Here is a 47833-nt window from a genome sequence, read left to right on the forward strand (position 1 = left end):
TTCCGCCAGACGGGATCGCAGTTCACGAATTCCACCGACTTCAATCAGTCCCAGTACGAGAACCAGAAGGCAGCCGGCGATCATCACAAAGCACTGGATCATGTCTGTATAGACGACTGCCGCGAGTCCGCCGACAATTGTGTAGCCGCCGACCAGTACCGCGGTGACAAGGATGCACACCAATGGATCCCAGCCGAATACGGCAGACATCATTTTTGCCGAAGCCAGCAGCATAATTCCCAGGTTGCAGGCCATGAAAATAAGCCAGCAGCTTGCCATCACGCATCGGACCCCTGCGTTGTAACGGCGTTCCAGAAACTCCGGCACCGTATACACGCCAGTCCGATAAAAGAACGGGATGAAGACAAACGCGCCGACGATCATGGCCGGTACACATCCGATCCATTCAAAATTAGCAACAGCAAGGCCATGACTGTAGGCTGCCCCGCCAACACCAATAATGTCTGTCCCGCCAATATCGGTTGCCACCAGCGACATGCCGATTGCCCACCACGGCAATTGCCGACCTCCCAGAAAAAAGTCATTCCCGGTTTTCATCCGCATCCCGATAATCACACCGATGGCAATTGTCCCAACAAGATACAGGGCAATAACGATGTAATCGGGAAGCGTCAGGATGTTGGTTGCGGCCAGCATCAACCGGGGACCCTATCAAAGCAAAAGACAGCCGAAGCGGGAGGCGTCAAGAAATCACAGAGCTCACGATAGCAAATTTGAATTGAACAACGAATCGTTCCGGGCAGACTTTACGGAACCTCTTTTCCTGTCGAAAAATGCTTTCCGATCTGTACCGCGTTGAGAATTCAGCCATCCTGACGAAAAGATGTCCTGTACCATGAATGTTGATCAAAGATGCAATCGGACACGCTTTTGCAGCCGGAACGGAGAGTCGTGAATGTTCCTGCGAATCGCAGAATTGGTGGAGATGGCGTGGTCATTGTCGGTTTGCCTCACGGTGCCAATTGTGGACGACGCTTGCGGTGCTCCCGGTTTGACGAGTCAGGCCGCCCGTTCTGCTGGTGCTCCGGCAACCCAGCCATAAGGTCTCCTGCTCGAGCCAGTCCCGTTCTTCAAAATGCTGTTAGGTTAGCGATAGGTGTAATTGGGGCATTTGAAGATGCATGGTGCTTCAGGCGGAATCTACTGCGGAAACGGATTGCCGGTGATCACTTCGTTTCCGTTGCGAGTTCCAAGGAACTGCAGAACGCCACCTTCAGGTCGAGAGTCCACTTCATCGGACAAAAATCGTACAGAACCATCACAGAGTGCGACAAACAATCCACCAGGATGGGCACTTGAAAAGCCGGTGAGTGATTGATTGAGCGGAGATTGAAAACTCACGTCTGTGACGACGTCCGTTTCGAATCGATTGGATCCCGTGCCTGGCCAGATTCCCCAGCCGCTCATTCGGGACCGTTCACCAGCCATCAGTGTGTTGGAACTTCCATCCGAGATATCGCGCATTCGCACTGAGATATTCCAGCCAAAGATTCCATCCGGCGAACCCAGCATTGCTTCGGGCAATGACGCTGGTCCGGGCAGTTGTTTGTCCTCTTCAGTTTTCTTCCCGGGACGTCCCTGACGTAGTAAAGCCGCGTAGGTTGTGACTGCACCCGGCCAGTAGGCTTCCACACGACCGTCTATCCATCGATTTGGGGCAATTGTGCCCAGGGAACCGGAATAGGAAGATGTGCCGTATCCACCTCTGTACGGATTGGTCTTTGGTGCGTCGGTGTCTGCGGGGCACAAGTAGACATTGACAGATTCCGTCAGCAAACCTTCCGGTTCTGTCATGGGATGATTCATTTCCAGTTTGCTGTAGAGTGGCGCTTGTTCGACGTAGGGCAGCAGTCGAGCCTGCCAGCCAAATCCACCCTCTGATTCGGCATCGCGGTAGCGACTGATCCAGCCAGGTGGGAATCCATTGTAAACGTCATGGTAGTTGTGCATGGCGAGTGCAACAGACTTCAGATTGTTCTGACATTTTGTACGCAATGCTGCACTTCTTGCGTCCTGGATCGCAGGAAGGATCAGTGCCGAAAGAACAGAGAGGCAGCTGGCAACTGTCAACAACTCAATGACCGTAAAGCCCCGACTGTGGCGGTTCTGGCAATGTTTCATGAAAACTGTCCCAAGGAAAAATGAAAGCCGGTGGCATCAGAGCCGGGGATAGCTGACCAGTCGCCATGACGATCCAACTCTCTCCAGGTTAAGACGGATGACTTTGCCGTCCAGCACGCTGGTTTGTTGCAGCGACCCATCGGAATAGAACCGCCAGCAACCGCCAATTCGAGAAAATCGGATGATTCGTTCGGGGATTACGTATGGGTTTCCCGGAGGCCGAACGAATCGAAGTTCGTTCTCTGTGTAAGTCACGGCCGGTAGCGTGAATTCTGCGGTGTCACCATCAATCCGGGGTGTTTCAGTGCTCAGGCTTTTCAAATCCTGAAGCATGCGAACAACGAGTGCCGCATCTTTATCCGCCATCGCTGCGAAGTTCCGGTCCGGTCCATTGCGAAACATCGCGGAAAGGGCATCGGGAGGAAACGCATTCAACATAAACTCTCGGACGTTGCCTTCTTCAAGGTCGCTAATCCACCTGTTAATCACGGCATTCACGTCGCCTTCATAACCGGGGCCTGCGTCCGATTCCCCACTGCCGGAATCGGCCGTCAATGTTGCCACCACTGCAGTTGCTCCAACATCGGCGACCTGAGCTTCTAAAGCATCGATGGCATTCAGCAGGTTCTGACGCGGAATCTCCGGAAGTGGCTGGCTATTTGCTTCTGCCGCCTGAAGACTGCGAAGTTCATCGATGGGACCATAATGAATCAGAAACTCACGATCGTTTTCGCTGGTCAGTAAGTCTTTCATCTTTGCCAGTACCTGCCGAACATCAGCCGCTCCAGCCAGTTGTTCGGCGGTGAGCTGAGGACTCGGCGGCGGAAGCACAGCCGGAGTTGTCACCAGGGAAGAATCGGACCCGGATCCAGCAGCAGAGGACGCAGGTTGGGCCGACAAATTTGATCCAGCCTCCAACCCCGGCTGGTTGGGGGATGCTGTCACGGCTTGATGAGCGGTTGAGTCAATCGCTGATGCTGCATCCGACGAGCCGGAAAAGAATACCCCTCCCAGCAAGCCACCGAGCAGCAGGCCGCCAACTCCGCACCCGGCTGCCAACAACCACTCTTTGCCACCCTGACTTTTTGCTGGTGTTTCTTCTGGTCTTGCACTTCTCGCGGATGCACGTTTGGCAGGAGGAAGACTGCGGGGGGCTTCGCTTCCACCATACGGATCGAACTCGTCGTCGTCCTGTCCGGGAAAGTCCTGATCGTCCGACCCGAAATTAAAAGCGTCGTCTTCCTCCTCGTACGCTTCGTCGAAGCTGCTCTTCGGAGTGGCTGATGGCACAGCCGGTTGCCGAGGCTTTGATTTCGGCGGCCTGCCGGCTATTGGTGCCGAAGGAGCAGTTGAAGCCGGCTTTGGTTTGCTGGCCGGGGCTGCCGCTGACGGAATCCGGATGGCCTGCTGGCACTTGGGGCATCTGACCTGTTTCCCGGCCAGCTCGTCGCGCACCGATAGTCGCGTTTGACAACTTTCGCACAGTACTTTGAACGGCATCCGGCAAACTCCGCTGTTGGAATCAGGCTGCAATCACGATTTCGTATTTGTCAGAACTCTCCGACAACATTTCCGTCGTTTCGACTACAGAGATTCTGAAAGATGCCACGTGGCTCACTGGATTGCCCTGGTCTTATGAATTGCTGCTGTTGCGTGACAGGTATTGGGTTCAGATCGGCTCGCATGAACCGAACCGAACCATCACACAATGCAAAGTAAATGCCGCCTTCGTGTCGACTGGAAAAGCCCGTTTCACTACTGTTGAACGACGAGGCAGCACTGCCATCGGAAACGACGTCTGATTCGTGGAAGTTGGAGCGTGGGCCGGGCCAGATCCCCGCCTTGCTGATGACAGATTTTTCGCCAACCAGAATCGTGTTTGACGTTCCGTCGATGACATCTCGCAATCGAATCATGCTGTTGACTCCGAAAATACCATCGGGCTTTGCAGGAGTTGGAACTGCGGCGACGCCTTCAAGTCCCGGCCACCTTGGAATTGGCTGCGACCCGAAATTGCCGGAGAAGTTGGAGAGTCCCCAGTCACCGCGAAGGGGATTCGTTGCGGAGTTGGGTTCTGCATCGCATCGAAAGACACTGATTTCTTTCTTCAACAGAACGTCCTTCAGCTGTCGAGCTCCGCTGTCGCCGGGAGCCGTCTCGTAAACCGGATCGACGAGGTTAAGATTGTTATAAAGGGGAGCCTGCTCGACGAAAGGCAGGATACTCACCTGCCAGCCCGTTGACGGATGCCCCTGGCCCGTAGCATCGCGGCTGATCCAGCCAGGTGGAAAGGTGTTAAAAACATCGTGGTAATTATGCATCGCAAGCGCAATCTGCTTCAGCTTGTTCCTGCAGTCCACATTTCGGGCGTCCTGGCGTGACTGCTGAAGAGCGGGCATTGCAATCGACAGGATGATCGAGACTGTCGACGCGACAACCAGCGATTCGATCAGAGTAAAACCGCGAATTCGCGGTCTTGCCGCCGGATCTGCCTTCATAAGGAGACTCCAATGGGTTTCAGGGGGACTTGTATTCGGCGCTCGCACAAATTTCGCTCCCGTTCGAACGTAAGTATTCCGTTTGCCGTTTTCAGTCTTTAGTTTTCAGTTTTCAGGGGCACCACGACAGGGACTGTGGCAAGACGCCAGGAATGCTCTTCCGGGTAAAACTTCAGGACGACCTGACCTGCAGATCCCGGAACGGTCCTGGAAGCGGCGGGAGCCTTGACCAGCCGATTGAAGTCATTCCTTGACTGTCCCAGGGGATCCGCAAAACGCCAGTGACCATCGATAAGCGAGAACTCGATGGTTCTTCCTGCGCTAACTGTGCCCTGAGGTGGAATGCTGACGACGATTCTTTCTCCGATTTGGGTTGCCTCACCGTCGCGAACGGCCGTCAATGTCTCAATCATCGCTGATTTCATTGCAGGGACTGTCTTGAGGCGGATGATCAACCGTTCGAGCTCATCACCGTTGGTCAGGCGGGCGAGTTCCGGAAGCGGATAGGTGGCTCGCACAAACGTTTCCATCTGATTGTTCTCGAGCATTCCGATCGCACTACGAATCGCCGCTCGAAAGTCCGTCCCCAGACCCTGCTGCGATCCTCGAATCTGAAGCTGATCCGGCGAAACGATGGTTGCGGGAAGGCCCGGTGTCACCACCTCTTCGGGTTTGATGACGAAATCAATCTGTACCAGGTTTCGCGTTCGGTTGAACGTCTTGCTTCCTGCGCGAGCTGAGTGGAGCATCGTGCGAAGGTCTGCCAGCATCGCTTCCGGAACTGGTTGCGACAGGCCTTCTGACATCCCACCCCGCTGAACTCGTCCCGGCAAATGCAGGCCATTCAGAGCGGGATTCAGGAAGTCCATCATCAGCAAAAGCGACTTCTTGTTGTCGATCATTTCGACTGCTTCTGCAAGGTCTGCGTCCACCAGACGCTCGGCCTCCACCTGGGACAACTGTCCGGGAGTATCGAGTGGGGCCTGCCTTCCGGGAGCCCTCACCGAAGTTTGCCCCGGCGGAGCAAAAACCTGAGCGGCCACATGAGGCAACGCAGAGAGACAAACTCCCCCGGCCAGGATCACGCCAGCAAGTCGGGCGACAGTCAAGCGGAGGACAGATACGGACACAGAACCCGCCGAGTTCATCAAATCACCCTCCTCCAGTGGATCAGAAAGGCCCGGGCTGAAAGCAATCTGCGTGGATGTCTGAATTGTCGTGCAAATGGATTCAGTGCATGCATCTCCAGGGCGGAATCATGTTATTCCCCTTAACCCCAACCTACAAGCGACCTGCAATTGATGTCGACAGAGCACATGTTGTGCAACGATGCCGAAAGGAAATGCCAGCAAGCGAATTCGCCGGTCATGATGGCAAACTCGTGATACGAAGTCAGTCGACCTGCAACGGCCGTCGCCCGGAAATCTAATGGCGTTGAGTCACGGTTCGGAAGCATGGATTCGTTGTACGGTCCAGCGATGGGAATCACATCATTGTCGGCACAATCGGCCGGAATCAATACCTGCAGAGATGTCGGCGATAAGTGTGAGTAAGGTGGCTTCCCTGGTTGGTATTGCTGCAGGCAGATGAATCATCGACCATTCGCGACAGGCTTAAGAAAAGTGAACTCGTACCGATTGAATGTCAGATCAGCAGAACGGGAATCGGACTCATAACTGATGGTCGCCAGAATTGACCCGCAAATCATGATGGTCGCTTTGTTATTGCTTTCCGGGTGCAGTACCAGGGCGTTGCCGCGATCGATCTCTCCAGATCAACTGAAGACGCATGGTGTACTTGCCGGTAGTTTCGTCCTGCCGTTCGGTGACCCGACTCGGCCCGAAGGTTGCTGCGTGTCGAAGAACCTGACGATTAAGTCCATGGCAACGGGCAAGACCAGCATCGTCTCGTTCAAACCGTATCCTCGCAGCAAGTACGAGGTACATGACGAACATGGGAACGGGACGCCATTTGCCATCCTTCTTCCGGAAGGGAACTACGAGATTACGGGTTGGTCTGTTGAACGAAGAGTTCCTTTGGGGCAAATGACAATTGTCCGGAATTCCAGTGGAGAACTGGTCTCCCCGGTATCTGTACGCGCGGGGCAGATTCGGTACGTCGGGTGTCTCGACGTTCTGAATCTTGGCGGACAAAAGGCAGTTCTCAAGTTTCTGTCCGATTCGAATCCAGGGCCGGTGCAGTTTCAGGTCGAAGATCAGTCCGCTCGAGATCTTGCGGTTCTCAGAAACCTCTATCCTCACCTTCCCTGGCAGAATGTCGTCATGAGTATGGAGCTTGCCGACATGGTCAGGAACCGATCCTTGGATCAGTAGCCACTCGACCTCGCATGTCTTTTCCGAATTTTTGCGGCATGCGAGCCATTCAGGGGACTGTCGAGGATTTCGACGCCAGACCTGCACAGGATCAACTGCATCGGGTGAAGTGAATGCCTCAGGCCAATCCGTCCGCCGAGCGGAAATGGCCATCGAAAGACGGTTCGCACATTCCACTTCCGCCTCGCCCGTCGAATCGGATGGATGTGGCAATCGGAGTTCCATCACGACTGCGTCGAAACCAATCGACGGAACCGGAGCCGGAAAACGAAACGATGCCCGGCCCGACCCGTGACGGAGGTGGAACCGGACCTGAATTTGTACAATCCGCAGGATGACTTGCGCGGCGGTGTTGTCGAATGGAAATTGTTGTGAATTTGTCGGTTCAAGACGCCACAGCGTCACTGACCATGCAACCACAGGCAAATGGCGCGTTCTCTCATTCATGGCCACGTCAGGGTAGATGCTCTGACCCTGAAAGTTACTGGTCTTCTTAAGGAGCTCTTCGTGGTGGCACCCGACAATCCGGATTCCGAAACATCCTGGCAGCAGTCGGTTTACGACGACTTGAAAGCAATCGCTCAGGGAGCAATTGCTCAGGAAAGGCCGGGCAATTCGCTACAGGCAACCATCATCGCCAACGACGCCTATCTGAAACTCCTGCAGCAAAGGAATCTGGATCCCTCGAATTCATCGCAATTGCGAGCTGCGGGGGCCGTCATCATCCGTCGACTCCTGGTCGATTACGCTCGGTCCCGAAAGGCAGAAAAACGTGGTGGAAAAGATGGTCGAGGAATTCCGTTGCACGTTTCTGTGCCCGATTCCGCCAGACCAATTGACGTGCTTGAGCTGAACGAAGCTCTGGCAGTCCTGGGACAGGAGAATGCTCGGGCGGCAACCGTTGTGGAACTCAAGTTCTTCGGTGGGCTCTCGGCTGAAGAGATTGCGGAATCGCTGGAAGTATCTATCCGTACAGTGAATAACGACTGGCGCTTTGCCAAAGCCTGGTTGTATCGGGAGCTGAGCGGACAAAAGGAAGGTTCATGAGGCATGGCGGGCGATCGAAAACAACGCGTGCAGGATCTGTTTTTTGCAGCTCTGGAAATAGACCGTGAGTTGCGGGATGACTGGCTGAAAAAACAGTGTGCTGATGATTACGAACTTCAGAAAGAAGTGGAATCTCTGCTGCAGTATGCAGCGTTGTCCGATGACCCGCTTGAGCATGGGCTCAACAGGGAAGTTGCTCGCGAAGTCGGACTCATTGAAGATCTGCATGCGGGGCTTCATGTTCGATGTCCGCATTGTCACCAGCCCATCGAAATTGTGGAAGAAAGTAGTTTAAGTGACGTCGTTTGTTCAGCATGTGGCAGTAACTTCAGTCTGATCAGCAGCGAAGACACGCAGACCTATCATCCGTCAAAGGATGAAACCGTTGGCCATTTCAATCTGGTGGACAAAGTCGGCGTTGGTGCGTTTGGCAACGTCTATCGTGCCTACGACAAGACGCTCGATCGGACTGTTGCGGTCAAGATTCCTCGCAAGGGCCAATTGCTGCCCGAAGAAACCGAACAATTCCTGCGTGAGGCTCGCACCGCTGCACAGCTGCGTCATCCGGGCATCGTGAGTGTTCATGAAGTGGGACGAGACGGCGATCGCATTTTCATCGTTTCAGATTTCATCGATGGCCTCACGCTGTCTGACTATCTGACGGGAATGCGGCCCACTGTTCGTGAGGCTGTTGAATTGGCGATCAAAGTCGCCAGGTCGCTCCACTACGCGCACGAACAAGGCGTTATTCACCGCGATCTTAAGCCCGGAAACATCATGCTGGACCGTAACAACGAGCCACATCTGATGGACTTTGGACTAGCCAAACGCGAAGCCGGCGAAATTACGATCACGATGGACGGTCAGGTGCTGGGAACTCCGGCCTACATGTCGCCGGAGCAGGCGCGGGGAGAAGGGCATCACGCAGATCGTCGCAGTGACATTCATGCACTGGGCGTGATCCTGTTCGAGCTGTTGACGGGGGAACGCCCGTTTCGAGGTAATACTCGGATGCTGCTTCATCAACTGCTGACCGAGGATGCCCCCAGTCCACGGCGCTACAACGCAAACATACCTCGGGACATGGAGACCATCTGCCTGAAATGTCTGGAGAAGAATCCGGACCGGCGTTACCAAACAGCTGGAGAGCTGGCAGATGATCTGCAGAGATTTCTCGATCATCGTCCCATTCTGGCCCGTTCCATCAACAGGCTCGAACGCACCTGGCGCTGGTGTCGTCGTAAACCCATCGTGGCTTCTCTGCTCGCCACCGTGTTTGTATTGCTTGCAACGGTGGGAATTGTCTCGTCCATTGCCTGGCTGCAGACGTCAGCAGCCCTGTACCGCGAAGGCCAGGCGTTGAATAAAGCCCAGGCCGAATCTCAGCGAGCCCGTGATGAAACGACGCGGGCGGAAGCCGCCCTGCAGAAGGCAGAAGTGCAACGCCAGCGGGCCGAAGCAACGCTGCTGGATATGTACGAATCATTCGGCATGAATCGAGCTCATCAGGACGAGCATGCCGAGGCATTGTTGTGGTTTGCCAAAGTAGCCGATGCTCCGGATGCGACGCCTGAGCGACGGCGGATCAATCAGATGCGCTTGCGCAACTGGCTGCGGCGAGTTCCAGTACCCGTGTATTTCGTTTCAAACGAATGGGGACGCGTTGAGGCGTTTCAGTTTCATCCGTCAGACAGCCATCTGCTGATTCAAACCAGTCAACATGCCTTCGTCGGAGATTTGGAGGAAAGCCACCTGTTTACGCTCCGTTCCAGTCGAGCACGATTCAGCCCTGATGGAAGAATTCTTGCGGTGGGTAACCAAAACGGTCAGATCAAATTGCATTCGTTTCCGTCGATGGCTGTTTTGGATGAATTCAACGTCTCGGGCTCTGGGATCCCTCAGCTGGCTTTTTCGGACGACGGCAAGTTACTGGCTGCCGGATCGCAGGACCTGCACGTATGGGATCTGACATCCCGAAGTTTACTCTCCGGCATCGCCAACCATCCTCAGCCATTGCACTCCGTTCAGTTTTCGGATGGAGGACGGTTTCTGGTGACTGCCTGCAAGGATTCGCTGGCCAGAATCTACGAAATTGACCAATCAACGCTCAGCGAACAGCCAGCCGTTCCGCCAATCGATCATCGATCGAGGGGTGGGATAGGAGTTGCCGTCGTCCCACCGCTGATTGTTTCGAGTGAATCGGCGATTTTCCTGAAGGGGGGGCATGAACTCAATCTGGTTCATCTTGAAAGCGGAGAGGTGATTCGCACGTTTCAGGGCGGAAGTTCGCGGCTCATCGCAAATGCCGTTCTGACTTCGGATCGGAAGAAAATTGTCATCACAACGGACGTGAATGCAGTCGTGAGTGTTGTGGAGATTGCTACCGGCAAAACATTACAGGCACTTCCGCCGGCAGATGATCGCGTTCCGAGTCTCGCGGTGGCAGCGAATTCCCAAATCCTTGCGACCGGTTCGCATGATTCGTTTGTTCGACTTTACGACCCCAACAATCTGACCACCCAGCTGGCCGCAATTGATCTTCAGGGAATCGTGGACCAGCTGGCAGTTTCCAACAGTGGACAGCTTCTCGTCACGCAGCAGTTGGATTCGGTACTCAATTCCAATCAATCCGTCGTCAAGGTGTACCGTATCCCCGAGGTGTCAAGTGGTCCCGACGTCGATGCCACGATTCATTCAAAGAAATTCTGGCTCCCCCACGAATCAACAGTCTCCGCCGACGGAGCATATTCCGCCACTCCCGGAGCTCGATGGCAGGCTGGGCCAGGTGCCGCCTACGTATACGATACTCAGACGATGCTCCCCGTCTCGCCCGAGTTGACACTCAACGCAGAACTGACCGCGACCGCATTGAATGTGTCCGGAGATACCCTGGTCACTCTGACGACAGCGGAAGGCAAAACTGCCCCGGATCAAAACGGTAAGACAGCCGAGTACATGGCACAGGAAGGCGTTGCCACATTGTGGGACTGGAGAGCAGGAAAGGGTCTTCATTCGTTGAAGACAGAATCCGTGCCTCTGGATGCAGCGTTCAACCCGGACGGCAGTCGACTTGTGATCGTCTGTGGCCTGGGGCATGTGTTGCTTGTCGAGCCAGAGACGATGCAAGTCAGAGCATCGATGATTCACGAGGGATCTGCTGTTCATGGATTCCAACGCAGACGGCGGATGATTCGATTTCATCCCTTCGAAGACCAGTTCTGCACACTGGGAATAGGATCTTCCATATGCCTCTGGAATACAGACGGAACTCTCAAGACCAAATTGACCACGACTGGTTACTTTTACGACGCTCAGTATTCCCCGGACGGCAAGTATCTGGCGACCGCCACAGACAAAGGCGAAGTTGCAATCTGGGATGTCCAAACGGGGAAACCTGCAGCAAAACCTCTGCCGCACTCAGCACAGGTTTGGCAGGTGAATTTTGACAGAACGGGAACGCGACTGGTCACCGCCTGTGAAGACAGAATGGCTCGTGTTTGGGACTGGAGCGATGGCAAACTTGCTGGACCCGGCCTCGAACATGACAATGCAGTGCGATTTGCGGATTTTGTGTCTGATGACAGGATAGTGGTGACGGGCAGTCAGAAGGCCATTCGTTTCTGGGATGTAACAAGTGGCCGGGAGATTGCACCTCCACGGCGGCACGAGATGCGACCGGAGTCATTTGTACTGGCTGGTAATCGACAGATGGTCGTCGGGCCAGGAGCTGCGTTCTGGCTGACAGAGGTTGAAAATCAGCCAAACGAAATCGCGTCCCCAGGGGCTCTGCTGTTGGCAGCAGAAGCGACAAGCGGAAGAAGAATTGAACGTAACGGTACAGTCAGCCTCTCAAGCAACGAATGGATGGACACGTTACGACGTGTGCGCGAAGCCGGAGAAACACCCTATGAACTTTTGGGCGGCAGGATGAATCCCGTCGCGGTTCAGATCGAGCAACGACTAAGGTCTCTCTGGCAAACGAATCAATGGCAGGCGGCTGTTGAATTTCTGAAGTCCATCTCTCCGGAAGAAGTGAATGAGGATCGATTCCTGATAATGGCCACCGAAGCCTGTGTCCGTACCGGTGAATTTGAAACGGCACGGGCGTGGTTGAACAGACTGCCTGAAGTCGTTCGTCAGACAGAAGGTTCTCATGTGACTTATGTTGGAATCTGCGAATCTCTACGCCATCCGGAATTGCAGGTCGAGTACCGACACGTGTTGAAAACGCTTAGCGAGCATACCAATCCGGATCAGCGTCTGATGGCGCTTGGGTGCCTGAGTCAGGCTTCGGTCACAGATACGTCCAGCGCAGATCTAGCGATGTTGCTGCTCACGGACTCCGATGCCACCGTCCGTTCGACTGTTCAGCGCTTACTGACAAATCGACTGGCCGATGACCGAACCGGCCGCTGGATTCAGGCACTTAATCAACTTCCGGAAGAGATTCGCAGGCTGTTCGATGAACAGTTGAAGCTGGCGAATGAACGGGTTATCGAGGAACCAGCGATCCTTGCTCTGCTTGGACAGAGCGATGAATGGGAATGGAGTGTACCAGAACCACTTGGCAGAGATATCAATTCCAATGGAATGGATCACCCAGGATATCTATCGCCAGATGGTCTGCGACTCTATTTCTCTTCGTCAAGGACCGGAGGACTTGGTTGGTCCGACATCTGGCTGGGAGTGCGAGAATCTACGGACACTGATTTTGTTGACTTCACCAACCTTGCGGCTCCAGTGAATGGGGCTGACTATGATAGCAGCCCAACATTGGCCGACGACGAACTCACGATGGTGTGGGTTTCGCAACGCGATGGTAACATCGGCCAGCGAGACTTGTGGATCGCCGAACGGCCAACATTGGATTCATCGTTCGGACCCCCCATGAATCTGGGCCCCAACATCAATTCAGGGGCCGACGAAACAGCACCATTTCTTTCAAGCGATGGACTGACCCTCGTGTACCGCTCGTTTCGGGATGGTAATCATGATCTTTGGATAGCTCGACGCCCTGCAGTAAATTCACCATTTGGCGAGTCAACAAGACTGCCACCCAACGTCAACTCGGACCAGTACGAAGACTTTCCCGCGCTGCTCGAAAATGACAAATATCTGCTGTATCGCTCCCAGTTGAGCTCTTTAGGCGACGACGCACTATTCCTGTCGGTTTGGTGTGACAGTACCCAGAATTACGAAGGTCGGTACAAGTTGGTCACATCACTCCACTCGGAGGGCATTGACGGAGCCCCGCGGTTAGCTGCGGATAACAGGAGTCTCCTGATGGTCAGTAGTCGCCGGGGCGTATTTTCGGGCGAGAACCCGGAGAGCTGGAATTCCTTGAATATCTGGACGTCCCGGCTCGTCAAGCGGGACAAATCCCAGCAGAACCTTCCCTGACTTTTCAGCATGTATTGCGGAAGGGAACGCAGGTATCGACGGTGACCTCTGCTTGACCCGGAATGCGATCTGGCATAACAACCGGCCGATTCTTTCAAAGATCCACCATTCGTTTCGACTTCGCACGGGATATCAAGAACATGTCTGAAAAGGTCTGCCGCTGGGGAATCCTGAGTACCGCTGGTATTGCACAAAAAAACTGGCACTCGATCGCTAATTCAGGCAATGGACAAGTGGTCGCCGTGGCCAGCCGTTCCATTGAAAAGGCTCAGCGGTTTATCGACGAGTGTTCGGCGTCGGTGCCAGTTCCGCAGGATGTCAAAGCTTACGGCAGCTACGAGGAGCTTCTTGCCGATCCCGGTATCGATGCCGTTTATGTACCTCTGCCAACGGGGCTGCGAGCAGAATGGGTGATTCGAGCAGCCGATGCTGGCAAACATGTCATGGTTGAGAAACCCTGTGGTGTTGCCGCGGAAAACCTGCGAACGATGATCGATGCCTGCGAACGCAACCAGGTTCAGTTCATGGACGGCGTCATGTTTATGCATAGTGATCGCATGGCCGCGATGCGGGAAGCACTGGACGATGGTCGGTCTGTCGGAACCATCCGACGCATTGCCAGCCAGTTCAGCTTCTGCGCACCGGATGAATGGGTTGCCAGCAATATTCGAGCAACTTCGAGCCTGGAGCCGGCGGGGTGCCTGGGAGATCTTGGCTGGTACACAATTCGATTTACATTGTGGGTGATGAAATACGAAATGCCGACCGAGGTCCGCGGGCGAATTCTGCACGGCACAAAACGATCCGACAGTCCGGAAGAAGTGCCGATGGAATTCCAGGGCGAACTTCATTTCGCAAGCGGAGTTTCAGCCACCTTTTACAATTCCTTCCGAACGGAAAACCAGCAATGGGTGAATGTCAGCGGGACTCAGGGGTACCTGCATGTTGAAGATTTTGTCCTGCCGCAATTTGGAAGTGAGGTGAGTTTTACCACCAGCAGTCACAAGTTTGTGGTCGATGGCTGCCGCTTCAATATGGAGGGGCACACAAAACGAACCGCGGTGCGGGAATACAGCAACAATATGCCGCAGGCTCAGGAAGCGAACCTGTTCAGAAATTTTGCGTCTCTTGTGCTGAGCGGCAAGCGAGACAACCATTGGCCGGAGATCGCGCTGAAGACTCAACTGGTGATGGACGCCGCGCTGAATTCGGCTCGCAACGGTGGCATGGCTGTCGCACCTGAGATTTGACAGCAATTTCAGACCGGAAACGTGTTCCTGCGAATTCGAAGCACTTTCACTCTGGCAAGAGTCTGGCAGCATCCGCTGCATCCTGGCTGCGAATGCCTGCTGAATCTTTGCGCTGTTGCAAAGACTGTGCTTCGAAGGCTTCCTGAGAAAACTCCTGACTGTTCGTGATGCACCATTCGTTCTTTGAAAACCCCGATCTTCAGTCGCCTCAGGCTCAGTTTGCGCTGAACATTGTGCTCCGTTTGCGTGAAGCCGGATTTCAGGCGCTTTGGGCTGGCGGATGTGTCAGAGACGGCTTGCTTGGAAAGATTCCAAAGGATTTCGACGTTGCATCCGATGCACGGCCGGAACAGGTCATCGAACTCTTTGGCAGACGCCGTACGGTGGCCGTGGGAGCAAGTTTTGGCGTTGTGATGGTGCTGGGGCCGAATCGCGAAGCAGGCCAGGTGGAAGTCGCAACATTCCGCAGCGACGGGCAGTATCTGGACGGCAGGAGGCCCCAATCGGTCCGGTTCTGTTCTGCCGAGGAAGATGCGCAGCGTCGCGATTTTACCATCAACGGCATGTTCTATGACCCGGTCGATCGATGCGTTCTGGACTATGTGGATGGCCGGCGGGACCTGGCCGACGGTATCGTTCGAGCGATTGGCGATGCGGGCGATCGATTTACCGAAGACAAACTCAGGATGCTTCGGGCGGTGCGTTTCGCGGCGACTTTTGGATTCGACTTAGCGGACTCGACCAAAGGTGCTGTCACCAGTCTTTCTCATCAAATCACCCAGGTCAGCTTCGAACGTATCACTCAGGAGCTGAAACGCATGTTGTCGCACCAGAAGCGAGCATTAGCGTTTCGCCTGTTGTTCGAAACAAAACTGCTGGGGGTGCTTTTCCCATGGTTTGACGCGTTCAGTACTGATGTCGCGCAACTGATCCTGAGTCATCTGCATGACAGCAGTTTTGAGTCGTCATTGGCAGCGATGTTCAGAACGGGTCTTCTGAACAAGTATGGTCGGAGTCAGCGCATTGATGCGGTAAAAGAAGAATGCAAACGATTCAAGCTCTCCAACGCGGAGACGGATACGATCCTGTGGCTCATCGAATCGATGGAACTTATGGATCGCGTGTCCAGTCTTCCGCTTCATCAGCTCAAGCCGCTGCTTGCCAGTAACAATTGTGAGCTGCTGTTATCGTTGTCGGAGGCAACCAGTCTTGCGAGCGGACAAACTCCCTCGTCGAGCCGGTTTTGTCGACAGTATCTTGGTGCTGTGGACCGCTCGTTATTGGATCCGCCGGTGTTGATCACTGGCGCTGATCTGCATGCGATGTCCGTCCCGTCCGGGCCTCGATTCCGAGAGATTCTGGGCTGTGTGCGGAACCTGCAGCTGGATGAACAGATTACATCGCGTGAAGATGCGCTTCGAGAAGCGCGGCGTCTGGCTGCTGAACTTTCCAGGTAAGACGCAGCATGCCTACTCCTGTGGGGCATCCGGCGGGCGATTCGTGGCGCGATGGAATCCGTAGTTCAGAATGAATGCGATTACTGTAATCGGCGCTGCAATCCACATTACCGCAAAATGTAACGCTTCCACTTTGGGTGAATTCATGGCTGTTAGAGCGATGTTGGCGTTGTAAGCGATGTAGTACAGCAGGAATAACAATCCTTCCCAGCGGGCGATCTGGTGAAAGGCGACAAACACAGGAAGGCAGGCGAGCGACACCAGGATCATCACCGGAATATCAAACGTGACTGCAGATTCCGGAATGGGAATGCCACCCTTAACGCAAGTGCCTGTTAATCCCAGCACACACAGAATGTTAAACAGATTGCTACCAACAACGTTCCCGACGGCGATATCTCGTTCGCCTCGATAGGCCGCCACCAGCGAAGTTGCGACTTCCGGCAACGATGTTCCAACGGCCACCAGAGTCAGGCCAATCACCAGCTCCGAAACGCCCAGTGTCCGTGCGATTGTGACCGCCGACGATACAAACATGTTGGCCCCGACGACGAGCATTACCAGGCCTGCAACCAGTAGCAGGGCATTTGTCAGGATCATCTTTGACGTCGCGCCATCCGGAGGAACGCTGCCGAATTCCCTCGCATATTCTTCTTCGATGGCTTTACTCTCCTGCCGACTCTTCCGTACGACCCAAACGTTGTACCAGATCAGAGCAGCAAACAGCACGGCCCCTTCCATCTGAGAGATATTGCCGTCCCAGGCCATCACCGCAACGGCCATCGAAGCCGCAATCATCAGGGGCACATCAAGCCGAATCAGCTGCTGCGACACCGTCAATGGTGTGATCAGTGCAGCCAGTCCGAGGATGAGCAGGACGTTGGCAATATTACTACCGACGACGTTGCCCACAGCGACCTCGGGATCGCCGCCCAATGCCGACCGCATGCTGACAACCAATTCGGGTGCGCTGGTGCCGAACGCAACAACCGTCAATCCTACAACCAGCGGCGAGATCCTGCAGGCAATAGCCAGTCGGGATGCTCCTCGAACCAGAACTTCAGCGCCAACCGTCAGAATCACCAGGCCGACTATGAGTATCAGAACGGTCAACGGAAGCTCCGAAATTATGGAATGAATGCCTGCAACACCATAGACCGACCATTGTTGCAGTGTTTGAACAGTCAGAACACAGCGCGGGCCCATGGATGCCGGAATTCGTCCTTATCGAAAACCTGTTCCCGGTCCGGAGACAGAAATTACTGTGTCCAGGCGATGAATTCCATTTCCCGCATTCGCGCCAGCGCGCGACTACTGCTTACCGGAAAAGACGTGTCCTTTGGCCTTAACTTCCAGGGCGTAAAGCGATGTTCGGGCCGTGACGAAAAGTGTGGAATGATTCGGACCTCCGAATGCAACATTCGCTGGTTGTTCGGGAAATGCAATCGTGCCGATAGCACTGCCGTCCGGGCCGAAGACCTGAAGGCCAAGCGCCGTCGTTATGTAAAGGTTACCTTCTGTATCCACCGTCAGACCGTCCCCACCCGTTCCGGACTTTCCTTCCGGCTGTTTGAGCTTACAGAAGACCCGGCCCTCGCCGAGCTTGCCGGGAGATGTGATTTCATAAGCCCACATCTCTTCTTCCATACTTGGAATGACGTATAGAGTCTTCTCGTCGGGAGAAAGGATCACTCCGTTCGGTGCGTTCCGGTCCTCGATTAAACGGGTGATTTTGCCTTGAGCATCCCTGTAATAAACGGCTTCTTTTTTTTGTGGCCACGGTTCCGGAGCCCGAAATCGAGGATCCGTGAAATAGATCCCTCCGGTTCGATCGATCACAAGGTCGTTGGGGGCGTTGAATCGTTCACCATTGAATTTATCTGCCAGCGAAACCTCACTTCCATCCGACAGAGTGTATTGCTTCAGTCTTCCATCCATCTCACATGCCAGCAGTCGATTTCCTGCAACCAACAAACCATTGCAATGGCCAGATGGCTCTACGAACACGGTCAGCCTGCCCCTGGAGTCTCGTTTGTGAATTCGATTGTTGGGGATATCGGTGAAGTAGAGATTGCCGTCTCCGTCCGCCGCCGGTCCTTCGGTAAATCCGAAGTTGGTATGCAAACGCTGCACTTCGCCGACTGGACCGATTTTTGAAGCAAGGTCATCCGCAGTCGACGAGGAACCCGTGACGGCCAGCATGACCCCCGCCAGCCCGGCGGAAAATAAACTCCCGGAAAAACGATTCATCACACTGTCCTCACGTATCAAACACTGTTTTGGCAACTCCTGCCGGTGATCGTAATGGCTCAGCTGAAGTTCGCGAACCCAATCAGCAAATATTGCGCGAACACCGCGCTACCAGACGCACGCATTTCTGCTTTGGTTCTGGATAAGACTGTCCAGAGATGAACCTTCGGCCACCACAGCCCTGACCGGCTGGGGGACTCTCCTTCATGCGAACTTTACCTGACCTGAATAACCCGTCGCTGGAAGAAATTTCACCAATGTGCACTCCTCTCGCACATCAACTGCACAGTGAGCGTTGTTCGAATTCAATGGTGTTGCTCGTTCTGCATTTGCAGAAACCTTCTCAGGCTCTGCCGAAATCATTCCGGGGCCTGATCGATGTTGGCGCCACAAGGTGAAGTTGGCGCTGGAAGCTGGAAGAAGAGCAAAATCAAACGGAAGCAACGGCGATACTTCAGGTAAGGAGACAAAAATCAATGGTGAAACGAGCGTTAGCAGTATTCGTTCTGCTGATCATGTTCTCTTCCAGCGACGCGAATGCGGGAACGGGCCTCTTCGGCCACATCCCTTTCCTCAGTGGAGGTTCCTGCGGCGAAGGATGTGCGGTTGACGGCATCTGCGGTGAAACCTGCACGGATCCCGGCGATGGATGCTGCGATCTGCTGTCTGATTCCTGCGGAGAGAGTTGCGGGGCTGGTTGCACAGACCTGTTCGGTGGTCTCGGCAGCATCGGCAGTTGTATCAAGCCAAGTGACCATTGCTTCGACAGCTTTATCAGTCCAATTACCAATCCCGTCTTCTTCGAAGATCCTCGTACACTGACAGAAGCACGCCTGATCTTTGCCCACCATACATTGCCAAACTCGCTGGGTGCCGGGTCCGCGCAGTTGTATGCAATGCAGATTCGAGCTGCCATTTCAGAAAACGTGTCCATCATCGCAACAAAGGACGGCTTTCTGGTCACTGACAATCCACTTCTGCGTGACGGCTGGGCGGATATCGCTGCTGGTTTGAAAGTGAACCTGTATCGAGACGTGGCGTCTCAGACACTGTTCAGTGTTGGGGCAACCTACGAAGCTCCCTGGGGTTCCCGCAAAGCGCTGCAGGGGAACGGCGATGGGGAATTCCACATCTTCGGAACCGGCGGCACAACAATCATGGATGACTACCACCTGTTGTCCGGTCTCGGGTTTCGTCTTCCTGTCGACCGCGCTGCTGAGAGTACCTCGATGTACTGGTCAAATCATATTGACCGACGAATTGGAAATGGCCCATTCTACCTGCTGGGCGAATGCAACTGGTACCACTGGCTTTCCAGCGGCAGTGCATTTCCTCTGGCTGTCGAAGGTGTCGATATCATCAATCTGGGCTCACAGGGTGTCGCCGGGCATGATATCGTCACGGCCGCAATTGGCGTTAAGTATAAGCCAAGTGGAAACACAGAAGTTGGCGTGGCCTGGGAAGCCCCTCTCACCGATCGTCGTGACATTTTTGACGACCGCCTGACGGTGGACTGGATTATTCGGTACTAGTTGGTGCCTCGGGCACTTTGGGGTATCGCCAAACCATGACGTGAAACCGTGGCCGAGGGCCAGGCGAACGATTGCCTGGCTTTTCCGGCCACGGACCGCATGGTCCATGATCCGAGACACTTTCTCTGGAACTTCACTGGCGTGCCCGGGTCAAATGTTTGGGAAAAAACAGACCCCAAGAATCACCGCCAGCAATCCACCGAATCCGGCGACGGCCATCACTGTTGTAACAAAACGCAGGCCCTGCCGTTCGTCCATGCCGCTCATCCTGGTAATCACCAGAAACCCACTGTCATTCATCCAGCTGAAGGGTTTTGATCCACAGCCAACAGCCAGTGCCACATAGAGTGGAGCCACGCCGGCGGCGCCTGATGTTACCAGGCCACCAAAGACGCCCGCTGCTGTCATCATTGCCACGGTTGCCGAACCCTGCGCTGTTCTCACAGCGGTTGTAACCAGAAACGCGGCTACGACAATGGAAACGGGAGACGCTGCAGGAATCTGTTGAAGCAATTCTGCGACGGAGGTTTGTTGCATCATCTTTCCAAAAGCACTGCCAGCGGCAGTCACAAGGATAATTGTGCCCGCGCTGCTGACGGACGCCTGCATGCCTCTTGACAGTTGCTGACGCGATGGCTGTCTCATTCGCACATAGGTTGAAGTTGCAATCGTCGCACCGAGGATGAGTGCTGTATTGCGTTCGCAAACGGCCAGCAGAACCGGCAGGATCTGTTTGGGCAAAGTAAACACGAAGATCGCGGCGTCGCCCGCATCATTCGTCCGAATCGCCGTTCCCAATGCCATCAATGCCACCGGAAGAATGACGGGGAGAAGTGATTCTACGAGTGAAGGGATTCTCCGGTCTGTCGTTGCATCTGAGGGCAACGCACTCGTGTCTGCGTCTTCTGATGGATCATGCTGACGCGTTGTTCCGTCGTCCACCTGCGGTGGCAGCAGCTCCCACTTTCGGTTTGCCCAGAATGCAAACAGCAGACCACATGTCGAAGCAAACGCCCCGACAATGATTCCCCCGTAGATCATTGACGTAACGGGAACCTGAAATTGTTCGGCAATCATCAGTGGGCCTGGGGTTGGCGGCACCAGTGAATGGGACATCGTCGCTCCAACAACAATGGCCAGCACATAAAGCAGGTAGTTCTTGCGAGTGCGATAAAAGAGCGACCGGGCGAGCGGTATCATCAACAGGAACACAGTGTCGAAGAACACCGGAATGCCAAGCAGAAAACTGCTGAAACTGAATGCGACTGGTGCTGCTCGCTCGCCCATGAGCGACATCGCGGACCGCACGATCTTGTCGGCCGAACCACTCTCCAGCATGCAGAACCCAATCATGGACGCGGCGACGATCAGGATGGCAAGTTTCCCTGCAGCATTTCCGAAAGCGTCGGTCACCCGAGCGATCGGAGATTGCGCTGATAGTTTCTCTGCTGACGTGAATTTCGCTGTCGGAGCAATCCGCAGGGACGCACCGGAGCCAGAAACCGATTCTTCGGGAAACGGGATGGCGGTATTCTGAACGGGGGAAGAGTCATCAGAACTGATCAATTCGTAGAAGTGCAGAGCATCGGACGATCCGTTTGGTGCCTCAACCGGTCGCAGGATCCACTGAGCGTCGCGATATTGATCAGCCTGCCATCCTCGGGATGGCAGGGGACGAAAAGTTTCTGCTGAGGAAATCTTTCGGGTTGTGGAGACGATCGGAGCAGCAGTCTCCCTCGTTTCATCCTCAGAGAATGATTCCAGTGCAACTAAGTTCAGCTCGACGCTGTCACTCAACAGCTGCGAGCGGACTATTGCGTCTGTGCCCGTCATTGCGGCCACCGCCAATGCCGCCAGAATCAACGCTGCAAATGCATGCAGGCGAACAAACAGGATGCCACCGATCACGATAACAAGCCCTGCGACAAGAATGAGGCCGGTTGGAGCCTGCAGCATTATTTTGAATTCTCCTGCGAAACGGGAAGCCATTGCACGGCATCCGCAATCACATATTTTCCATCTGTGCCTTCAGTCGACACACGAACCCAGCCAGATCGGCCACTTTCGAATCGAAATGTTCCCAATGACTTGAAGAGGCCCCCGTATTCCGGTGTCTCCTGCTGATTGATGCGAACACTGGTGTCGCCGTCTGCATGTCGAATTGTGATGAGCGTATTGGTCGACCGACGAATATTACAGCAATGTGAAACGCGAACCTCGTAGACACCGGCTTCCGGAATGGTGGGTGTGTACGTAATCGACTTTTCACCCTTCCCGGCATTCATGTCGTGCAGATAACTACGACCGACAAAAGGGGGCGTGTGAGTTGAGTACTGCCAGTCTCCCTCGAGAACTGCTTCCGAATCGTCCACCACAATTCCAGAAAGAGTCGCGATATTCATGACAACTTTCGAGGCCAGTAATTCGTTATCAACTTCCCCCGGTGCGTGGGAATTGTCGAGAGCTCTCGGATTCAGTCTTGGAACAATGAATGCAGGACGCGTTGTGTTCGGACCGACTTGCTGACCTGACCGCCGGTTGTCTGCGGTGTTGGCTGCGGAATAGACGGCTCGAATGAATTCGCCCCGCGTGAGTTGCTCGTATTTTGGAAGATGTTCGTCCAAGATGCCCGATTGCCGGGCAATGACTTTCCAGCGCTGGCGAGTCGACGCATCCAGGGGGCGATGCAGTTCTGCTGCGTGATCAGGTGTTGCCATGCAGTACTGTCCGTGCAGCGTGGCCCCGCGTTGCCCTGGCTTCTCTGGTGATTTCGCCAACCCGTGGAGCCCTCCTCTGATTCCCCACCACTGTACGGCCTGAAAATCCGGATGTCCGGGTCGTACGTCGCTGATATAAATGGTTGCTGCCCCGACATCGTGCAACCGCCGCTGCAGCAGATCAACATCTACGTTCTGGACTGCACGATGATTCTTCACCGCCAGGGATGCAGCATGCCCGGCTGCCTGTCCCAGCGAAGTCCAGACAGGTTCGAGACGAATAGCGCAGAAGCCGACGTGCGACGAACTCACCGCCGTCGGCACGAGAAGATTCTGCATCTCCATTGGAACGATCACGCCATAAGGAATCTGGTATGGTGGAACAGGATTATAAAACTCACCGGTGTGTCGGCCGGGTGCGGGTTCCGACATGGGCAGTGCCGTGACAATTGTTGCCGTAATCTGCCATAGCGATACTGTCCATGTGCAGTTTCGCTCGAGCATCGCCAGTCATGTATTCACTGTCTTTCTGGACGTAAACATGTTGCCCGATCATACGCCGTGCTTCGCGAATGTAAAGCTGCGGCGGCAGGTGGTCTGAATCTTCGAATTCGTCTCGACACCATCCCCATTCTCGTGCTTCTGTCTGAAACCGTTCAGGAACCGCGGCATCGTTTTGCAGAAAATACAGAAGGCCTGCCTGGTCCGTCAGATGAGTATGAAAGATCTGCGTCCGCTCTTCGAGACTTCCGTTTGGCCATCCCAGGTTCTGGCCGGGGAGTGACAGTCGAACAACGTTTCGGGAAACATCGTTGATGTCATACTTTCCATTGGGCAGCGGTGGAGTCTGGGCTTTGAAGATGCATCGCGATGGATAATCAAAGACCCTGGTAATCGCGCCAGACTGCAGTGCCGGGATCACACCCACAAAGTTGTTTCTGTCGTATCCTTCCGGCATCTTTGGAGTGACCCGATTCGATGGATCCTTCGTCATGATGAAACGGAAATTGTACGCCTGCAGCTGGTCGTCTGGTTCTTCGGGGGCGAGTGCTTCTCCATATTCCATACGGCCTTCTCGCCCTACTCGCCATGGAACTCCTGCTGCGGCCATCAGGTCGCCTTCGTACGACGCATCAATGGCAACACTGCAATGGAAGTGATGCTCTTCATTCTCTCCCGATAAACAGACAGATTTGATCAGATGACCGTCGGCAGAGAGTTCTAAAGACTTCAATCTCCGGTTCGTCACAAGACGGATTGCAGGGTGCTCATTGAGCATCTGCTGGTAGATCAGCAGGTTCACTTTCGGCTCACCGAAGGCTCCTCCAAAACAGTCTTTTACCTGCTGTGATTCAGGTCCGAACGCGTCCCGATAATGCTGTTCGACACGATTTGCGAAATCCAGAAACGAACCGCTCAGGCTCTCGCGGGAATGGAAATCGGTATGAGACAGGCCACTTGTTACGAGACCACCGATTCGGTGCGTTGGTTCAGCCAGTAAGACACTGCAACCGTCTGAAGCAGCTGCGATTGCTGCCGCAATTCCGCCGGGCGTCGCCGAATAAACAATGACATCGAACCGTTCGCTGCCCTTTGCTGATGAAAGTGACGAAGCGAACAGGATTATCGAAAGCAAAAGTTGAGCTGAGTTTCGACATGGAAAAATGGGAATGACTTTCATGAAGGAAGGAGATTCTCCCGGCTTTCAGATGACAATCTAACGCAGACAAGTCCGTTCAGGTGTCCGTTTAACGGCCTGTTGAAAACCGGGACTGGCTCGTGCAGGAGACCTTAAAACACGACGGTTTCCAGTCGTCCTGCTTTTCTGTCCCGGCTTTTCAACGGACAGTTAACACCTCATGGCCCCGGACGCAAGTAGTCGATGGTCCTCAGTCCTGTGGAAGAAGCTGCTTTCGAAGGCACAGCCGTGAATTTGATCCCTGGTGTGGAATCTGACCTGGTCGAATTCGTCACAACTGTCTGGGGGAAATGCAATTGTGCTGTGCGGCTGAACGTTCAATTCACCGGTCAGAACAATTAGATTCCCGTCTCATCCGACATCTGTACTCAATGCGACCTTTGAAGCGATGTCATCGCTGCTGCGCTGAAACGGGAATGTGAAGTATGACACCCACTGACTGCTCACAGAATGATTCATGTGAAAATCAACTTCCCGGAATGGTGCCGCACGCACTGCAATGTGACGGCGAGGTGATTTCGGTTCGCAGGTTGGCCACAGAAACCTGGGCTGTAAAGATCAGGGTGCCATCGCTGGCTCGGCGAATTACGCCCGGCCAGTTTTTCATGGTGCGTCCGCCCCATGGAACGGATCCTCTGCTGGGGCGACCCTTCGCTTTGTTCGACATATTCGAAGACGAAAACGGGAATGCCGACGGCGTGGAGTTCGGCTTTGTGCGCGTTGGCAAAATGACATCTTTGATGAGCCAGTGGCAGCCGGGTGATTCGGTTCAGATCTGGGGGCCACTTGGAAACGGATTTCCTCTGCCAGCGTGCCGACATCTGGTGATGGTTGCGGGCGGAATCGGGCAAACACCATTTCTTGGCGTGGCACGCGAAGCTCTGGGATTGGCAACATACGGAGACGAAAGCCGGCAGTTACGGCAAAAACCAGAATCGGTGACGTTGTGCTATGGTGTTCGATCAGAGGAATATCTGGCGGGCCTGGAAGAATTTCGATTGCCCGGTTTGTCAACTTTGATCTCAACGGACGATGGAAGCCACGGCCATCACGGATTCGTCACAGACTTGCTGCGAGAACAGTTGGCCGTGCGCTTCAGGAGTCTCCGACAGATGTGGCGTCGCACGTCCATGTTTATTGCTGCGGGCCCGAACCGATGATGAAAGTGGTTGCTGACGTTTGTGAAAAGGCCGGAGTTCGTTGCTGGTTGTCCCTGGAGACTCCGATGGCTTGTGGATTCGGTGCATGTTTCAGTTGCGTGACGCGCGTCAGGGAAGAGGATGGAACGTGGGACTATCGCCGTACCTGTGTTGAGGGCCCCGTGTTCCCGGCAGAACGACTTCTGCTCTGATGACGCTTGAAACCTGATTGGTCAGCGTTGGCCAAGCTGCGGGGCGATTTTCAAACTCGCCACGATCTTCAAACAGACCGCGACTACCATTCGGGTTCGGCATCCTGAACGCCCAGGGCGATTTGCTTTTTTGCGTAATTCATCAGCTTGCGAGCCTGGTCTTTTTGCTGGTCGCTGAGCGGTTTGCCCTTGAGCGTTCGCAACATCTCAAGTCCGGCAGAAGGCCGTGACTGGGCCGTGATCAGGATGTGGGCCAACCGAAGCGTCGCCCAGATGTTGTCATCAGGAAACCGTTCGATGTATTCCTGGAGATAGACCTCCGCTTCTTCCAGTACATTCGCACGAACCAGCCCAAGAGACAGAGCCTTTAACCGGTCTGGATCCAGCAGGGAAGATGAATCCACCATTCTTAATTCGAACAGCATGTTCGAGGCACCCATGAAATCGCCTTCATCGATCGCGTTTGCGATGGGCCTCATGTTCCTTGTGACCGGGAAGGCTGGCGCGCCGACTGACGTTTCCACAGGTTCCTTTTGACGTTTCCTGCTCCCGGCACTCTGAGCAGTGGAGGCAGGTGGTTCCGGATCTTCTTCGACGGCCTCGCCCGGCAACGGGATTTTGGAGTAGTCCTTGTCGGGACGACCATGCGCGCCCAGAGCCCAGTCTTCCTGCGCGAAGCGTCCGTACTTTCCGCTCAGCACTGCGAACAGGTCCCAGTTTTCACAATCAACCCAGTCCTTTTTCAGATAGACCACACCTGCGCCAAACCCAACGATCGCACCCAGAATATGCAATCCGGAAGTGTCCATCTCGAACCGGTCGACCAGCACGCCGAAGAGGTTCATGCCGAAGTACAGGATCGAATACCACATGATCGAGATATCAAAGAAGAACACACGAAACGCCAGGAACATCAGAACGCTCATGTCATTCTTTGGAGCCCAGACCAGAGCAACCGCCATCACCCCAAAAATGGCGCCGGATGCGCCCAGGCAACGTCCCCTGGCTGCCTGAATAATTTCCGCCGCGTAGAGCCTGGCCTGCTGCTGCGGAATTTCATCCGAAGCAATCAGATCGGCGAGTTCATCGATGTTTTCGATTCCAAATTCCGGTCCGATCACGTGCTTCAGGACGAAGGCATCCGTTCGGTGCAGTGTGAGTAAGTCAACCAGGGCCCCCTGTGTCAGACCGATGGCAAGATACAGAGTGAGGAATCGGCGGAACCCCAGTTTGCCCTCTACGACCAGGCCGAATCCCCAAAGAAATATCATGTTGCCAATTAAGTGCATCGCGCCATGGTGGGCGAACATTGAAGACAACCATTCGAGTGGGTTGATGCCGTTTCCGTATTCCAGCATCCATGGCTCCAGCCTTCCGTCATCGATGTAACCTCCGCCATTGACCACAAAACACACGACGTTGGCTACGATCAGAACAATCGTTCCCCACGGAAAATGATAAATCGGGGCGTCGGTGCTGACGGGGATTAACATGCGCGTGTTTGTTCCTGACCGGTCTGTCCGAGAATCAACCGATGGGTGAACGTTATGATCTTTCTATCGGATCAAATTGTCTCCCAAAGTTTACTCAGTGCGTACGATGCACAGCAATCAGCAATCTTGTCTCTGGCTGGAATGTTTTGAGGCGATGGGTTCAAGTTTCAGCGTCGTTTGCATATCCTCGGCGGTTCGAAGAGCTCCGGCGATCAGCCCGCCAGAGTATCCCCGGTTGACTGACTCGTCTCTGACCCCAGTGGCCCATTGCTATCATGCCCGCCAGTGAAGCCGATCGCCAGCTCGTGAAACGTATCCGATCCGGGGAAGCCGATGCGTGGCAGGAATGCATTGACCTGTACGAAGGGCGATTGCTGGCCTTCGCGCGAACACGTCTTCAGGATCGATCTGTTGCCGAAGATATCGTGCAGGAGACCTTCATGGGATTCCTGAAAGCCCTTCCTAACTACGATGATCGGACACCGCTTGAATCCTGGCTGTTCTCAATCGCCGCCCACAAGCTTGTGGATTTTCTGCGGCGATCAGGACGTCGTCCAACCGTGCCATTGCTGACATCAGAATCGAAAGACGGCGCGCAGAGGGATATTACGGGCCCCGGGCGGGCCGCTTCGAGCATGATGCGCAGTCACGAACAATCGAATGCCGAATCTGCCGTTATTGAATCATGCCTTCGCGAACTCATCGCCGGGTTTAAAGAATCCGGAGCCTGGGAGCGGCTTCAGTGCGTGGAACTGATCTTTGTTCTGGGCTGGGCCAATAAGGACGTCGCAGCACGATTGAATCTGACTGAGCAGGCGGTGGCCAACCATAAATTCTTTGTCGTGTCGAAACTGAAGGAGGCTGCAAAAACGGCCAGACTTCAGAACGTCAATCTGGACGGAATGGGTCTCGAGTAGCCACATCGCCTCCACCATCCCGTGGTGGTTCGCGAAGGCCTCCGGCGCATTAATGCCCGGGCGCATCATCGACAAAGTTGATCCAGTATCAGGTCGTGAAAGTCCGGCGCCGTCGAATCCGCACATCGGTACCTCTAACTTTTTGGCGTTCCATTCGACGCGTCGGCCCTGGGTTCAGGAGGCGGCACTTTGACCTGAATTTCCTCGCCTTCGATTCGAACTTCGTAACTGGCCGAGCGAATATTGCTTTTTGTATTGTCCATCCATGCTCCATCACAAAGTCGGAACCGCCAGGCGTGCCACGGGCACAGAACCATGCCATCTTCCACGTAGCCCTCGGACAACGAAGCGCCCATGTGCGGACAAAAGTCGTTGATGGCGAAGTAACTTCCCTTGTCCAGAAAGACGCCAACCATCGTTCCGTGAACCGTGAAGCAGCGCCCCTGCCCTTCAGGGATGTCGCCGATTCTGGCGACAGAATGGAATTCATCAGTCATGTATGGGCAATCAGATTGGGTGTGTGAATGTTGAGACGGATGGCACGAAAAAGAACGAAGTCCGTGGCCGGAACAAGTGGATCTTTACGATTGCTGGTTTACGCCGTTTCCAGCGGACGCGGCAGGATATCAGACCGGTAAATCGCGTCCTGTCAGCTTGCGAAATTGTAAACGCATTTGCATCTGAAACACATCGCTGCCCGAAATCAGTCGAGCACCCCGGGCGCGTGATTCTTCTGCGAACCGGCTGTCGTCGGGGTAACCGGACAGATCCACCATCGTCATGCGTTCGCGAATGATTCCCGGGTTTAGTTGTCCTCGACCTGAACCGCATTGCACTTCCTCTGCTGCCACTGCAATGGTGTCGATCCGAAGATCATAGACAGAGGCCCAGGAAGCCTGCCTCGCGCCAACAGACTTTGCAGCCGCTGAGGCGGCATTGTCCGAAGGACTTGCCAGGCTGACAGCGGCCCCGCGTCGCAGAAATTCTGCGGCCAAATGCTTCGCGAGCGAGCCGTGTCCGCAAATCAGCACACTGCCGCGCCCGGTCCAGTCGGGAGATCCCCCAGCCTGCTGGCCGACGCGGTCGATGGAATCCATGATGGTCGAAGTCGCCGTCCACCGATCGCCTTTCTGCATCAACAAGTCGGCGTAACCCGAAGACGAATTGGCTTCTCCGCTTTCAGTAGTCATTTCATTCAGGCCACCAGGATTTAATGGATCGCAAATCAGTGCGTTGATTTTCAGAGTTGCCAGCATCCGGGGCAGGCGTTTCAGATCACCCGGTATGATCGGAAGGCATCGAATATTGCGGTCCATCGATCGAAACGCTGCGTTCAGGGTGCGAGCTGTCACGGCGTCGCACCGACCACCGCTGACAATTCCAAAGAATTGAGTCCTGCTGTCGATGTCATCCCAGCTGAAATCCTCTTTCAATTCATTGATTGAAGGCTGATGCTCAAATGCCTCCATGCCTTTTTCGAGAGCAGCGTAAATCCATGGGGATTGAAATCGCTTCCCCAGCAACGAAAACGTAATTCCCGAGTGTCCCATCCCCTGACCGACCACCGGGAGTTCACGCTTCTGCGTGACTGCTGCAAGCAGTGGCCATGCGGCATCCAGATTTTCGGTGGGCCAGGTAACTTTGACGATATCGGCCTTTGCCTGATAACACTTTTCAAACACATCGTCGATTCTGCTGAGCGGCCGGTTCAGACTGGTGTAAGCAATGACACGTTTGGTGTTTCCGAACCGGGGGATCCCGGGAGCGATATCAAGATCAAGTTCAATGTAGGCGGGTTCCGCCACAATCGCACTGCGCAGCAGGGTGATTCGCTGCTCTTCGGTGCCCTGCCAGTGGCCGCCATCTTTGGGACGGCGGCATGAAACCAGCACAGGTTTTTCGATGGACCTGATCAGTTCCGCAACATTGGGCTCTTTGAGAAAATGATCGAGACACAGCTCGATCAAATCACACTGACGTGACGCGTTCAGCAGATCTGCCGGTGCCAGAGTCCGGGATTCCGGTGTCACAGAGATACAAATCATTCACTGCGCCTTTCGTCAACGGACCTGTAAAGAATGCGTGCGTCCAGCGAAACGCCAGCGCAACCAGAACCGCAAGGGCCGGCATCAGCGGTGCACGCATTCGGGCATCCGTCCAGTAGAAAGTATGCATCAACTGGAACGCGAGAACGGTCAACCAGATCGGAGCCGACTTCGTACTGAAAAATGGCATGCGTTTGGCGATCCGACAAGTCAAACGAACAAGGATGAGGCCGATAATTGCGAACCAGAGTCCGGCATACCAAATGCTGCTCAGCAGTCGCTGGACATCGGACACCGCGCCGGTCGGGGAGATGGCCCAGAAAGTTCGAATGCGAAGCCAGGATGCGCGGACAAAGTTCGCTGGCTGCGATTGAATGGCCTGAAATGCCTGCGAATACATCCAGGTATCCGTTGCTTTTTCATCACCAATCGCGATTCCTGCAGCCCTCGCCTCGGATGCCATTCGTTTTTGCCACTGGTCCAGTTTCTCTCCGTCCCAGGGTTTCGTCGCATCGCCGTTGATGACGTCGCGGTAGTAATCAGGATTATTGCCCAATGCGAGTGTGTAGCCGCCGTGAGTTGTTGCCGGAATGAATGTCTGAAATTCAACAAAATTGCGAGTCACCCAGGGGCTGATCGCCAGCAGGAAACCAGCGGATGAAACCGTGCAGGGTGATACGAATTTCAGCATTCTTACAAAGAGGTTGCCTGATCGGAGGCTTCGTTTTTCCTGGGGTGCGAGAGCGAGCGATGTCAACAATTCGGAGGAGAGAAAAGCCATGACAACCAGACCAATAGGGCGGACCAGAGACGAAAATCCCAGGACAATGCCAGCCAGAAATCCCAGCCATCCGGTTCGTCGCGATGTGGAATTCTCCTGAGTTCCTGAGCTGATTTCTCCGTCGGCAGCAGATCGAAGGTGGAGCCGATTGCGAAACTGAATCCATAACACCATGCCGCCGGTCAGAGTCAGCGCGCTGACCACTTCGGTCATAGGAAGTGCCGAGTAGCGAATCAGCAATGGATCCAGCGCAACCAGAAGTGCTGCCAGATTTCCGGACATTGTGGAGAGCCCCACTTCTTCTGCCAGCTGTCGCGTGAGAAGGACCGTCAGAATACCAGCCGCAATATGAAGCATGGCGATTGCACGTTCGGGGCTGGAAGTACTACCAGGCATCATGGCAATCATGAAGGGATAACCGGGCGGGCGAAATGCTGTCGGTTTGTCTGTTCCGGGAACAACAAACCCCTTTCCCTGCTGAATCATCTGTGCGTGGGCAACGTAGGCATCCGGATCCGTCGCCAAATCGTCCGGTCGATTCAGAATACAGGCCGTCCGCGACAGCATCGCAGCCAGAAGGATCATTCCAAGAACAGGAGCCCTTGATGTCATCGCCCGTGATGGCATCGCCCTGGATTTCATCGAATGAGTTCGTCGTCGAAGTAGTTCGTTCCCATCCCGGCGTCAATCACAATGCCCTGGGAATTGATTCCACTGGATCGGGGACTGAGCAGAAACGCCACCGTATTGGCCACCTCTTCTGTTTGTACCGCCTTTTTTCGAAGCGTGGCTTTCTCGGCAAACAGATAACTATCAACGTACCCAGGAATCCCCGCGGACGCGGACGTCTTTAACAAACCGGGACAGACGGCATTGAAGCGAACGCGTGAAAATCGTGAAAACGACTTGGCCAGGAAACAGATGGAAGAATCGAGCGCGGCTTTCACGGGTGCCATGTAGCCGTAGTTTTCAGCCGCCATGCGAGTGGTGGAAATGGATATCGTGACGACACTGCCGATGTCCGGATCAAGCAGATCCCGCATCGCATTGCAGATTGCCGTCAGAGAATAGCATGAGATATCAATGGCCTGCAAAAACGCAGAACGGGGTGTTTCATGGAATGGCAGCCATCCCGCAGAATAGTCGGCAAAGGCAACCGAATGAACAATGCCATGGAGCGTATCAACGGTGGCTGCCACATTGCTCCGCAGCTGATCAATCTGTTCCTGTGATTCCACATCACACACGAACACGTTCGCCCCTGGCGCCAGCTTTCTCACTGATTCAGCGCGCGCTTCGGAGCGGACGGAAAACAAGACATTCGCACCCGCTTCCATCAACACGCGGGCCGTCTGCCATGCAACGCTTTTTTTATTCGCGACGCCCACGACAAGAATGTTGCGTCCGTTCAATTGAAGAAAATCGCTCATCGTGTTTTCAGTCGTTGAGTTTTCTGTCGTCGTTTCCCGCGCCCTGATGTCGCGGCCTTTGTTACCCGCGGCTTCGTGTTGATGGCTTTGGCTAATTCCTGCGGAACTGATCGGCTTTGATTGTCAGCCGTCCCAGGTCCTTTTGTTCGGCCGCCACTTCTATCTTCAACTGACTCTTTTCCAGCGCAAGATGTCCCGTTGGGGTCTCCAGGGTCTTCAGCGAGGTCGCTCGCTCATGCCAAACCCGAAACGTCCATTCGCCTGTTGGCAGGCTGGAAAGTTCAAACTCACCATTTTCGTCGGAGACAGCGACATACGGATGATCCGTAATCACCAGGTAGCCTCTCATCCACGAATGTATGGAGCAATCGACGCGAATGGGCTGTGTCTCGGCACGCGGGAATGTCTTCTGCAGTGGCGAATTCATGGGAATGACTTCGCTAAAGGGTTGGTTGCGTCGAGCGTAAACGGCTGCGTTGTGGGCGACAGGATCGGAATTCGTGAATTCGACGGGTTGTCCCGCCCGGGATGGCAGAATTCGCGGGACGAATCGGCAATCCTTGTTATCCATTCGTGGCAGCACGTCAGAAACGTCCAGCGATGGATGCGCTGGTGGAGCGGTCTTTGTATCCAGCCAGATCACGACATTTCTGATGCCGCGGGATTCCGGATGTACAACAAGTGACTCGTCCTTCAAGCCGACGGCGCCGCACACTTCTTCGTCTCGGGTGATTTCCAGCAGATCTGCTTCAGGAATTTCCCCGGAGAAAATGAACTGCCCCCGGAGGCTTCCCCAGTTCTTTTCCTGCGCGAACGATTCCGAATCGCAGCCGATGCCCGGAGCCAGAATGAGACACAGGCAGACGAGGACCGCCCGATACCCGAAGTCGAAATCTGAATTCCGTGGCTTGCTGCAATTCATTCGTGGTAATCCCGGGAGATTGGTTTGTGACTGCTTATGTCTCGCAGGTTCGGAGAGATGATCAGGCCGACCAGATCTGACTGCCCCCATCGACTCGCAAGACCTGTCCGGTGACAAAGTCGCCAAGCGGTCCGGCAAAGAATTCGACCACACGTGTGACTTCTTCGACCAGTCCGATCCTGTCAAGCGTTCCTTCAGTTACGAGCCGAGATTCCTCGACGGTTCGAGTGCCCAGAAATCGTCCTGTCCGCGTATCCCCCGGGGCGAGTGAGTTAACGTTGATGTTGCTCGTCCGTAGTTGTTCGGCCAGACATCGCGTGTACTCAACCACCGCAGCTTTCGCGGTCGCATAAATGGAACTGCTCGCAAGCCCCTTAAAGGCTGCGATGGAGCTGATGGTCAGAATCCGGCCGCTGCCCCGAGGCATCATGACTTTGGCGGCTGCCTGACATGTCAGAATGGTGCTCAGAAGATTCCTGTCGAGTACCGCACGGATGTCTTCGACCTTGATGTGGACGGCATCATTTGGATTCGGCTTACCACCCGCCGCAGCGATGTCACCTCCTGCGTTGTGGACGAGAATATCGAGCGGTCCCAATTCGTCGCACACGGTTTGCACAACGCGATTGGCATCGTCCTGAATTGTCAGGTCACCCAGAACGCGGCACGCCTTCACACCATATTTTCCGGCCACCTGTTGAGCAGTGTCGGTTAAAGTCGTGCCTTCGCCGTATTCCGCCGGTCCGTTTTCCCGCATGCCGTGGAAGCCGATACTGCAGCCGAGTGATGCAAGATGTTCGGCAAATGATCGGCCAAGTCCACGTCCTGAACCGGTGACAAGGGCCACTTTTCCTTCCAGAATTCGATTCGACATGCGATTCAGTTCCCCGATAAAAAAGAAAAGGCGTTGCAATGCTGCAACGCCCTAAGCGGAGAGAGGGGGATTCGAACCCCCGGTCCGGTTACCCGGACACAGCATTTCCAGTGCTGCACAATCGGCCACTCTGTCATCTCTCCAAGCTGTTGAAACACTATCGGCCATCGACCGCCAGTCTCCTCAACGAATGCTGGCGGGAAGTATCTCCATCCGCGAGATGCAATTCAAGCTGACCAGCCTCCGGAAAAACGACATCTGCAAAGGTTGCCACGAGAAATCGCTGCGGAACCCACCCTCACAGCCGATAATCTGCGTTCAGCAGTGTCGGGGCAACTCATGAATGGCTCCAGGTTTCGTTGCTTCGCTGTTTCTCGACTCTGGCAAGTTCGGTCGTCGAAAATCTCCGAACGACTGATCCAAAGGACTGAAATGTGACCCGGCAGTTCAGCGGCCGCTGCAGCAGCGTCAACGATTCCTGCCCCGGGGGCTTCAGCCCATCCTGCGTCCGGGCCGTTGCTCCAGTCCACTGTCTTTGACAACCGGAAATGATGAGTACGACAGCGGGGCACTTTTTGCGGATCACGTCGATGAAACAGGCTTGTACCGGAGGCTGAATGGGGCCTGAATCTCGTCTTTCCACTTGTGAAATCACTTTGGCAGGTCTAATCTAGGATGTAATCCTTTGCCCTCCCGCCTTTGTTGAATTCGCCCCACCGCCTTCCTCTGTCGACAATTCTGCAGATCACGTCGACCCACCAGGAGGAGTCAATACATTGTCTGTCCACTTCAGATCGTCAATCCATTTCAGATCACTCTGCCCCGTTGCAGTCTCTCTGGTCCTGATTCTGATTCTGAACGCATTCGGGCCACAGGCCCGTCTTCGCGCCGACGAACCGGCGGCGGAAGCTGGAAACAGCCCATCAGAGATGGTGGATTTTGAACGTCAGGTCCGGCCATTGCTGGAGGAACATTGCCTGGGCTGTCATGCGGCCGATGCTCAGGAAGGCGATCTACGACTGGACAGCCTGACGTCGTTGAGTGCAGGAGGTCGGTCAGGATCTCTTTTAATTCCGGGTAATGCCGACGAGAGTCTGTTGATTTCGGCGATTCGATACGGAGACGAATCGCTGCAAATGCCCCCCGATCAAAAGTTGCCGGCTGAAGCTGTTCAAACGATTGTTGACTGGATTAATCAGGGGGCGAGGCATCCGGATGGTATGATTACCGTCGCAGTGCCTGCACCGCCGTTCGACGTTGAGAAGGAAAAGCAGTTTTGGGCATTTCAGCCGGTGGCACGTCCGTCTGTTCCGGTGGTGGACGGGGCGGTCGTTGCCAATCCCATCGACGCATTCATTGCGGCGCGGCTAACTGAGGTTTCGTTGAGACAGAACCCTGCAGCCGATAAGAGGACATTGATTCGACGAGCGACCTTCGACCTGACGGGGCTTCCACCGACCCCAGCGGAGATCGAAGCCTTCCTTGCTGACGAAACCCCGGAGGCCTTCTCTGTCGTTATCGACCGTCTGCTTGCCTCACCCCATTATGGAGAACACTGGGGCCGACATTGGCTGGACGTGGTTCGGTACGCGGATTCCAATGGTCTGGACGAAAATGTGGCGCACGGGAATGCGTTTCGGTATCGCGACTACGTTGTTAAATCGTTGAATGACGACAAACCGTTCGACCAGTTTGTCCGCGAGCAGCTTGCCGGAGACTTACTGGTCACGGATGAAATGTCTGAGTCTCAGAAACATGAATTGCTCATCGGTACGGGTTTCCTGTCGCTTGGACCCAAAGTTCTGGCAGAAGCAGACAAGACAAAGATGCTGATGGACATTCTGGACGAACAGATCAACACCACCGGTGTCGCATTCATGGGCCTGACATTTGGTTGTGCTCGTTGCCACAACCACAAGTTCGATCCGATTTCGCAGGCCGACTACTATTCCATGGTTGGCATCTTTAAGAGCACGTACACGATGGAATCGTTGAAAACGATTGCAAAGTGGCATGAGAATTCTGTCGCAACCGAGGAGGACCTGCAGCGGTTAGAAGAACATAAATCCAGACTTGAAGCTGCAAAAGCAGAGATCGCTTCAACAATTCAAACTGCAAAGGCCTCGCTGGTTTCCGGGTTATCCGACGCTGAGGCGGAATCGCGTTTTTCAGACGAAACCCGGGCCGCTCTGAAACAACTTCGCGACGAACAGAAACAACTGGAGGCATCTGTTCCCGAACTGCCAACAGCAATGGGAGTCAAAGAAGGATCGCCGGAAACTTCACGCATTAATATCCGCGGCAGCCATCTAACACTGGGCCGTCCTGTCAGGCGTGATGTGCCGGCAGTGTTGAGGCTCGGCCCGGAGTACCAGATCCCCGAAACCGCGAGTGGTCGACTTCAGTTTGCCAACTGGCTTGTTGACCCTCAGCATCCACTCACGGCCCGGGTGATGGTCAACCGCGTCTGGCGATGGCATTTCGGACGTGGCATTGTCGCTTCTACGGACAATTTCGGTCACCTGGGCGATCATCCAACACACCCGAAACTTCTCGACTGGCTGGCCTGTGAGTTGATGGATGGCAAATGGTCACTTAAGAGTCTGCACCGGACCATTCTGTTATCGCACACCTGGCAGCAGTCCAGTGAGTCGAACCCTGCGGGCGAAGATGCCGACCCCGCCAACCATTTGTTGTGGCGATCTGGTGTCCATCGACTGGACGCAGAATCGATTCGCGATGCTATTCTGGCGGTTAGCGACCGGCTGGATCGCACGATGGGTGGTTCGTTACTTCATGTCAAGAATCGTGAGTTCCTTTTCAATCACACATCAAAGGATGAAACCCGTTACGACGCACCAAGGCGATCGATTTATCTGCCGCTCATTCGTAACAACATCTACGACGGATTCTCACTGTTCGACTGCACAGATGCAGCTGTTGCCAATGGCAACCGGTCGACCTCGACGGTCGCTTCTCAGGCATTGTTCATGATGAACAGCGAACTTCTGATTGAATCAGCCCAACAACTGGCAAGAGTGACACTTTCCGAAGGCGGGGCTTCACCACAGGAACGCATCGACTGGTTGTTTGGTCGCACGATGGGCCGTCCCGCGACGGCCAAAGAACGAAATGCGGTCATCGCGACACTTCAGACTCTTCGGGAGAGAAGTGTTTCGGCTGGTAGCGGTCCTTCAGAAGGTGAAACACCCCGTGAGAATTCGGAAGAAGCGGCGTGGGCCATTGTTTGTCAGAGTCTGCTGGCGTCGAACGAGTTCATCTATGTTCGTTGATGATCAGATCGCTGTCTGGTCACTTCTCGAGTCATTAGATATTGAAACAAGAGCGTGGTGATGTTCGAAATTCCGCGAAACCGAAGATGTGCATTGAAGAACTCTGCGGTCGGATTTGGCTGGCTCGCGGCGCAGGCTCTCCTGCAGCAGCAGGCTTCATCTGACGATGCTGTCATTTCGGGGCGGCACTCGACATCTGCGTCGCCGTTCCATTTTGCTCCGCGGGCAAAACGAGTCATCTTCATGTTCATGAAAGGGGGCCCGTCACAGGTTGACACTTTTGACTACAAACCGCAGCTTCAGAAAGACGATGGTAAACCTCTGCCGTTCGATAAACCCCGAGTCACATTTGCTGCCACCGGCAACCTGCTGGGATCTCCCTGGCGATTTCGTCCTTACGGCGAAAGCGGCATACCTGTCAGTTCATTGTTTCCGCACGTTGCGAAGCACGTCGATGATATTTGTTTTCTGAATTCGGTGCATGGAACCAACGCTGCCCACGGTGGCGCGGCACTGAAACTTCACACGGGCAGCGATACGTTTGTTCGTCCGGGGATGGGAGCCTGGGTGAATTACGGCCTGGGGACAGAAAATGACAACCTGCCTGGCTTTGTCACGATTTGCCCAACGCTGGCCCATGGCGGCGTGAACAATTGGGGATCGGCCTTCCTGCCAGCAGAGTGTCAGGGGGTACCACTGGGAGTTGCCAGCCAGCCTTCGACGAATGCCAACGTGAAGTACATCGCCAATTCGAAGTGGTCACCCGAAGCTCAGCGAACCCAGCTCGACCTGATGAAGCAGTTGAACGAATTCCATAAGCATCAGGCTGCTGGCAGCGAATCGGCACTGGAAGCGAGAATCAAGTCGTTTGAACTGGCGTTTCGCATGCAATCCGAAATGCCCCGGGTGCAGGATTTATCACAGGAATCTGCAGCCACGCTGGAAATGTATGGTTTGAACAACACCATTACGGAAGATTTTGGTCGCCAGTGTTTGCTGGCCCGCCGATTCGCGGAGGCTGGTGTACGGTTCATTCAGGTGACGCACAGCGATACCAACGTACAATGGGATCAGCATTCCAGCCTTCGGACCGGACACGAAAAAAATGCAGCTGAAGTTGACCAGCCCATTGCAGCTTTGATTGCAGATCTGAAACAAAGAGGCCTGCTCGACGATACGCTGTTGCTTTGGGGAGGTGAATTTGGGCGAACCCCGGTCGCTCAGGGCAAAGATGGCCGGGACCACAACCCGGAAGGCTTTACGATGTGGATGGCGGGGGCTGGTGTTCGGGGAGGTATGCGATACGGTGCCACCGACGAATATGGTTTCTATGCCACAGAAAACAAAATGCATATCCATGACGTTCACGCGACGATGCTCCATCTGCTGGGGCTGGATCATTTACGTTTAACGTATCGATACGCGGGGCGAGACTTCCGGCTGACGGATGTAGCGGGTAACGTTCATCACGCCGTGATTGGCTGAACGCAACCAAAATCGTCTCGGAACACACTCCATGGGTCTTCTTGCCGGAACAATTTTCGACCGTCCTCCGCATTGCGATGTTTGCGAGCGACTGGAATCCGAGTGCATTTGTCCGCCGCCAGAGCCTGAACAAAAACAGTATTTGGCCCCGGGCAAGCAGACGGCCAGACTAGCCGTTGAGAAGCGAAAACGCGGGAAAATGGTGACCGTAATTCGTGGACTGAATGCGAATGACAGCGATCTGCCGGGGCTGCTGACCCGACTGAAGACTCATTGCGGAGCAGGTGGATCGATGGGCGACGAGGACACTCTGGAGATTCAGGGAACCCACCTGGACCGGATTCGTGCCGAGCTGCAGAAAATTGGCTACAAAGTAAAGGGCTAGCTGAAGTCATGCGATCCATTTGCTTCCGGAAGACAGTCTTGCTTCTGCTGTTGATTTCATTTCCAGAGACAAAGGCCTGGTCTGAACTCCCCGAACTGATGGAATTCACAACCACCAGCCCGCTGGATCAGGAGGTTCAGAATGTTCGCTTCTGGGCACCGGAGAATGCGAACACAGCGGAAACTCCTGTGCTGGTGTTTCTGCATTCATGGAGCGGAGATTATCGCCAGGACAACAGTAAGTGGTTCGCGCAGGCCGTAAAACGCGGGTGGATTTTTCTGCATCCGGATTTTCGTGGCGTGAATAATTCGCCAAAGGCCTGTGGTTCGGTATTCGCGCGACAGGACATTCTGGACGCGATGGCAGAATGCAGAAGACGATTTCGCATCGATCACAAGCGTGTCTATCTTGCGGGTGTTTCCGGCGGTGGTCACATGTCTTTATTGATGGCCGGCCATCACGCGAATGAATTCTCTGCCGTGTCTGCGTGGGTTGGCATCAGTGATCTGGCCGAATGGCATTCGTTTCACGTCAGGGATGGCAAGCCACAGCGTTACGCACAGATGATTGAGAAATCTCTGAGCGGTCCGCCAGGTGTCTCAGGTGAAAGAGACGCAGATTACCGGGATCGTTCGCCATTGTTTCATCTGAGTCGTGTTGGCAATCTTCCTGTCGATATCTACGCCGGGGTTGAAGATGGTCACAGCGGATCCGTGCCCGTAAGCCATTCGTTGAGGGCATTCAATGAGATCGCGAGGATTCAAAACGCGGAACTGATCAGTGAATCAGAAATCGAGCAAATCCGGCATTCAAAGCGACTGGCGGTTCCCACTCCCTCAGACCTTCGCGGAATCGAAGATTTTGGCCGCACAATCCATCTTCATCGAACGGCTGGAAATGCATCGGTTACTATCTTTGATGGTGGGCATGAAAGCCTGCCGGAGATCGCCTGCGATCGCCTTGCCAGCCATCAGCGCGCCGTGCCCGTCACTATGCCAGTCATCAACCAGCAATAGGCGAATGGCATGAGTTGGCGGCTGTTATTTAGCGGAACCAATTCGGCCGCCTGGCTCGCGCTGGTATCGGTCGCCATCCTGGTGACGGTGGGTGTCAGTCTATGGCTGTTGCGTTATGAGCGACAATTCGTATCACGGACTGTCGGTTATCTCTTAATCACCCTGCGGCTGGCAATTCTGGCGTTGCTGTGTTGTACGATGCTTCAACCGGTTCTGACGAAGTCCTGGGACAAGGCTGTCCAGGGCCGCGTGGTTGTGGCGATGGATGTCTCAGAAAGTATGCAGACCGTAGACCGGCATGCGTCGACGGCCGAAAAATTACGCTGGGCGCAGGCGCTCGGCATGCTCGGAAACGCCGAAACCTCATCCCTGATCAACGAATGGATCGAAGCTCTCGAATCCGGTCAGCAGCCACTCTGGCTGGGACGCGATCACCCGGTAAAGACAGACTCAGATCGAGAACTTGCAGCCAGTCGGAAGCGTCAGATCGCGGACACACTGAAAGAGTTCGATCGCATGTCTCGCAGGGAGTTCGTGAGTCGTTTAATGCAGTCGCAGGATAAACCATTCATTGAAGACATGCAGAAGCGACTGCCCGTTGATCTGCGGTTGTTTGCATCTGAGCAAAATCGTGTGTCCGATGAGCGACTCTCTGAAGCACTGTTGGCTGAACAGCCGGATTTAATCCCAACAGGAACCAACGCCGTCGGCATGTTGTCGGAACTGATCAGAGAAGAATCGTCCGTTGCGCTGCGCGCTGTTGTGCTGGTGTCGGATGGTCGACAAACAACGCCCGGTGACATCGCCAGCGAAGCGCAACGTCTCGGCAGTCTGCAGGTACCAATCTACACGGTACCTGTTGGCTCCGTCCGCGTGCCTCGGGACTTATCCATCGTGATGCTGGATCATCCGCAATCCGTCTTCATCCGCGACGCTGTTCAGGTGACCGCGACACTCAGTACGACAGGGTTTGAGGGGCAACCGTTGTCGGTTCGGCTTGAAAAAGACGGCGTGACTATTGATCAGCGTGAGGTTATTCCGTCGACCAGCACCACACCGGTCGCGTTCTCCATACCTACCGAGACAGCGGGCCATTTTACCTACGAGATTATCACGGATGTTCAGGAAGGCGAATTGCTCGACGACAACAATTCCCGTGATGTCAGTTTTCAGGTCGTTGACAATAAGGCACGCGTGTTGCTTGTGGACGGAGACGCAAGATGGGAATTTCGCTACCTCAGAAATCTGCTTGAGCGAGATGAACAAATTGAATTGTCGACAGTGCTGTTTCATCAGCCACGCGTTGGTCTGCTGAATGACAGCTTTCTTCCGAAAACGTTGCCAGAGCCACTGCAGCTCAAGGGGCAGCTCGATGATATCGATCTTCTGATCCTTGGAGACATTCCCGCAAAAGACCTGAATCCTCAGACGTGGGATCTGATTGAAGCCGCGGTTGTGACCCAGGGATTGAGCGTCGTTGTTGTGCCGGGCCGCCGTCACATGCCCCAGGAATTCCAAAGTGAAAAACTCATGGCACTGTTGCCGGTGACAGATTTCACTCAGCGACTGGCTGAACGTTATGCCAGAACCGAATTTGATAGTCCACAATCGTCATTTCGCCTGAGACCCACACCGGATGGAAATGATCTGGCGATGTTTCAGTCGACTGATGCGGGTGGGGGCAACGCAGTTCCCCGGGCGGAAGAATTCGGTGATGTCGCGGGACACCCGTGGATGTACGCGGCTAAACCTCGTCCGGGAGCGACGGTTTGGGCCGAAGGTGTGCACCCGGGAGGTGCCTCTGCCGAACCCGTCATCGTGCACCAGCATTATGGTTTTGGTCAGGTTGTCTGGATGGGGATCGACAGCACCTGGCGCTGGAGAAAACGGATCGGGGACAGCCTGCATCACAGATTCTGGGGTCAGCTTGTTCGATGGGCCGCTCGAAATAAGGCAGCAGCCGGCAACGATCAGGTTCGGTTCGCACTGTCAGAAACAGTGATCGATGAAACACAAACTGTGGTGGCAACTGCCCGATGGGATCAGTCTCTTCGCCCACTACTCACAAATGCCCGCATCGAGGTATTGTTGAGCGAGGTGTCCGATGATGGCAATTCGGGTGATGCTGGCCAGACCAATCCGGAGTCCGTGCAGTCCATCGTTCTGAATCGGTCGAACGAAAACCCGGACCTTTTTTCTGTTCGACTGCCGCGGATGAAGGCTGGCACATGGCGGGCGGAACTTCGACTGAGCGAGAGTCAAATTGAGATGGATGAAGGGATTGCCTGTGATCTGGTTGTTCATCCACACATGTCTGCTGAGCTTTCGAACGTCAGTTGTAACCGCCAATTGTTACAGGAAATGGCGGATCTGAGTGGCGGCCGGATGGTTGAACCCTACCACCTCGATCAACTGCTGCAATTCATTGTGCCCCGGGACGAATCCAGCAGCCAACTGGAAGAAAAGACACTCTGGGATCATTGGTTTCTGCTGGTCATTATGTTTGGTTTGCTGATGGCAGAATGGGTGACACGGAAGCTGAACGGGCTTCCGTGATCAATCCGCCTTCATCAGTCATGAGACTGCCGTGTCCGATTCCAAACGACTCGCCGGGTGTATCCTGCGTTGTTGAATCCCTTCGATCAGTGATTCAGCAGGACAACAACCTAAATCGGACGCAGCTGGTCCGCTCCGAGACAGCCGTGCAGCCGATTTCGATAGACGTCCGAAGAAACATACGCCAGTTGCCGATGGGCATGTTCGAGACGCTCATCGATCTTCATTGTCACGACATCGGCCGCGAACTCTTCAGACGTCTGAAACCGTTGCAGGGCCGAAATGTGGCGTTCCCAGAGACGCTGGTCGTATTGCTGTTTGCGATCAAGGCGAGCGGTGTACCAGTCAGAGGCAAGAAGTGCTTCCAGTGTGAACATTTGCCGGATTTCCGGTGACTCAATCGTCTGACCCTCAAAGTCTCCATACGCCATGATATGCAGCAACGCCTTCAGCGGGGGACACGCCAGGTCGATACTCTGGTCTTCAAAGTACTGCTTCGCGACCCGCTGATGGGCTTCGGTGATGTAGCAAATGCCGTCAGCAAACGCTGCAGGATCCTGAGTTTCGGGCTTCAGGATCGACACGTCCAGAACTTTATTTGGGTTATCGAAAACACGACCCGCGAATCGCCGAATAAATCGAGACGTGATTCGGTAACCCAATCGGCTGGCGAGCACCGTCCGGCCTTCGAACTCGTAATCTTCCAGCTTCTCAAGCAACATCTCATCAATCAGAAACTTTGGATCACGTTCATCAGGGCTGAGTCGGCACCAGATCTCCGGGATCAGCAGACTAATGTCATGGTCGACTCGGACATTTGGCCCGATGTGACCTGCCGGAGTAGAGAATCCACTCAATCCCGTCAACAGATAGCTGACCAGGGCATTGTTCAGATCCGTGATGGGAAGCAGGGCGTTGAATGGCCCCTTGGTCAGAGCTCCCTCACTTCCAGCGCCGGTTGTTGATGGGCTCTTGCCTGTGAGTGCACTGACAAAGTCCATGAACAGTTCAGGCAGTTCCTGATAATGGATCGGGTTGTACACGGCGAGAGGTCGGATGCCTCTCTGGTAGTCGGGTGGATTGTTGCGACGTCCGAGTAAAACTGCCTGCACCGGAAGGCGAACAGCCGTGTCAGCCGGGACAGCACGATAGAGCCGCACGCCCATTTCGGCGACGTAACGATTCATGGGGTCCATCAGGTCCGGGCGTGTCTGAAGATACCTTGGATTCTTGCTTGGTTCGCCGTTTACCATTCGGGGCGTTGCTGAGCAAACCAGGAAGCTGTCTCCGGAGTCCATCATGTCGTCGATCAACTGCTGCATCGGCTGCGTGAACTGGCTGAGATCAATCGCCCGATCGCAGATCTGTTCCACCTGGTCGCGGGCAAGTGGTTCGAAGTTGACGATGAAGTTGTCGCGACGAGCCAGATCTGCTTCGGTCTGCTTATCCAGTCCACGATGGATTGCATCGTCCGGTCTCTGGAATAGTCGAAACTCGCAGTTCTGAGCGAACTTACCGGCGATCCCTTCTCGACGCAGTGAGCCCAGATTGTCGAGCGAAGAGTACGGTACCACGACGGAGACGCTGATATCATCCTCAGTTTGAAGCTTCTGGGCCGGCGCAAAATCCTGGCGGAGTTTGTAAGTGCGCCAGACGTTTTCTCCGAGCAATCCGACGCGAAGATACGTGCCGACCAGTTTTCGATCACCAAATTTCAATTCATGGCCGGGCGTCCCGTTCACAATATCCACTGAGAACTGGTTCCGCCATTCGTTGCCGGCATTGCCGGTATGCATTCGCTTGATAATGAAGACGATTGCATAGATGTACCCTGGAATCGACTCCAGCCAGCTGTTGTACTCGTCGGTGTAATCGACCGATGGGGTCAGCAGTTTGATGACGCTGCCCAGGGAACGTTTCGGGTCCAGGACGGGACGACTTGGATTCTTTGAGTAGTCGATCTGAACGGTTCCATCCGGACGCCATCGATCTGAATAGTCGCGATCAAAGATGGTCTGAACGATGTCCAGGTCTTTCTCCGGGTCGGCCACGAAAATGGGACCGTGAAGCAGGTAATCGGCAATCGACTTACTGATTTCGCTTTTACCACCGCCGCTGACCGTACAGGGTTTATGGCAGAAAACGCCTTCCGATAATGTCCCTATCAGCCGCCACGACGGGGCAGCCGGGTGTTTTTCCAGACGCAGCTTGTAGCCAGACGGTGTGATGTAAACGTGGTCAGGTTTCAGCGGGATCTGATGGCGTTTTCCTGCCCTTTGCCAGGAAATCTTCTGTTCGCTGACACATGCCCGCGCGTCCTCGGGGATGTAAATCACCTGAGGGAAATTCTTGTCGATTCCAAAACCTTCGGGACGCACATCAATAAACGAAGCGTAGTCCCCTGCCACATCATCGAAACTGCGATTGTTGTAACGGCGGCTGTCGGCCAGGAATTCTTCCCCCAGGTTGAAACTTGCGAAGGCAACTGCTCCTCCGGCATGTTCTTCTTCTACGTTACCAGCCAGGTTGGCAGCGTAGCTGAGCTGCGTCTTGACTTCCTTCTTGCAGTATCCGAAATAGTTGTCTGCGATGAGTGTTACGATGACTCCTTCTTCGTCGCGGCAGGTCAGTTTGAACGGGACCCCGTCATTGTATTTTTCGTCTTCTGCCTTCCAGCACATTCCGTCACGTTTTTGACGCTCGGTGGCTTCATCAAAGTGCGGCAGGCCAACTTCCTTCTTTGTCAGGTTCACCAGATGCGGGGCCAGGATGACACATCCGCTGTGTCCGCTCCAGTGGTCGACATCCAGCGCGGCGTCGTTTTGTGGCAGGAATGGATCGCCGGCGTTTCCAAAAATGGATTCAACAAAGTCCAGGTTGCTGACAAGCGATCCCGGGACAAAGAATCGAACTTCCATCGACTGTTCCTGACAAAAGCCGGGAACCTCCGGACACAGCAGCGGTCGAATCAGCAAAGACACAAAGACTCTGGCTTTCTCCGGTTCATTCTGCGTGAACGGCAGCTCCAGCAGATCTTCCGGTGGCGTCATTGCGTGTTTGAAGAGCGAGGCAAACGTCAGTCTTGGCACCGCTTTCTTGTCATTCGGGATTGGCAATCCACCTTCTGTGACATGGAACGTGCCTACGGTCGTCCGACGATCATTGGCCGGATTGTGAAGGACACCGTTTCTTACGCGGTACGAAGATACGTACTGGTTTTCGTAGCTGTCGCCATCGTGAGGCAGCGAGAGCTCGCGTGCGATGCCATGCCTGTCCAGAATCAGTGCCAGATCGGGAAGCTTGAGCGAACTGCAGCCTTTGATCCGGTCGAAGTGCCTTTGAAGAAACTGTTCGATTCGCGTGTCTGCCGGGCAGTGGATCGAATCCAGGCGTTTCAGACGCTGATGAAATGTGTTCAGGAGACGAGGTGCGCCGAGACGGTCGTTGTCTTCGAAGCACTTTGGAATCGGGAGGCCATTCACCAGCAGTTTCAGATTGATGTAGTGGACAAGACTGTCGCGGCTCGCCAGCCTCTGATCTTTTGATTCTGAAGGAACAAAACCCAAAACTTCTTCGAAATCCCTGAACTGCATATGACCTGTCCACCGTATCCTGAAGCAAAAAAATCGTTACGGGATTGCAGCAGATCAGGCCGGGAATTGCGATGTTCTGGCCTGTATCCGCTGCGGGTTTCCTCGACTTGGGGACCTTCATTAAGACGTCAATCAGTGAAAACCGACGATTGACCGTATCCAGTGGACACAGAGGTCCTGTGGATAACGATGATGGTATACCGTTGAATCCGGAGTACACTTTGTAAGTTCATGAGCCACTGCTCTTGCGGGTTTTCAATGTCTTCGACCGAGCATCTTTCTTATCGCGACGAATCAGGCAGCGATGTCGATGCCCAGTTTACAGACTCCGCTGCGCCTGCCGCCTCTCCAGCGCATGTCACACTGGGAGCCGGAAAACACTCAGCCCGGGGGAGAGCGAATTCTGTGCCGGGATCGATGTTCTCCAAAAGGGGCTCAATTCGTCGAGGGCGAAGACAACCTCCAAAGTGGATGCTTAAGTTTCAGGCAACCCTGCAATCCCTGACCCGGCGGATGAAGCAGCTTCCGGAATGGGCGAAGCAACATCGACGCCAGTGCGGCACATTTCTTGCCAGCCTGTTGATCCATTCACTGATTGCCCTTTTGTTATCTCTCTGGATGATCCAGCCCGAGTTCACGGAGCAAATCTTCACATTAATTGCCGGGGCTACGAAACCAGCCGAGGACATTGCTTTCGTCGAAGTGGCCGAAATTGTTCAACCCGAATCACTGGATCGCACGGATCTCGACAGCACCATGAAGCAGCTGCTGTCCGACGCGAACGATGGTTTAAATTCGCACGAAATGGACGATCCCCTGGATCGTAAGTTTCAGATCACTGCGGATCTGCTGAGTGCCGGGTTGGAAATCCCTGTCCACCTGGGAGAATTTGGTGGCCGATCGAAAGCGGGTCGGCAGGCGGCAGTCCACCGTTTCGGTGGCACAGCGAATAGCGAAAAAGCTGTGAATTCCGGTCTCAAATGGCTGGCGTCCATCCAAAGGGAAGACGGGTCCTGGAGCTTCTCTGAAGTTGGGCAGGCAGGGTCACCGGGAGCAATGGGCCAGACAGATATGGGAGCGACGGCTCTGGCACTATTGTGCTTTCTCGGCGGCGGACACACACACACGACAAACGGAGAGTACCGGGAACTGGTCACGAAGGGATTAGAGTATCTCAGAAAGAACGCCGAATTGTTTTCTTATGGGGCGGACCTTCGCGGAACCTATCAGGGAAATTCGGGAATGTATGTTCAGGGCATCGCCAGCATCTGCATTTGTGAGGCGGCCGCGATGTCACCGGATGATCAGGAGCTTCGTAAGCTGGCCATCAATTCCATCGACTTCATCGAGCGAGCGCAGGATCGGGA

Annotated in this window: 34 protein-coding genes and 1 tRNA gene (1 of these 35 running past the window's edge); 16 read left to right on the forward strand and 19 right to left on the reverse strand. The window is 54.5% G+C overall.

What is annotated here, in order from left to right; genetic code table 11:
- Positions 1–657: the 5' end (the start) of a sodium/solute symporter gene (locus R3C20_21305; protein ID MEZ6043045.1), read on the reverse strand. The gene continues 1038 nt to the left of window position 1, outside the view; only the first 657 of its 1695 coding nucleotides appear in the window; it begins with the start codon at positions 655–657; its stop codon lies off the left edge, out of view.
- Positions 658–916: 259 nt separating this feature from the next.
- Here R3C20_21305 and R3C20_21310 point away from each other — a divergent pair, with 259 nt between their 5' ends.
- Positions 917–1063, forward strand: a complete 147-nt coding sequence (locus tag R3C20_21310) for a hypothetical protein (GenBank protein ID MEZ6043046.1) — start codon at positions 917–919, stop codon at positions 1061–1063.
- A 98-nt stretch (positions 1064–1161) separates the two neighbouring features.
- Here R3C20_21310 and R3C20_21315 read toward each other — a convergent pair whose 3' ends face one another.
- From R3C20_21315 to R3C20_21330, 4 genes are all read right to left on the reverse strand, one after another.
- On the reverse strand, positions 1162–2142 hold the full coding sequence (locus tag R3C20_21315; GenBank protein MEZ6043047.1) for a DUF1559 domain-containing protein: 981 nt from the start codon (positions 2140–2142) through the stop codon (positions 1162–1164).
- A gap of 36 nt (positions 2143–2178) precedes the next feature.
- On the reverse strand, positions 2179–3642 hold the full coding sequence (locus R3C20_21320; protein ID MEZ6043048.1) for a hypothetical protein: 1464 nt from the start codon (positions 3640–3642) through the stop codon (positions 2179–2181).
- Between the two features lie 50 nt (positions 3643–3692).
- Positions 3693–4640, reverse strand: a complete 948-nt coding sequence (locus R3C20_21325; protein ID MEZ6043049.1) for a DUF1559 domain-containing protein — start codon at positions 4638–4640, stop codon at positions 3693–3695.
- A 98-nt stretch (positions 4641–4738) separates the two neighbouring features.
- The gene (locus R3C20_21330; GenBank protein MEZ6043050.1) at positions 4739–5788 is read right to left on the reverse strand and encodes a hypothetical protein; all 1050 of its coding nucleotides are present in this window, start codon (positions 5786–5788) and stop codon (positions 4739–4741) included.
- Positions 5789–6319: 531 nt separating this feature from the next.
- Between R3C20_21330 and R3C20_21335 the strand changes: the two genes are divergently transcribed.
- The 5 genes from R3C20_21335 (at position 6320) to R3C20_21355 (ending at position 16127) form a co-directional block, all read left to right on the forward strand.
- Positions 6320–6973, forward strand: coding sequence for a hypothetical protein (locus R3C20_21335; protein ID MEZ6043051.1), 654 nt, complete (start codon positions 6320–6322; stop codon positions 6971–6973).
- A gap of 426 nt (positions 6974–7399) precedes the next feature.
- Positions 7400–8020 (forward strand): ECF-type sigma factor, encoded by a 621-nt coding sequence (locus R3C20_21340; GenBank protein MEZ6043052.1) that lies wholly within the window; start codon positions 7400–7402, stop codon positions 8018–8020.
- Positions 8021–8023: 3 nt separating this feature from the next.
- Positions 8024–13420: a protein kinase gene (locus R3C20_21345; protein MEZ6043053.1), complete on the forward strand. Its 5397-nt coding sequence runs from the start codon at positions 8024–8026 to the stop codon at positions 13418–13420.
- 140 nt (positions 13421–13560) lie between these two features.
- A complete protein-coding gene (locus tag R3C20_21350; protein ID MEZ6043054.1) occupies positions 13561–14670 on the forward strand; it encodes a Gfo/Idh/MocA family oxidoreductase in 1110 nt (369 codons plus the stop codon).
- A gap of 167 nt (positions 14671–14837) precedes the next feature.
- Entirely contained in the window at positions 14838–16127 is a 1290-nt protein-coding gene (locus tag R3C20_21355; protein MEZ6043055.1) for a CCA tRNA nucleotidyltransferase, read from the forward strand.
- Between the two features lie 12 nt (positions 16128–16139).
- On the opposite strand, the gene R3C20_21360 is transcribed toward R3C20_21355, so the two are convergent.
- Positions 16140–17333: a calcium/sodium antiporter gene (locus tag R3C20_21360; protein MEZ6043056.1), complete on the reverse strand. Its 1194-nt coding sequence runs from the start codon at positions 17331–17333 to the stop codon at positions 16140–16142.
- A gap of 105 nt (positions 17334–17438) precedes the next feature.
- On the reverse strand, positions 17439–18377 hold the full coding sequence (locus tag R3C20_21365; protein MEZ6043057.1) for an SMP-30/gluconolactonase/LRE family protein: 939 nt from the start codon (positions 18375–18377) through the stop codon (positions 17439–17441).
- Between the two features lie 476 nt (positions 18378–18853).
- Here R3C20_21365 and R3C20_21370 point away from each other — a divergent pair, with 476 nt between their 5' ends.
- Complete coding sequence (locus R3C20_21370) at positions 18854–19909, forward strand: hypothetical protein (protein MEZ6043058.1); 1056 nt, start codon at positions 18854–18856, stop codon at positions 19907–19909.
- A 150-nt stretch (positions 19910–20059) separates the two neighbouring features.
- Here the strand turns inward: R3C20_21370 and R3C20_21375 are convergent, their stop codons facing one another.
- Genes R3C20_21375 through R3C20_21385 form a run of 3 tightly spaced genes read right to left on the reverse strand, consistent with a single transcriptional unit; the run spans position 20060 to position 24307 of the window.
- Positions 20060–21898: a GntP family permease gene (locus R3C20_21375; GenBank protein MEZ6043059.1), complete on the reverse strand. Its 1839-nt coding sequence runs from the start codon at positions 21896–21898 to the stop codon at positions 20060–20062.
- Positions 21865–23058, reverse strand: coding sequence for an FAD-dependent oxidoreductase (locus R3C20_21380; protein ID MEZ6043060.1), 1194 nt, complete (start codon positions 23056–23058; stop codon positions 21865–21867). The genes R3C20_21375 and R3C20_21380 overlap by 34 nt, the downstream gene beginning before the upstream one ends.
- Entirely contained in the window at positions 23024–24307 is a 1284-nt protein-coding gene (locus R3C20_21385; protein MEZ6043061.1) for an FAD-dependent oxidoreductase, read from the reverse strand. Before R3C20_21385 ends, R3C20_21380 begins: the two co-directional genes overlap by 35 nt.
- 443 nt (positions 24308–24750) lie before the next feature.
- Here R3C20_21385 and R3C20_21390 point away from each other — a divergent pair, with 443 nt between their 5' ends.
- Together R3C20_21390 and R3C20_21395 are read left to right on the forward strand one after the other, a co-directional pair.
- Positions 24751–25485, forward strand: a complete 735-nt coding sequence (locus tag R3C20_21390) for a dihydroorotate dehydrogenase electron transfer subunit (protein MEZ6043062.1) — start codon at positions 24751–24753, stop codon at positions 25483–25485.
- A gap of 65 nt (positions 25486–25550) precedes the next feature.
- Complete coding sequence (locus tag R3C20_21395; protein MEZ6043063.1) at positions 25551–25676, forward strand: hypothetical protein; 126 nt, start codon at positions 25551–25553, stop codon at positions 25674–25676.
- A gap of 83 nt (positions 25677–25759) precedes the next feature.
- On the opposite strand, the gene R3C20_21400 is transcribed toward R3C20_21395, so the two are convergent.
- The gene (locus tag R3C20_21400) at positions 25760–27169 is read right to left on the reverse strand and encodes a rhomboid family intramembrane serine protease (protein ID MEZ6043064.1); all 1410 of its coding nucleotides are present in this window, start codon (positions 27167–27169) and stop codon (positions 25760–25762) included.
- Between the two features lie 275 nt (positions 27170–27444).
- Between R3C20_21400 and R3C20_21405 the strand changes: the two genes are divergently transcribed.
- Positions 27445–28086 carry an RNA polymerase sigma factor gene (locus R3C20_21405; GenBank protein ID MEZ6043065.1) on the forward strand — a complete coding sequence of 214 codons (642 nt, stop codon included), beginning with the start codon at positions 27445–27447 and terminating at the stop codon, positions 28084–28086.
- 134 nt (positions 28087–28220) lie between these two features.
- Here R3C20_21405 and R3C20_21410 read toward each other — a convergent pair whose 3' ends face one another.
- From R3C20_21410 to R3C20_21440, 7 genes are all read right to left on the reverse strand, one after another.
- Entirely contained in the window at positions 28221–28583 is a 363-nt protein-coding gene (locus R3C20_21410; protein ID MEZ6043066.1) for a Rieske (2Fe-2S) protein, read from the reverse strand.
- A 129-nt stretch (positions 28584–28712) separates the two neighbouring features.
- Positions 28713–30131 carry a type I 3-dehydroquinate dehydratase gene (locus R3C20_21415; GenBank protein ID MEZ6043067.1) on the reverse strand — a complete coding sequence of 473 codons (1419 nt, stop codon included), beginning with the start codon at positions 30129–30131 and terminating at the stop codon, positions 28713–28715.
- Positions 30055–31554 carry a phospholipid carrier-dependent glycosyltransferase gene (locus R3C20_21420; protein ID MEZ6043068.1) on the reverse strand — a complete coding sequence of 500 codons (1500 nt, stop codon included), beginning with the start codon at positions 31552–31554 and terminating at the stop codon, positions 30055–30057. Before R3C20_21420 ends, R3C20_21415 begins: the two co-directional genes overlap by 77 nt.
- On the reverse strand, positions 31551–32342 hold the full coding sequence (locus tag R3C20_21425; GenBank protein ID MEZ6043069.1) for an SDR family oxidoreductase: 792 nt from the start codon (positions 32340–32342) through the stop codon (positions 31551–31553). The genes R3C20_21420 and R3C20_21425 overlap by 4 nt, the downstream gene beginning before the upstream one ends.
- Positions 32343–32433: 91 nt before the next feature.
- Entirely contained in the window at positions 32434–33264 is an 831-nt protein-coding gene (locus R3C20_21430) for a hypothetical protein (protein ID MEZ6043070.1), read from the reverse strand.
- A gap of 61 nt (positions 33265–33325) precedes the next feature.
- A complete protein-coding gene (locus R3C20_21435) occupies positions 33326–34138 on the reverse strand; it encodes an SDR family NAD(P)-dependent oxidoreductase (GenBank protein MEZ6043071.1) in 813 nt (270 codons plus the stop codon).
- Positions 34139–34194: 56 nt separating this feature from the next.
- Positions 34195–34281, reverse strand: a tRNA-Ser gene (locus tag R3C20_21440).
- 633 nt (positions 34282–34914) lie between these two features.
- Between R3C20_21440 and R3C20_21445 the strand changes: the two genes are divergently transcribed.
- The 5 genes from R3C20_21445 (at position 34915) to R3C20_21465 (ending at position 42873) form a co-directional block, all read left to right on the forward strand.
- Positions 34915–37431, forward strand: coding sequence for a DUF1553 domain-containing protein (locus tag R3C20_21445; protein ID MEZ6043072.1), 2517 nt, complete (start codon positions 34915–34917; stop codon positions 37429–37431).
- A gap of 93 nt (positions 37432–37524) precedes the next feature.
- Entirely contained in the window at positions 37525–38916 is a 1392-nt protein-coding gene (locus tag R3C20_21450; protein ID MEZ6043073.1) for a DUF1501 domain-containing protein, read from the forward strand.
- Between the two features lie 31 nt (positions 38917–38947).
- Positions 38948–39301 carry a translation initiation factor gene (locus R3C20_21455; GenBank protein ID MEZ6043074.1) on the forward strand — a complete coding sequence of 118 codons (354 nt, stop codon included), beginning with the start codon at positions 38948–38950 and terminating at the stop codon, positions 39299–39301.
- Between the two features lie 8 nt (positions 39302–39309).
- Positions 39310–40317, forward strand: coding sequence for a prolyl oligopeptidase family serine peptidase (locus R3C20_21460; protein ID MEZ6043075.1), 1008 nt, complete (start codon positions 39310–39312; stop codon positions 40315–40317).
- Positions 40318–40326: 9 nt separating this feature from the next.
- Entirely contained in the window at positions 40327–42873 is a 2547-nt protein-coding gene (locus tag R3C20_21465) for a hypothetical protein (protein MEZ6043076.1), read from the forward strand.
- Between the two features lie 110 nt (positions 42874–42983).
- Here the strand turns inward: R3C20_21465 and R3C20_21470 are convergent, their stop codons facing one another.
- Complete coding sequence (locus tag R3C20_21470) at positions 42984–46466, reverse strand: hypothetical protein (protein MEZ6043077.1); 3483 nt, start codon at positions 46464–46466, stop codon at positions 42984–42986.
- Between the two features lie 258 nt (positions 46467–46724).
- Here R3C20_21470 and R3C20_21475 point away from each other — a divergent pair.
- On the forward strand, positions 46725–47833 hold a 1109-nt coding region (locus R3C20_21475), incomplete at its 3' end, for a hypothetical protein (GenBank protein MEZ6043078.1).

This window comes from Planctomycetaceae bacterium, assembly GCA_041398825.1.
Lineage (GTDB): Bacteria > Planctomycetota > Planctomycetia > Planctomycetales > Planctomycetaceae > F1-80-MAGs062.

Coding starts and splice junctions, on each gene's coding strand:
- R3C20_21350 (MEZ6043054.1), top strand. CDS start 13,561: ATGTCTGAAAAGGTCTGCCGCTGGGGAATCCTGAGTACCGCTGGTATT.
- R3C20_21360 (MEZ6043056.1), bottom strand. CDS start 17,333: ATGGGCCCGCGCTGTGTTCTGACTGTTCAAACACTGCAACAATGGTCG.
- R3C20_21310 (MEZ6043046.1), top strand. CDS start 917: ATGTTCCTGCGAATCGCAGAATTGGTGGAGATGGCGTGGTCATTGTCG.
- R3C20_21330 (MEZ6043050.1), bottom strand. CDS start 5,788: ATGAACTCGGCGGGTTCTGTGTCCGTATCTGTCCTCCGCTTGACTGTC.
- R3C20_21365 (MEZ6043057.1), bottom strand. CDS start 18,377: ATGAATCGTTTTTCCGGGAGTTTATTTTCCGCCGGGCTGGCGGGGGTC.
- R3C20_21415 (MEZ6043067.1), bottom strand. CDS start 30,131: ATGATTTGTATCTCTGTGACACCGGAATCCCGGACTCTGGCACCGGCA.
- R3C20_21410 (MEZ6043066.1), bottom strand. CDS start 28,583: ATGACTGATGAATTCCATTCTGTCGCCAGAATCGGCGACATCCCTGAA.
- R3C20_21355 (MEZ6043055.1), top strand. CDS start 14,838: ATGCACCATTCGTTCTTTGAAAACCCCGATCTTCAGTCGCCTCAGGCT.
- R3C20_21370 (MEZ6043058.1), top strand. CDS start 18,854: ATGGTGAAACGAGCGTTAGCAGTATTCGTTCTGCTGATCATGTTCTCT.
- R3C20_21435 (MEZ6043071.1), bottom strand. CDS start 34,138: ATGTCGAATCGAATTCTGGAAGGAAAAGTGGCCCTTGTCACCGGTTCA.
- R3C20_21390 (MEZ6043062.1), top strand. CDS start 24,751: ATGACACCCACTGACTGCTCACAGAATGATTCATGTGAAAATCAACTT.
- R3C20_21400 (MEZ6043064.1), bottom strand. CDS start 27,169: ATGTTAATCCCCGTCAGCACCGACGCCCCGATTTATCATTTTCCGTGG.
- R3C20_21465 (MEZ6043076.1), top strand. CDS start 40,327: ATGAGTTGGCGGCTGTTATTTAGCGGAACCAATTCGGCCGCCTGGCTC.
- R3C20_21405 (MEZ6043065.1), top strand. CDS start 27,445: ATGCCCGCCAGTGAAGCCGATCGCCAGCTCGTGAAACGTATCCGATCC.
- R3C20_21380 (MEZ6043060.1), bottom strand. CDS start 23,058: ATGTCGGAACCCGCACCCGGCCGACACACCGGTGAGTTTTATAATCCT.
- R3C20_21320 (MEZ6043048.1), bottom strand. CDS start 3,642: ATGCCGTTCAAAGTACTGTGCGAAAGTTGTCAAACGCGACTATCGGTG.
- R3C20_21315 (MEZ6043047.1), bottom strand. CDS start 2,142: ATGAAACATTGCCAGAACCGCCACAGTCGGGGCTTTACGGTCATTGAG.
- R3C20_21385 (MEZ6043061.1), bottom strand. CDS start 24,307: ATGAAAGTCATTCCCATTTTTCCATGTCGAAACTCAGCTCAACTTTTG.
- R3C20_21395 (MEZ6043063.1), top strand. CDS start 25,551: ATGGCTTGTGGATTCGGTGCATGTTTCAGTTGCGTGACGCGCGTCAGG.
- R3C20_21470 (MEZ6043077.1), bottom strand. CDS start 46,466: ATGCAGTTCAGGGATTTCGAAGAAGTTTTGGGTTTTGTTCCTTCAGAA.
- R3C20_21335 (MEZ6043051.1), top strand. CDS start 6,320: ATGGTCGCCAGAATTGACCCGCAAATCATGATGGTCGCTTTGTTATTG.
- R3C20_21430 (MEZ6043070.1), bottom strand. CDS start 33,264: ATGAATTGCAGCAAGCCACGGAATTCAGATTTCGACTTCGGGTATCGG.
- R3C20_21325 (MEZ6043049.1), bottom strand. CDS start 4,640: ATGAAGGCAGATCCGGCGGCAAGACCGCGAATTCGCGGTTTTACTCTG.
- R3C20_21345 (MEZ6043053.1), top strand. CDS start 8,024: ATGGCGGGCGATCGAAAACAACGCGTGCAGGATCTGTTTTTTGCAGCT.
- R3C20_21455 (MEZ6043074.1), top strand. CDS start 38,948: ATGGGTCTTCTTGCCGGAACAATTTTCGACCGTCCTCCGCATTGCGAT.
- R3C20_21425 (MEZ6043069.1), bottom strand. CDS start 32,342: ATGAGCGATTTTCTTCAATTGAACGGACGCAACATTCTTGTCGTGGGC.
- R3C20_21460 (MEZ6043075.1), top strand. CDS start 39,310: ATGCGATCCATTTGCTTCCGGAAGACAGTCTTGCTTCTGCTGTTGATT.
- R3C20_21375 (MEZ6043059.1), bottom strand. CDS start 21,898: ATGGCTTCCCGTTTCGCAGGAGAATTCAAAATAATGCTGCAGGCTCCA.
- R3C20_21340 (MEZ6043052.1), top strand. CDS start 7,400: ATGGCGCGTTCTCTCATTCATGGCCACGTCAGGGTAGATGCTCTGACC.
- R3C20_21420 (MEZ6043068.1), bottom strand. CDS start 31,554: ATGAAATCCAGGGCGATGCCATCACGGGCGATGACATCAAGGGCTCCT.